Origin of the sequence: Streptomyces tropicalis, assembly GCF_029269835.1 — a bacterium.
Taxonomy (GTDB): Bacteria; Actinomycetota; Actinomycetes; order Streptomycetales; family Streptomycetaceae; genus Streptomyces; species Streptomyces tropicalis.
The window spans coordinates 56,485-113,897 of record NZ_JARJBB010000010.1 but is presented as its reverse complement, the minus strand read 5'-3'; the positions used below and the strand labels follow the sequence as shown (position 1 = coordinate 113,897).

50 protein-coding genes and 1 pseudogene (2 of these 51 only partly in view) are annotated in these 57,413 nt (G+C 70.0%); 30 read left to right on the top strand and 21 right to left on the bottom strand.

Going from position 1 to position 57,413, the window contains the following annotated elements:
- On the bottom strand, positions 1-1,407 hold the 5' portion of the coding sequence (dnaA, locus tag P3H78_RS20410) for a chromosomal replication initiator protein DnaA (protein ID WP_276110505.1). The gene continues 636 nt to the left of window position 1, outside the view; only the first 1,407 of its 2,043 coding nucleotides appear in the window; it begins with the start codon at positions 1,405-1,407; the stop codon falls past the left edge of the window.
- Between the two features lie 420 nt (positions 1,408-1,827).
- On the opposite strand from dnaA, the gene rpmH reads away from it, so the two are divergent.
- The 9 genes from rpmH (at position 1,828) to P3H78_RS20365 (ending at position 8,816) form a co-directional block, all read left to right on the top strand.
- The gene (gene rpmH, locus P3H78_RS20405; protein WP_015659252.1) at positions 1,828-1,965 is read left to right on the top strand and encodes a 50S ribosomal protein L34; all 138 of its coding nucleotides are present in this window, start codon (positions 1,828-1,830) and stop codon (positions 1,963-1,965) included.
- 21 nt (positions 1,966-1,986) lie between these two features.
- Positions 1,987-2,358 (top strand): ribonuclease P protein component, encoded by a 372-nt coding sequence (gene rnpA, locus P3H78_RS20400; RefSeq protein WP_276110504.1) that lies wholly within the window; start codon positions 1,987-1,989, stop codon positions 2,356-2,358.
- Positions 2,355-2,708 carry a membrane protein insertion efficiency factor YidD gene (gene yidD, locus P3H78_RS20395; RefSeq protein WP_276110503.1) on the top strand — a complete coding sequence of 118 codons (354 nt, stop codon included), beginning with the start codon at positions 2,355-2,357 and terminating at the stop codon, positions 2,706-2,708. The genes rnpA and yidD overlap by 4 nt, the downstream gene beginning before the upstream one ends.
- A 3-nt stretch (positions 2,709-2,711) precedes the next feature.
- On the top strand, positions 2,712-3,989 hold the full coding sequence (gene yidC, locus P3H78_RS20390; RefSeq protein WP_276110502.1) for a membrane protein insertase YidC: 1,278 nt from the start codon (positions 2,712-2,714) through the stop codon (positions 3,987-3,989).
- Positions 3,990-4,004: 15 nt separating this feature from the next.
- On the top strand, positions 4,005-4,517 hold the full coding sequence (locus tag P3H78_RS20385; protein WP_276110501.1) for a Jag family protein: 513 nt from the start codon (positions 4,005-4,007) through the stop codon (positions 4,515-4,517).
- A 189-nt stretch (positions 4,518-4,706) separates the two neighbouring features.
- Positions 4,707-5,423, top strand: a complete 717-nt coding sequence (gene rsmG / locus P3H78_RS20380) for a 16S rRNA (guanine(527)-N(7))-methyltransferase RsmG (protein WP_276110500.1) — start codon at positions 4,707-4,709, stop codon at positions 5,421-5,423.
- 269 nt (positions 5,424-5,692) lie between these two features.
- Entirely contained in the window at positions 5,693-6,766 is a 1,074-nt protein-coding gene (locus P3H78_RS20375) for an AAA family ATPase (RefSeq protein ID WP_276110499.1), read from the top strand.
- Complete coding sequence (locus P3H78_RS20370; protein ID WP_276110498.1) at positions 6,763-7,866, top strand: ParB/RepB/Spo0J family partition protein; 1,104 nt, start codon at positions 6,763-6,765, stop codon at positions 7,864-7,866. Before P3H78_RS20375 ends, P3H78_RS20370 begins: the two co-directional genes overlap by 4 nt.
- A gap of 332 nt (positions 7,867-8,198) precedes the next feature.
- Complete coding sequence (locus P3H78_RS20365; RefSeq protein WP_276110497.1) at positions 8,199-8,816, top strand: GNAT family N-acetyltransferase; 618 nt, start codon at positions 8,199-8,201, stop codon at positions 8,814-8,816.
- A 52-nt stretch (positions 8,817-8,868) separates the two neighbouring features.
- On the opposite strand, the gene trxA is transcribed toward P3H78_RS20365, so the two are convergent.
- From trxA to P3H78_RS20330, 7 genes are all read right to left on the bottom strand, one after another.
- Positions 8,869-9,201, bottom strand: coding sequence for a thioredoxin (trxA, locus tag P3H78_RS20360; RefSeq protein ID WP_276110496.1), 333 nt, complete (start codon positions 9,199-9,201; stop codon positions 8,869-8,871).
- Positions 9,202-9,262: 61 nt separating this feature from the next.
- Positions 9,263-10,231, bottom strand: a complete 969-nt coding sequence (trxB, locus tag P3H78_RS20355; protein WP_276110495.1) for a thioredoxin-disulfide reductase — start codon at positions 10,229-10,231, stop codon at positions 9,263-9,265.
- A 194-nt stretch (positions 10,232-10,425) separates the two neighbouring features.
- Entirely contained in the window at positions 10,426-11,376 is a 951-nt protein-coding gene (locus tag P3H78_RS20350; protein WP_276110494.1) for an anti-sigma factor family protein, read from the bottom strand.
- The gene (gene sigM / locus P3H78_RS20345) at positions 11,373-12,104 is read right to left on the bottom strand and encodes an RNA polymerase sigma factor SigM (protein ID WP_276110493.1); all 732 of its coding nucleotides are present in this window, start codon (positions 12,102-12,104) and stop codon (positions 11,373-11,375) included. The genes P3H78_RS20350 and sigM overlap by 4 nt, the downstream gene beginning before the upstream one ends.
- A gap of 24 nt (positions 12,105-12,128) precedes the next feature.
- Entirely contained in the window at positions 12,129-13,850 is a 1,722-nt protein-coding gene (locus P3H78_RS20340; RefSeq protein WP_276110492.1) for a protein kinase family protein, read from the bottom strand.
- Between the two features lie 118 nt (positions 13,851-13,968).
- On the bottom strand, positions 13,969-16,320 hold the full coding sequence (gene murJ, locus P3H78_RS20335) for a murein biosynthesis integral membrane protein MurJ (protein WP_276110491.1): 2,352 nt from the start codon (positions 16,318-16,320) through the stop codon (positions 13,969-13,971).
- 45 nt (positions 16,321-16,365) lie between these two features.
- The gene (locus tag P3H78_RS20330; protein WP_276110490.1) at positions 16,366-18,849 is read right to left on the bottom strand and encodes a DUF6049 family protein; all 2,484 of its coding nucleotides are present in this window, start codon (positions 18,847-18,849) and stop codon (positions 16,366-16,368) included.
- 300 nt (positions 18,850-19,149) lie between these two features.
- On the opposite strand from P3H78_RS20330, the gene P3H78_RS20325 reads away from it, so the two are divergent.
- Complete coding sequence (locus P3H78_RS20325) at positions 19,150-20,625, top strand: CCA tRNA nucleotidyltransferase (RefSeq protein ID WP_276110489.1); 1,476 nt, start codon at positions 19,150-19,152, stop codon at positions 20,623-20,625.
- 152 nt (positions 20,626-20,777) lie between these two features.
- Here P3H78_RS20325 and P3H78_RS20320 read toward each other — a convergent pair whose 3' ends face one another.
- The 4 genes from P3H78_RS20320 to P3H78_RS20305 form a co-directional block, all read right to left on the bottom strand.
- Positions 20,778-21,299: an LppU/SCO3897 family protein gene (locus P3H78_RS20320; protein WP_276110488.1), complete on the bottom strand. Its 522-nt coding sequence runs from the start codon at positions 21,297-21,299 to the stop codon at positions 20,778-20,780.
- A 95-nt stretch (positions 21,300-21,394) separates the two neighbouring features.
- Positions 21,395-22,657, bottom strand: coding sequence for an MFS transporter (locus P3H78_RS20315; protein ID WP_276110487.1), 1,263 nt, complete (start codon positions 22,655-22,657; stop codon positions 21,395-21,397).
- Positions 22,658-22,739: 82 nt separating this feature from the next.
- A complete protein-coding gene (locus P3H78_RS20310) occupies positions 22,740-23,822 on the bottom strand; it encodes an inositol-3-phosphate synthase (RefSeq protein ID WP_276110486.1) in 1,083 nt (360 codons plus the stop codon).
- Positions 23,823-23,865: 43 nt separating this feature from the next.
- Complete coding sequence (locus P3H78_RS20305; RefSeq protein ID WP_276110485.1) at positions 23,866-24,549, bottom strand: PadR family transcriptional regulator; 684 nt, start codon at positions 24,547-24,549, stop codon at positions 23,866-23,868.
- 353 nt (positions 24,550-24,902) lie between these two features.
- Between P3H78_RS20305 and P3H78_RS20300 the strand changes: the two genes are divergently transcribed.
- Positions 24,903-27,575: a transglycosylase domain-containing protein gene (locus P3H78_RS20300; protein ID WP_276110484.1), complete on the top strand. Its 2,673-nt coding sequence runs from the start codon at positions 24,903-24,905 to the stop codon at positions 27,573-27,575.
- A 146-nt stretch (positions 27,576-27,721) separates the two neighbouring features.
- Complete coding sequence (locus P3H78_RS20295) at positions 27,722-29,230, top strand: glycosyltransferase family 87 protein (protein WP_276110483.1); 1,509 nt, start codon at positions 27,722-27,724, stop codon at positions 29,228-29,230.
- Positions 29,231-29,360: 130 nt separating this feature from the next.
- Here P3H78_RS20295 and P3H78_RS20290 read toward each other — a convergent pair whose 3' ends face one another.
- The 3 genes from P3H78_RS20290 to P3H78_RS20280 form a co-directional block, all read right to left on the bottom strand.
- Positions 29,361-30,392, bottom strand: a complete 1,032-nt coding sequence (locus P3H78_RS20290) for an alanine racemase (RefSeq protein WP_276110482.1) — start codon at positions 30,390-30,392, stop codon at positions 29,361-29,363.
- A gap of 85 nt (positions 30,393-30,477) precedes the next feature.
- Entirely contained in the window at positions 30,478-31,599 is a 1,122-nt protein-coding gene (femX, locus tag P3H78_RS20285) for a peptidoglycan bridge formation glycyltransferase FemX (RefSeq protein WP_276110481.1), read from the bottom strand.
- 232 nt (positions 31,600-31,831) lie between these two features.
- Positions 31,832-32,137 (bottom strand): hypothetical protein, encoded by a 306-nt coding sequence (locus tag P3H78_RS20280; protein ID WP_276110480.1) that lies wholly within the window; start codon positions 32,135-32,137, stop codon positions 31,832-31,834.
- A gap of 275 nt (positions 32,138-32,412) precedes the next feature.
- Between P3H78_RS20280 and rpsF the strand changes: the two genes are divergently transcribed.
- The 4 genes from rpsF to rplI all read left to right on the top strand — a co-directional run bounded on the left by rpsF (position 32,413) and on the right by rplI (position 34,157).
- The gene (gene rpsF, locus P3H78_RS20275) at positions 32,413-32,703 is read left to right on the top strand and encodes a 30S ribosomal protein S6 (protein ID WP_009189556.1); all 291 of its coding nucleotides are present in this window, start codon (positions 32,413-32,415) and stop codon (positions 32,701-32,703) included.
- A gap of 77 nt (positions 32,704-32,780) precedes the next feature.
- Positions 32,781-33,374, top strand: a complete 594-nt coding sequence (locus P3H78_RS20270) for a single-stranded DNA-binding protein (protein WP_276110479.1) — start codon at positions 32,781-32,783, stop codon at positions 33,372-33,374.
- 81 nt (positions 33,375-33,455) lie between these two features.
- Positions 33,456-33,692, top strand: coding sequence for a 30S ribosomal protein S18 (gene rpsR / locus P3H78_RS20265; RefSeq protein WP_003949403.1), 237 nt, complete (start codon positions 33,456-33,458; stop codon positions 33,690-33,692).
- An 18-nt stretch (positions 33,693-33,710) separates the two neighbouring features.
- Entirely contained in the window at positions 33,711-34,157 is a 447-nt protein-coding gene (rplI, locus tag P3H78_RS20260; protein ID WP_276110478.1) for a 50S ribosomal protein L9, read from the top strand.
- A 232-nt stretch (positions 34,158-34,389) separates the two neighbouring features.
- Here rplI and P3H78_RS20255 read toward each other — a convergent pair whose 3' ends face one another.
- On the bottom strand, positions 34,390-35,727 hold the full coding sequence (locus P3H78_RS20255) for an MATE family efflux transporter (RefSeq protein ID WP_276110477.1): 1,338 nt from the start codon (positions 35,725-35,727) through the stop codon (positions 34,390-34,392).
- 483 nt (positions 35,728-36,210) lie between these two features.
- Between P3H78_RS20255 and dnaB the strand changes: the two genes are divergently transcribed.
- The 6 genes from dnaB (at position 36,211) to P3H78_RS20225 (ending at position 44,441) form a co-directional block, all read left to right on the top strand.
- Positions 36,211-37,689 (top strand): replicative DNA helicase, encoded by a 1,479-nt coding sequence (gene dnaB, locus P3H78_RS20250; RefSeq protein ID WP_276110476.1) that lies wholly within the window; start codon positions 36,211-36,213, stop codon positions 37,687-37,689.
- A gap of 199 nt (positions 37,690-37,888) precedes the next feature.
- The gene (locus P3H78_RS20245) at positions 37,889-38,608 is read left to right on the top strand and encodes a TnsA-like heteromeric transposase endonuclease subunit (protein WP_276110475.1); all 720 of its coding nucleotides are present in this window, start codon (positions 37,889-37,891) and stop codon (positions 38,606-38,608) included.
- A gap of 71 nt (positions 38,609-38,679) precedes the next feature.
- On the top strand, positions 38,680-40,752 hold the full coding sequence (locus P3H78_RS20240) for a TnsB C-terminal domain-containing protein (protein WP_498073050.1): 2,073 nt from the start codon (positions 38,680-38,682) through the stop codon (positions 40,750-40,752).
- Positions 40,749-41,852: an AAA family ATPase gene (locus P3H78_RS20235; protein WP_276110473.1), complete on the top strand. Its 1,104-nt coding sequence runs from the start codon at positions 40,749-40,751 to the stop codon at positions 41,850-41,852. Before P3H78_RS20240 ends, P3H78_RS20235 begins: the two co-directional genes overlap by 4 nt.
- On the top strand, positions 41,849-44,197 hold the full coding sequence (locus P3H78_RS20230; protein WP_276110472.1) for a TniQ family protein: 2,349 nt from the start codon (positions 41,849-41,851) through the stop codon (positions 44,195-44,197). The genes P3H78_RS20235 and P3H78_RS20230 overlap by 4 nt, the downstream gene beginning before the upstream one ends.
- Before the next feature lie 88 nt (positions 44,198-44,285).
- Positions 44,286-44,441: a DUF5958 family protein gene (locus P3H78_RS20225; RefSeq protein ID WP_276110471.1), complete on the top strand. Its 156-nt coding sequence runs from the start codon at positions 44,286-44,288 to the stop codon at positions 44,439-44,441.
- A gap of 60 nt (positions 44,442-44,501) precedes the next feature.
- Here the strand turns inward: P3H78_RS20225 and P3H78_RS20220 are convergent, their stop codons facing one another.
- Complete coding sequence (locus P3H78_RS20220; protein WP_276110470.1) at positions 44,502-44,741, bottom strand: hypothetical protein; 240 nt, start codon at positions 44,739-44,741, stop codon at positions 44,502-44,504.
- Positions 44,742-45,115: 374 nt separating this feature from the next.
- Between P3H78_RS20220 and P3H78_RS20215 the strand changes: the two genes are divergently transcribed.
- The 3 genes from P3H78_RS20215 to P3H78_RS20205 are packed head-to-tail and all read left to right on the top strand — an operon-like array spanning position 45,116 to position 48,493.
- Positions 45,116-46,153, top strand: a complete 1,038-nt coding sequence (locus P3H78_RS20215; RefSeq protein WP_276110469.1) for an ABC-three component system protein — start codon at positions 45,116-45,118, stop codon at positions 46,151-46,153.
- Entirely contained in the window at positions 46,150-46,623 is a 474-nt protein-coding gene (locus P3H78_RS20210; protein ID WP_276110468.1) for an ABC-three component system middle component 2, read from the top strand. Before P3H78_RS20215 ends, P3H78_RS20210 begins: the two co-directional genes overlap by 4 nt.
- The gene (locus P3H78_RS20205) at positions 46,616-48,493 is read left to right on the top strand and encodes a hypothetical protein (RefSeq protein WP_276110467.1); all 1,878 of its coding nucleotides are present in this window, start codon (positions 46,616-46,618) and stop codon (positions 48,491-48,493) included. The genes P3H78_RS20210 and P3H78_RS20205 overlap by 8 nt, the downstream gene beginning before the upstream one ends.
- 9 nt (positions 48,494-48,502) lie before the next feature.
- Here P3H78_RS20205 and P3H78_RS20200 read toward each other — a convergent pair whose 3' ends face one another.
- Entirely contained in the window at positions 48,503-48,913 is a 411-nt protein-coding gene (locus P3H78_RS20200) for a DUF6009 family protein (protein ID WP_276110613.1), read from the bottom strand.
- A gap of 1,085 nt (positions 48,914-49,998) precedes the next feature.
- On the opposite strand from P3H78_RS20200, the gene P3H78_RS20195 reads away from it, so the two are divergent.
- Entirely contained in the window at positions 49,999-50,832 is an 834-nt protein-coding gene (locus P3H78_RS20195; RefSeq protein ID WP_276110466.1) for a PIG-L family deacetylase, read from the top strand.
- A gap of 232 nt (positions 50,833-51,064) precedes the next feature.
- A complete protein-coding gene (locus P3H78_RS20190) occupies positions 51,065-52,450 on the top strand; it encodes a serine hydrolase domain-containing protein (RefSeq protein ID WP_276110465.1) in 1,386 nt (461 codons plus the stop codon).
- A 109-nt stretch (positions 52,451-52,559) separates the two neighbouring features.
- On the opposite strand, the gene P3H78_RS20185 is transcribed toward P3H78_RS20190, so the two are convergent.
- Both P3H78_RS20185 and P3H78_RS20180 read right to left on the bottom strand, forming a co-directional pair.
- Positions 52,560-53,024 (bottom strand): GNAT family N-acetyltransferase, encoded by a 465-nt coding sequence (locus P3H78_RS20185; protein WP_276110464.1) that lies wholly within the window; start codon positions 53,022-53,024, stop codon positions 52,560-52,562.
- Positions 53,025-53,071: 47 nt separating this feature from the next.
- Complete coding sequence (locus tag P3H78_RS20180) at positions 53,072-53,536, bottom strand: MarR family winged helix-turn-helix transcriptional regulator (protein ID WP_276110463.1); 465 nt, start codon at positions 53,534-53,536, stop codon at positions 53,072-53,074.
- A gap of 144 nt (positions 53,537-53,680) precedes the next feature.
- Here P3H78_RS20180 and P3H78_RS20175 point away from each other — a divergent pair, with 144 nt between their 5' ends.
- On the top strand, positions 53,681-54,919 hold the full coding sequence (locus P3H78_RS20175; protein ID WP_276110462.1) for an MFS transporter: 1,239 nt from the start codon (positions 53,681-53,683) through the stop codon (positions 54,917-54,919).
- Between the two features lie 91 nt (positions 54,920-55,010).
- On the top strand, positions 55,011-55,433 hold the full coding sequence (locus P3H78_RS20170) for a GlcG/HbpS family heme-binding protein (RefSeq protein WP_276110461.1): 423 nt from the start codon (positions 55,011-55,013) through the stop codon (positions 55,431-55,433).
- Between the two features lie 112 nt (positions 55,434-55,545).
- On the opposite strand, the gene P3H78_RS20165 is transcribed toward P3H78_RS20170, so the two are convergent.
- Positions 55,546-56,412: a GNAT family N-acetyltransferase gene (locus tag P3H78_RS20165; protein WP_276110460.1), complete on the bottom strand. Its 867-nt coding sequence runs from the start codon at positions 56,410-56,412 to the stop codon at positions 55,546-55,548.
- 285 nt (positions 56,413-56,697) lie between these two features.
- On the opposite strand from P3H78_RS20165, the pseudogene P3H78_RS20160 reads away from it, so the two are divergent.
- Positions 56,698-57,413 (top strand): annotated as a pseudogene (locus P3H78_RS20160) (globin domain-containing protein); it runs 623 nt beyond the window's last position.

The window sequence follows — 57,413 nt, the reverse complement described above, 5'->3', positions numbered from 1 at the left end:
CGCGTTGTGGAGGGTGTTGAAGGTGTGGAAGAACTCCTCCTGCGTCGACTCCTTGTCCGCGAGGAACTGGATGTCGTCGACGAGCAGGATGTCCATCTCGCGGTAGCGCTTGCGGAAGCTGTCGCCCTTGCCGTCGCGGATGGAGTTGATGAACTCGTTGGTGAACTCCTCCGAGCTGACGTACCGCACCCGCGTGCCCGGGTAGAGGCTGCGCGCGTAGTGCCCGATCGCGTGCAGCAGGTGGGTCTTGCCGAGCCCGGACTCCCCGTAGATGAAGAGCGGGTTGTACGCCTTCGCGGGCGCCTCGGCCACGGCGACCGCGGCCGCGTGCGCGAACCGGTTGGACGCCCCGATGACGAACGTGTCGAAGAGGTACTTCGGGTTCAGCCGCGCGGTCGGCTCGCCGGGGCCGGCGGCGGGCGCCGGCTGTGCGGCCAGCGGCCCCGGGGCACCGGTCGTGGGCAGGTTCGGGCCCACCGGACCGCCGCGGTGCACGTGGCCGGAGCCGCCCTGCGCCTCGGAGCCGTCGCGGCGGCCGTCGTCGCGCTGCTCGTAGTCGCCGCGCGAGGTCTCGTACTCCGAGCGCTGCCGGTCGTACGCGGGGCGCTCCATCGGCTGCGGACGGTAGTCCTGGGACGGGCCGTAGGAGTCCTTCTGACCGTAGGACTCCTGCTGGCCGTACTCCTGCTTGCCGTAGCCGTCCTGGGAGCCGTACCCGTCCTGCTTGCCGTAGGACTCCTGGGAGCCGTACCGGTCGTGCGACGGCGAGGCGTAGGGGTCGCGCTCGGGGAAGCCGAACCGCTGCTGCTGCCAGCCGTAGTCGTCCTGTGCCGGGCGGGGCCAGGCACCGGGCTCGGGGCGCTGGTACTCCGAGGGGTAGGCGGGGCGGGCGGTCGGCAGCGGGTCGGCGCCGCCGTCGGCCTGCGGGCCGGTGCGCGGCATCGGGTCGCCCGCGTGCTGGTCGCCGCGGCCGGGACGGGGGCCGGAGGCGTGGCGCTCGGACCGGTGCCGGCCGTACCCCTCGTAGCCGCCCTGGCCCGGGGGCAGCTCCTGCTCCTCGTACCGGGGCTGCTCCTCGTAGCGCGGCTCCTCGTAGCGCGGGGCGGGCTGCGACGGGGGCTGGGACTCGCCGACGGAGCTGTCGACGGTGATCGCGATCCGGATCGGCCGGCCGCACTCACGGGTCAGCGACTCGCTGACCACCGGGGCGAGCCGGCCCTCCAGCACGTTCTTGGCGAACTCGTTCGGCACGGCGAGCAGGGCGGTGTCCGCCACCAGCGCCAGCGGCTGGCAGCGCCGGATCCAGTGCTCGTCCTTGGTCTCGACCCCCTGTCCACGGCCCTCGCCGAGGAGCTGGTCCAGTACGCGTGGCCACACTGCGGCAAGATCGGCAGGTACGTCAGCCACAGGGCACGCTCTCTCACAGGTCCCACGAACGTGTGGTTCGGGACGGGTCGGGATTCACATCGGGGGCGGGGGAGACGGGGACGGGTGTCGTCCGGAGGGACAGACCCGCTGGGCGGGGGACAAGGGAACGCATCGCAGTCCAGCCACGGTAGTCAGCGCGGCGGGTAGGGTTCAAGTTGTTGTCCCCAGCCTGTGGACAGTGTCTCCCGGCGACCGCTGGTTTGACCGAATGGCGTAGCCGCGCGTACCGTAACCAGGTCGAGTTGTCGATGGCTGCTGCCGCCTGCCTCCGAAGGGCACAGATCGCGTTCAAGGTGATCGGTAAGCGGTGCACTCGGGCGTTACTGCGAGCTACTCGTGGGCGCACGGTGACAGCCAGGACGGCACCCCGCCACCTACCGATCTTTCTGGAGCCCCCGAGTGAGCAAGCGCACCTTCCAGCCGAACAACCGTCGTCGCGCGAAGACCCACGGCTTCCGCCTGCGGATGCGCACCCGTGCCGGCCGCGCGATTCTCGCGAACCGTCGTGCCAAGGGTCGCGCCAGCCTGTCCGCCTGATCCCGATCAGGTCATGACGTCGTGCTGCCCACCGAGTACCGGCTGAGGCGGCGCGAGGACTTCGCGACCGCGGTACGACGAGGTCGCCGGGCCGGCCGCCCGACCCTCGTCGTCCACTTTCGTAGCGGTGCAACGGACCCGCACGCGCCTGGGGAGAGCGCTCCCCTGCCGCGTGCGGGTTTCGTTGTGAGCAAGGCCGTGGGCGGAGCGGTGGTACGCAACACGGTGAAGCGCAGGCTTCGCCATCTGATGCGTGACCGAGTCGCTCTGCTGCCCCCCGGTAGCCTGGTAGTCGTACGAGCGCTGCCCGGTGCGGGCGACGCCGAGTACGCACAGCTGGCCCGAGACCTGGATGCCGCCCTGGAGCGGCTGCTGGGAGGGGGCGCGCGATGAAGTACCCGCTGCTGGCACTGATCAAGGTGTACCAGTGGACCATCAGCCCGTTGCTCGGGCCGGTGTGCAAGTACTACCCGTCGTGTTCCCACTACGGTTACACGGCCATCGACCGGCACGGTGCGATCAAGGGCACGGCCCTGACCGCCTGGCGCATTCTGCGGTGCAATCCGTGGTCGCCGGGCGGTGTGGACCACGTCCCCCCGCGCAAGCGTCCGCGGTGGCACGAACTGCTGCGCAACGCATGGCGCGCACGCAAGGGCGGGCCCTGCGCCGCCGAATCGGCCACCGAAGGGAAGCTCCCTTCGAGCCCGGCCGCAGAGACCTCGTCCCATGCCCAAGGAGCATGATTAGTGGACACGATTGCCAGCTTCTTCAGCTTCATCACGACACCCGTTTCCTGGGTCATCGTCCAGTTCCACTCGGTGTACGGCCAGATCTTCGGTCCCAACACGGGGTGGGCCTGGGGCCTGTCCATCGTGTCCCTCGTGGTCCTGATCCGTATCTGCCTGATCCCGCTCTTCGTGAAGCAGATCAAGGCGACGCGGGCGATGCAGACGCTCCAGCCCGAGATGAAGAAGATCCAGGAGCGCTACAAGAACGACAAGCAGCGTCAGTCCGAAGAGATGATGAAGCTGTACAAGGAGTCGGGCACCAACCCGCTCTCCTCGTGCCTTCCCATCCTGGCGCAGTCCCCGTTCTTCTTCGCCCTCTACCACGTGCTCAACGCCATCGCGACGGGCAAAACGATCGGCGTCCTCAACGAGTCGCTGCTCGCCAGCGCCCGTCAGGCGCACATCTTCGGTGCTCCGCTCGCCGCGAAGTTCACGGACAGCGCGGACAAGGTGGCGGCGCTCGGCGCCTCGCTGACCGACGTCCGGGTCGTCACCGCGATCATGATCGTGATGATGTCGGCGTCGCAGTTCTACACGCAGCGCCAGCTGATGACGAAGAACGTCGACACCACGGTGAAGACGCCGTTCATGCAGCAGCAGAAGATGCTGATGTACGTCTTCCCGGTCATGTTCGCCGTCTTCGGCATCAACTTCCCGGTCGGTGTCCTCGTCTACTGGCTGACCACCAACGTGTGGACCATGGGCCAGCAGATGTACGTGATCCACAACAACCCGACCCCGGGTTCCAAGGCCCAGGCCGCGTACCTGGAGCGCCTGTACAAGCACGTCACGCACCACGGCAAGACCCGCAACCGGCGTGAGAAGGCCATCGTCAAGGCGATCGTCTCCAAGGGCCGCGACCGCAACGAGTCCGAGCGCAAGTTCATCAACGGTCTCGGCAAGGTCGGCCTGGTCGCCCAGACCGACGGCACCGTGGCGAAGGGCGAGGCCGACGCCGCCGTGCTCGCCGAGGACGGCACGACGGCCACGGCCACGGCCGCCGGCCGGCGCCAGCAGCCGAAGCGGCAGAGCAAGGCCCAGCGCCAGTCGGGCGGGGCGAAGCCGGCCGGTGAGGCGGATGCGTCCACGTCGCTGAGCAAGTCCGACGACTCCGGGACCGACGAGCCCGCGACCACCGGACAGTCCTCCGCCCAGCCCGGCAACAGCGCCCGCAGCAGGGCTCAGTCCGGTCAGCGCAAGGGGCCGCAGCGGCCCAAGTCCCCGTCCAAGAAGTAAGAAGGAGCCCATCCCGTGACGGAAGGCACCACCTCCGCCGCTGCCGAGGGCGCGGACGCCCTCTCCCGCCTCGAGCAGGAGGGTGAGATCGCGGCGGACTACCTCGAGGGTCTGCTGGACATCGCCGATCTCGACGGCGACATCGACATGGACGTGGAGGCCGACCGCGCCTCCGTCTCGATCATCAGTGACGCCGGTGGCCGCGACCTGCAGAAGCTGGTCGGGCGCGACGGCGAGGTGCTGGAGGCCCTGCAGGAGCTCACGCGCCTGGCCGTGCACCGGGAGACCGGCGACCGCAGCCGCCTCATGCTCGACGTCGACGGCTACCGCGCGAACAAGCGGTCCGAGCTCTCCGAGCTGGGTGCCAAGGCGGCCGCCGAGGCCAGGAGCAGCGGCGAGCCCGTCAAGATGAAGCCGATGACCCCGTTCGAGCGCAAGGTCGTGCACGACGCGGTCAAGGCCGCAGGTCTGCGGAGCGAGTCCGAGGGCGAGGAGCCGCAGCGCTTCGTCGTCGTACTCCCCGCCTGAGCGGCCCCCCGTTCTCTCGGCCCCGTCTGTTGCGCAGGCGGGGCCGAACTTCGTCAGGCTGATCCGGCGCATCCCCGCCGGGTCGGCCCGACGGATCTCTGTCAGCCTGGTCCTGAGGGCTGACGGTCCCTGCTAGCCCTGGTGATCAGCGCGCGGAGCGCTGGAGCGGTATGGAAGGACGGTCCCCTCGTGACGGAGGCAGCGGAGCTTCCCCCGGCGCCCGAGCAGGCGCGCGAGGTCTTCGGTGAGCGGTTCGCGGACGCGGTGCGCTATGCGGAGCTGCTCGCCGAGGCCGGCGTGCAGCGCGGGCTCATCGGTCCCCGCGAGGTCCCCCGGCTGTGGGAGCGGCATCTGCTCAACTGCGCCGTGCTCTCCGAGGTCGTGCCGGAAGGCGTGACGGTCTGCGACGTGGGTTCGGGCGCAGGTCTGCCCGGGATCCCGCTCGCTCTCGTCCGTGACGACCTGAAGATCACGCTCCTGGAGCCGCTGCTGCGGCGCACCAACTTCCTCACCGAGGTCGTCGAACTCCTCGGGCTGGACCATGTGACCGTCCTCCGCGGCCGTGCCGAGGAGGTCATGGGCCAGGTCCAGCCCGTCCACGTGGTGACCGCTCGTGCGGTGGCTCCGCTGGACCGTCTGGCCACGTGGGGGATCCCGCTGCTGCGCCCCTACGGCGAGATGCTCGCACTCAAGGGGGACACCGCGGAGGAGGAGCTGAAGAGCGCGGCGACCGCGCTCAGCAAGCTCGGTGCGGTGGAGACGTCCATCCTCCAGGTGGGCGAGGGGATCGTGGATCCCCTGTCCACCGTGGTGCGCGTGGAGGTCGGAGAGAGCCCGGGCGGTGTGCGCTTCGCCGCCAAGCGTGCGAAGGCAGCCCGGACGGGACGGGTGCGCCGGCGGCGCTGAAGCCGCTCCGGACAAAAGCGTGCCTACTCCACACAAGCTGCCCCACGCCCTCATGCCGGAGTGTCGCGACAGTTCGGACGCGGCTGCGCTGCATCGTGTTTCACGTGAAACGTCGCTCACTGCTGCACGGCATCATCAACCGTGGTCGCACTGCGGCCCAACCCCGCGAACGTAAGCCACTCGGGTCACTCGGACAGGGTGCGAAGTTGTCCACAGAGGTGGATTTCTCCACAGAAGAACAGGCCTCACTGGTTCGCGACCCCGAAGGCATGGGAGGCTCTGTTTATTGCGAGCCTGAAGTCGAGGAGAGTGAATCCGTGCGGTCCGACGCCAACATCGCGGGACCGATGGCCGATCCGGTCCCCGGTCCCCGTACCGAGTCGACGGGGGAGGATGTTTCACGTGAAACACCGCCCCCGATGGACGACACTCCCATCGGTCGTGCTGCCCAGTTGGCGGTGGAAGCCATGGGCCGCGCAGGCGAGGCACTGCCGCGACCCGAGCAGACCCGGATCATCGTGGTCGCCAACCAGAAGGGCGGCGTGGGCAAGACGACGACGACCGTCAATCTTGCCGCCTCCCTGGCCCTCCATGGCGGCCGGGTGCTCGTGATCGACCTCGACCCTCAGGGCAACGCATCCACCGCGCTGGGGATCGACCACCATGCCGAAGTCCCCTCCATCTACGACGTCCTGGTGGACAGCAGGCCACTCTCGGATGTCGTCCAGCCGGTTCCCGACGTGGAGGGTCTTTTCTGTGCCCCGGCCACCATCGATCTCGCCGGTGCGGAGATCGAGCTGGTGTCACTGGTGGCCCGGGAGAGCCGACTGGAGCGGGCCATCCAGGCCTACGAGCAGCCGCTGGACTACGTCCTGATCGACTGTCCGCCCTCTCTCGGCCTCCTCACCGTCAACGCGCTGGTCGCCGGGGCGGAGGTCCTCATCCCCATCCAGTGCGAGTACTACGCGCTGGAGGGCCTGGGCCAGCTCCTGCGGAACGTCGACCTGGTCCGAGGGCACCTCAACCCCGCGCTGCATGTGTCGACCATCCTGCTCACCATGTACGACGGCCGGACGCGCCTGGCGTCCCAGGTCGCGGAAGAGGTGCGCACTCACTTCGGCGACGAGGTGCTGCGGACGAGCATCCCCCGCTCGGTCCGGATCTCCGAGGCCCCCAGCTACGGGCAGACCGTGCTGACTTACGATCCAGGATCGAGCGGTGCCCTCTCCTATCTCGAGGCGGCACGAGAAATCGCGCTGAGGGGTGCCGGTGTCGCGTACGACGCGACGCAGGCCCACATCGGCGCCCAGAGCGACCCGAGCATGGTGGAGGGCATCCAGTGAATGATCGACGGAGGGGGCTGGGCCGGGGCCTTGCCGCGCTGATCCCCGCGGCGCCGACCGGGGAGAGGACACCGGCCACGCCCGGACTGGGCGGTGGCAATGCGCCGTCCGCCGCTGCCGGAGCGGCGTTGGGCAGCGAGCGCGGTGTGGCCGCCGCCAAGCTGGCCTCGCTGCCTCCCGTACCCCGGGAGGCGGAGGAGGACGCGCCGAGCAGCGCACCGGAGACGCCCGGGCCTCCGCTCGGCGCCCACTTCGCCGAGATCCCGCTCGACGACATCACGCCGAACCCGCTCCAGCCCCGCAAGATCTTCGACGACGAGGCGCTGGCCGAACTCGTCGTCTCCATCCAGGAAGTGGGCCTGCTCCAGCCGGTCGTCGTGCGGCCGCTGGAGCAGGGGCGCTACGAGCTCATCATGGGTGAGCGGCGCCTGCGCGCCTGCCGCAAGGCGGGACTGGAGGCCATCCCCGCGATCGTGCGGGCCACGGAGGACGAGAAGCTCCTCCTGGACGCCCTGCTGGAGAACCTCCACCGGGCCCAGCTGAACCCGCTGGAAGAGGCCGCCGCCTACGACCAGTTGCTGAAGGACTTCAACTGCACCCATGACCAGCTGGCGGATCGCATCGGCCGGTCGCGTCCGCAGGTCTCCAACACCCTGCGTCTGCTGAAGCTCTCGCCGGCGGTGCAGCGCCGGGTCGCCGCCGGAGTACTGTCCGCCGGGCATGCCCGTGCGCTGCTCTCGGTCGACGATTCGGAGGAGCAGGACCGGCTGGCTCAGCGGATCGTGGCCGAGGGGCTCTCGGTGCGGACCGTGGAGGAGATCGTGACCCTGATGGGGTCGCGTCCGCAGCCGGCTCCGCGCTCCAAGGGGCCGCGGGCCGGCGGCCGGGTCTCCCCGGCGCTCACCGATCTGGCGACGCGGCTGTCCGACCGCTTCGAGACCCGGGTGAAGGTCGATCTGGGCCAGAAGAAGGGCAAGATCACCGTCGAGTTCGCCTCCATGGACGACCTGGAGCGCATCCTGGCGTCCCTGGCCCCCGGTGAGGGGCCGGTGCTCCAGCGGAGCCTGAGCGAGGACGACGCGGAGGAGACGGACGACTGAGTCCGACGCCGCCGACACCGGCGGCGTCGGACCTCCGATCGGCAGGGAGCGGGCCGTGTTCCGGTGAGGACCGGAACACGGCCCGCTCTTTGCTTCCACTCGGTATCGAGTGCCTCGCATCGTGGATACGATGCGGTCGGGTATGGCGCATCACCTGTCGGCACCTCTGAGGGGAAGGCGGGGGCCATGCGAACGGTGGGCCGCACCGGGCTGATGGGCGCGGGGCTGGGGCTGGCCGCGGTGGGTGGGTTCGTCGGTAGCCTGCTCAGGGAACGCGTCGCTCTGGCAGTCGCCCGTGAGGCAGCGGGCGAAGGAAGCGAGGAACAGCCTTCATGGGCCGCAGGCTCGTACCGCTCACGCTGGACAATCTTCAGGATCTTCCCCAGCGCTGTCGTGCGTGTGTCTTCTGGGAGTTGGACCCGGTCAGCGGCGGAGCCGCGGTGAAGGCGGGACGCCCTGCCCAGGAGAAGGAAGCCTGGATCTCCGCGGTCCTGCTCGACTGGGGATGCTGCGGCCGGGTGGTCTACGTCGACGACGTTCCGGTGGGCTTCGTGCTCTATGCTCCCCCGGCCTATGTCCCGCGGTCCGCGGCCTTCCCGACGAGTCCCGTCTCCCCGGACGCCGTGCAGTTGATGACCGGCTTCATCATGCCGGGCTACCAGGGGCAGGGACTGGGCCGGGTGATGGTGCAGACGGTCGCGAAGGATCTCCTGCGGCGCGGCTTCAAGGCCATCGAGGCGTTCGGAGACGCCCGCTGGAATGAGCCGGCCTGCATGCTGCCCGCCGACCATCTGCTGGCCGTGGGCTTCAAGACCGTCCGGCACCATGCGGTGCATCCGCGGCTGCGCCTGGAGCTCAGGTCGACGCTCTCCTGGAAGGAAGACGTGGAGATGGCGCTCGACCGGCTCCTGGGAGCCGTGCAGAAGGAGCCGGTGCTTCGTCCGCTGTAGGACGAAGGGGCCGACCCTGGCGGGTCGGCCCCTTCGTGTTTCACGTGAAACGTCACTCGGCGATGAAGTCCTCGAGGTCGCGGACGATCGCGGCCTTCGGCTTGGCGCCCACGATGGTCTTGGCGACCTCGCCGTTCTGGTAGACGTTCAGCGTCGGGATGGACATGACGCCGTACTTGGCGGCCGTACCCGGGTTCTCGTCGATGTTGAGCTTGACGATCTCGATCTTGTCGCCGTACTCCGTGGCGATCGCCTCGAGCGACGGAGCAATCTGGCGGCAGGGACCGCACCAGGCGGCCCAGAAGTCCACCAGGACGGGCTTGTCGCTCTTGAGGACGTCCTGCTCGAAGGAGGCGTCGGTCACGTTCTTCAGGGTGCCGGCCACGGCGGGCTCCTTAACTGGTTCGTGCGGTGGAGTGATGGGGGCGGGGTGAGGGGGGTGAGCCTCAGACGGCCGTCTTCTCGGGCTCGGGCTGGTCGTCGTCCGCCAGGGCGGCCAGGAAGCGCTCGGCGTCCAGGGCCGCGGAGCAGCCGGTACCGGCCGCGGTGATCGCCTGGCGGTAGGTGTGGTCGACCACGTCACCGGCGCCGAAGACACCGGTCAGGTTGGTGCGGGTGGAAGGGGCGGCGACCTGCAGGTAGCCCTCCTCGTCCAGGTCCAGCTGGCCCTTGAAGAGCTCCGTGCGCGGGTCGTGGCCGATCGCGATGAACAGGCCCGTCACCGCCAGGTCGGAGATCTCGCCGGTCTTCACGTTCCGCAGCTTCAGACCCGAGAGCTTGGGGTCGCCCTCGATCTCGGCCACCTCGCTGTCCCAGACGAACCGGATCTTCGGGTCGGCGAAGGCGCGCTCCTGCATCGCCTTGGAGGCGCGCAGGGTGTCACGGCGGTGGACGACCGTCACGGACTTGGCGAAGCGGGAGAGGAAGGTGGCCTCCTCCATCGCGGTGTCGCCGCCGCCGATCACGGCGATGTCCTGGTCCTTGAAGAAGAAGCCGTCACAGGTGGCGCACCAGGAGACACCGCGGCCGGAGAGGGCGTCCTCGTTGGGGAGACCGAGCTTGCGGTGCTGCGAGCCGGTGGTGACGATCACGGCCTTGGCGCGGTGGACCGTGCCGGCGGTGTCGGTCACGGTCTTGATCTCACCGGTGAGGTCGACGGAGACGACGTCGTCGGGCACCAGCTCGGCGCCGAAGCGCTCGGCCTGGGCCCGCATGTTGTCCATCAGGTCGGGACCCATGATGCCGTCACGGAAGCCGGGGAAGTTCTCGACCTCGGTGGTGTTCATCAGCGCACCGCCCGCGGTGACGGCCCCCTCGAACACCAGCGGCTTCAGCGACGCGCGCGCGGTGTAGAGCGCCGCCGTGTAGCCTGCGGGCCCGGAGCCGATGATGATCACGTTACGGACGTCGCTCACGGCTTGATTCCTCGTCTCTGGACGGTGTCGTACGGCCGGGGTGAGCCTCTCTCACAGCTCTCACCCCACCCAACGGATCCTAAGGGGCGTGCATTCCCGGTGTGGCGGGGCACACGGGTGTGCCGGGTACGACCCTAGGAAGCGCCCCGGGGCGCGCGGGGGGAGCGCACACCGCGGGAAGGGCCGGGGCCGGGTCAGGGACGCGGGTACGACCGTGTCAGGAGCACCGTCGCCCGAGACGCCGGATGACGTACGCAGGTCGCGTCGACGACGTAGGCCGTGACTCGGTCGCCGCCGGAGGTGTCGGGGAGCACCACCAGATAGGCGTCCTTGCCGCTGTAGCTGCCCTTCTGCGCGGCGAGGGCCGAGTCGTCGCGGTGGATGCCCTGCTGGACGCAGGCGGGGACCGCGACGGTGGGTTGGCTCTTCAGTATCCGTGGGCTGCCGGTGCCCGGGCCGGTCTCCACCCCGAAGCTGTGCGGGGCATGCGAACCGTTCTGCCCGTCCTTCGCCTTGTGGAGGAGATCGGTGACCTGGCCCTGGAGTGTGCCCGCGGCGAAGGTGTCCGCCGGGGCGGTGGACTTGCCGTGGGCGGTGGTGTCGGGGCCGCTGCCATGGTTCAGGGTCGCCAGCACCACGGAGGCGATGCCGAGGGCGGCGATCGAGCAGACCGAGCCCAGCACGACGATCCTGCGACGGCCGCGCCGGGAGCGGGGCGTGCGGCCCGGCCCGGTGGAGCCACGGGCATGTCCGGAGGGACGTTCCTCCGGGACCGCGGCGCGCGATGTTTCACGTGAAACATGCGTGCCGTCCTCCGTGGCGGAGGGCGTCCGGCGGGGCGCTGTCCCGTTGTGGACGACGGGCGGCTCGTCCGCCGTGCCGGGAGCCGCGGCCGCCAGCAGTGCCTCGGCGGCGAGGGCGGCGTCGATCCGGCGGGCGACGTCGTCGGGCATGCGCGGCGGGCCCGGCAGAGTGCCCAGCCGGCCGCGGATCTCCTCCAGAGAGGCATGGACGTCGGCGCAGAGGGCGCACTCGTCGAGGTGGCGTCGCAGATCGGCGCTGCGGGCCGGGGGCAGCAGGCCCTCGGTGAGGTCGGAGATCTCGGAGACGTCCGGGTGACCGGCCGTGTCGGTCGTGGATGTCACGCTCGTCCACCTCCGCCCTTCGCAGCAGCTGAATCGCCTGGCTCCGCGTCCCCCGGACCGGATCCCCGAGGGTGCGCTGTCGGTGGGACGGGTGTCCCCTGCACCCGGTTCCGCCCGGGATCGGGTCCGGTTCCGCCCCGTGCGCCGGGGCCGTCCGGCCGGAGGTGGGCCAGCAGGGGCAGGAGTTTGGCTCTGCCCCGCGCGCAGCGGCTCTTCACCGTCCCCGTCGGCACGTCGAGGACCTGAGCGGCCTCGGCGACCGGGTAGCCCTGCATGTCGACGAGCACCAGGGCGGCCCGCTGGTCGACCGGGAGGGTGCCCAGCGCCTCGATGAGTTGCCGCTGCACGTCGTTGCGCTCGGCGGGGGCCGAGGCGGACTCTTGGGGCTCCAGCAGTTGTTCCAGGCGCTCGGTGTCGTCCACCGGGGAGGTCTTCCGGGAGGCGGCCTTGCGGACCCGGTCGAGGCACGCGTTCACCGTGATGCGGTGCAGCCAGGTCGTGACCGCGGACTGCCCGCGGAAGGTATGGGCGGCCCGGTAGGCCGAGACGAACGCGTCCTGCACGGCGTCGGCGGCCTCCTCGCGGTCCCCCAGCGTGCGCAGGGCCACCGCCCAGAGTCGGTCGCGGTGCCGGCGCACGATCTCACCGAAGGCGTCCGGATCGCCTTTCACATGGCGGGCGAGGAGGTCCTGATCGCTCGCGTCACCGTAGGCGGTGCTCTCGGCCATCGGGCCCCTCCCCCTCGCCGGACGTCAGCCCGTGAACTTCACGTCGGTGATCGCCTGCTTGTAGCCGGCCCCGCTGTAGCCGTCGGCGGAGGCAAGGGGCACGTCCGTGATCCACAGGAGCACGTACCGGGTCTTCACCGTCTTCGCCGCCTTCACCGTGAGAGAGGTCCCCCGGGTGGTGGCGGTTCCGATCTCCTTCATCCCGTCGACACTCGTGGACGGGGTCAGCGAGTCCGTGGCGTAGAGGTGGACCGTCGTGTGGTCGCCGGGATACCGGAGCCCTATCGAGGCGGCCGTGACCTCCCGGACGGAGCCGAGGTCGTAGACGATGCCCACGCCCGGCTTGTACGGGGCCAGCTGCGGGCCGGAGTTGTAGCGCTTGGTCCGCCAGTAGGTGGAGCTGTCCGAGTCGTAGGTCTTGCCGACGTCCCCGGGGGCCTGGGCGTCACCGCTGGCGACGTACTCCCGGGCTCCCTCGATGCGCAGCGGCACGGGCGGCCTGGGCTGCTTGCCGTCCTTGTTGTTGCCGTCCGTGGTCTGGGTCTGGTCGCCGTTGTCCGCCTTGCCGCCCTGGTCCATCAGGGCGTCCGCGAGCTGCCAGCTGCCCAGCCCGAGGGCGGCGATCAGGAGCGCGGAGACGGCCCACTTCAGCGCCTTGCCGGTACGGCTCTGCAGCGGGGGCGGCGGGGCGGGCGTGGGCTGGGTGACGCCGGGGCGCGCGGCGGGACGACCGAAGGAGCCCTGCTGGTAGGCCGTGTGCTGGTACTCCGGCGGGGCGGTGAACGCGGGCTCCGGCGGGCGGATGCGGGGCATCTCGCCGATCGCCTTCACCAGCTCCTCGGGCGTGGTGCACGGCGCCTCGTGACGCGAGGCGGTGGCACCGTCGTTGGCCAGGGCGCGCATGGCGAGTTCGGAGAGCCCGCGGTGCACGCCGGCCCGGACCTGGTCCGGGGGGATGAGGCCGATGTCCTTGGGCAGGCCGGACAGGCCGTGGGCATCGCTCTCGTAGGGCCAGCGATGCGTCAGCGCCGCGTACAGCAGGGCGCCGATCGCCTCGGTGTCGGTGCGCTGCGGGGTGTCGGAGCTGACACCGCGCAGTGCGGCGTTCACGGCCAGGCCGCGGATCCGCCACTGTCCCGAGGAGGTGCGCAGGACGGCGTTCGGGTTGAGCCGGAGGTGTGCGAGGCCCTCGCGGTGGGCGGCGGCCATCGCCGAGGCGACCTGGCTGACCAACTGGTAGGCGTCGTGCGGCTCCAGGGGGCCCACGGACAGCAGCGTGGTCAGTTCGGTCGCGTCCGGCAGCCATTCGTGGACGACGTAGACGACGTCGTCCTCCTCGACGGCGTCGAGGACCTGGACGAAGCGGGGGTCGCCGAGCAGGGCGGACGAGCGGGCCGCGGCCAGGACGGAGCGGGCGCGCGCGTGGTCGGCGGGCAGGATGTGCACGCCGACGGCACGGCGGAGCTTCTCGTCCACCGCACGCCAGCTGCTGAAGCCCTCCAGACGGGTGACGCACTCCTCGAGGCGGTAGCGTCTGGCGAGCTTGTGACCGCTGTGCAGTTCAGGCGGTGAGGCCTTCGTCCCGGGACCCTGGGTCCCGCCGCTCCCCTGTGCCTCGTCCTTGTCCGTGTCCCGCTCCCGGTTCTGGGCCACCCCGTCGGCCGTGGACTGGTCCGCCTCGGCGGTCAGCGGCGTCTCGCCGCTGTTCTCTGCCACGTCGACGGCAGCCGTGCTCCGTTCCGCCACCGTCGCTCCTGCCTCCCCATCCATTGCGCGCTGTCCGGCGCCGAAACCAATTGTGCCCACAGTCCGCTGCTATGCACGACACACGGCCGCGGACGATGGTTGTGCGCCTACCCCGGGCTCAACGCCCCAGGCGCCCGCGCACCATGCCCACGAGGGAGTTGATTTCCTCGATGCGCATGCGCCGGGCGGCCAGGAAGAAGACCCCGATCAGCAGCGCCCCGCCCGCCAGCAGCGCGGCGAAGGACCCGAGGACGCCCTGTCCCAGGCTGTGGCCGATGCCGTAGCAGGCCGCGCCGCTGAGGAGCGCCGCCGGCAGCGACGCGATGCTCAGCCGTGCGTACGTCCGCAGCACGCGGGCGCCGTCCAGGTCGCCGCCCAGACGCCGGCGCAGGCGGCGCCAGGCGACCCCGACGCCGATGGCGTAGGCGACGCCGTAGGCGGCGGCCATGCCGGCGACGGCCCAGCGGGGCGGGAGGAGCACGTAGCACAGGGCGGACGCGCCCGCGTTGACGGCGGCCACGATGACCGTGTTGTAGAAGGGCGTCCGGGTGTCCTCGTACGCGTAGAAGGCGCGCAGGACCACGTACTGCACGGAGTAGGGGATCAGGCCGAGGGCGAAGGCCATCAGCATGTAGCCCATGTTGGTGGCGGCGCCGGTGCCGGAGGAACCGAAGATCAACGTGCACATCGGGATGCCCAGGGCGAGGAAGCCGAAGGCGATGGGCACGATGGCGACGGCCGTGGTGCGCAGACCCTGCGAGATGTCGTCGCGGACGGCCCCGGCGTCGTGCTCCGCGGCGGAACGCGAGATGCGGGGCAGCAGGGCTGCCATCAGGGAGACCGTGATGATGGCCTGCGGCAGGCCCCAGATCAGCTGGGCGTTCGCGTAGGCGCTGAAGCCGGTGCCGGGGAGGTTGGTGTCCTTGACCGCCGCGGTGGCCAGCTGGGTGACGACGACGGCGCCCGCCTGGTTGGCGAGGACGAACAGGACCGTCCACTTGGCGAGCATGGCGGCCTTGCCGAGGCCGTGGCCGCGCCAGTCGAAGCGCAGCCGCAGCCGGAAGCCCGTCTCCCGGAGGTAGGGGATCATCGCCAGTGCCTGGACGACGAGGCCGAGGAGGACGCCGACGCCCAGCAGGCGCTCGCCCTCCGGCGGGATGTTCGTGACGTTCATGTGCGAGTTCGCGGCGGTGCCGTAGACCCACAGGAACATGCTGAGCGTCGCGATGATGACGACGTTGTTGAGGACCGGCGTCCACATCATCGCGCCGAACTTGCCGCGGGCGTTGAGGATCTGCCCCATCACCACGTGGACGCCCATGAAGAAGATCGTGGGCAGGAAGTAGCGGGTGAAGGTGACGCCCACCGCGTTGGCCGCCGGGTCACTGGCGACCGGCGTGGAGAGCAGCCGGACCAGCAGCGGCGCCGCGAACATCGCGAGCGCGGTGAGGGCGCCGAGCGCCACGATGACGAGCGTCAGCAGACGGTTGGCGAACGCCTCGCCGCCGTCGTCGTCCTCCTTCATGGCGCGCACGAGCTGCGGGACGAACACGGAGTTCAGGCCGCCGCCGACGGTGAGGATGTAGATCATCGTCGGCAGCTGGTAGGCCACCTGGAAGGTGTCGCCGAGGAGGGCCGTGCCCAGCGCGGCCACGATCATCGCGGAGCGGATGAAGCCGGTCAGCCGGGAGACCATCGTGCCCGCGGCCATCACGGCGCTCGACTTCATCAGACCGGCTGCCCGGCCGCCCTTCTTCGCCGGCGCGGCCGGTGCCGCGGGCGCGACGGGTGCCGGGGCGCTGGTCGCGGTCGCGGCCGACGGCCCGGCGTACGGGCCCGCCGGGCCGCCGGACGGCGCGGGAGAGGGCCCGGGGACCGGGGCGGTGTCGGCCGGCGGGTACGAGTCGGCGTGCTGCGGAGGCCGGTAGCCCTGCCGGCCTCCGGCCTCCTGGTAGCCGCCGTGTGAGGGCTGCTGATAGCCGCCCTGCGGGGGCTCCTGGTATCCGCCCTGCTGCTGGTCCCGGAAGAGGTGCGCGAAGGCGTCCGGCTCGTGCCGGTCCTCCCCGGAGTGGCTGACCAGGTCGTCCACCCCCACGAACCGGGTGGAGCGAGGGTCCTCGCCCTGCGGCAGGTACCGCGTGGTGCCCGACGGCTCCGGCGGCGGGGTCTGCGCCCACACCCGCGGATCGGGGGCGTGCGCGGACGGCTCCGGGGCGCCGTACAGCGGCTGCTGCGGCTGGTGGCTGCCGGGGGGCGGCGGCGGGTGCGCGGCACGGTCGTACAGCGCCTCGCCGACGGGGTCCTGCGCGGTCAGGTCCTGGTCCCGGTAGGGGTCCTCGGCGTACGCGTCCTGGAAGTACGGGTCGGCCGGGGGCTGCGGGGGCACCTGGCCGTGCTCGGGCGGCGGCCCTTCGGGGTAGCCCGAGTTGCCGACGGCATGGCCGCGGTCACCCTCGTACGGCGCGTTCATGGTTACCCCACCTCATCGTCCCGGGCCCACCGGGCCATGACATCCTCAACGGTCCACTTTCTCACCCGTGCCGGACGGGCCGGCGCTTTCCGCTGCGGTGTCCGGCGGCGGGTCACTCGGCTGCTCGGGTGTCCCGGTCCCGCGCCGTTCGCCCGTCTTCCGGGGGAGACGGTCCCCGGTGTCCTGCGGGTTCTCCGCCCCGGAGTCCGGTCCTCCGTCCGTCCCTGTACCCCGGCCGGGCTCCGGGCCGCCGTCCCGGCCGTCCTGCGCCTCGGCGGCGGCTCCGGCGCCCTCGGCGTCCGCGGTCTCCTCCGCCTCCGCGGCCTCTTCGGCGTCCCGTGCGGCGGCCCGCTTGCGCTGGGTGTACATCCGGAAGCCGGCCAGGACGAGCAGCAGCACACCGCCGCCGATGACCAGCATCACCGTGGCCGTGACCTCGGTGACCTTCACGTCGAAGGAGACGGGGGCCCCGTATTCCTGGCCGTCCTGGGTGTACAGCTGGGCGATCACCGTGACCCGGCCGTTGGCGTTGGCCGAGGTGGCGAACTTCACCGACTGGCTGTGGCCGCCCGAGACCGTCACCGGCTGCTCGGCGTAGGCCCTGCCGCCGATCTTCAGCCGTGTGGGGTTGGTGGAGGTGAGCCGCAGCACCAGGTGGTCGACGCCCTGCACCAGGTTGTTCTGGACGGTGACCGGGATCGTGGCGCTGCGTCCGGAGAGCTTCGTCTCCGACTTGTCGATCAGCTTCACTTCCCGGGAGAGGTCGTCGAGGTACTGCTCCACGCCGTCCCGGAAGCCGCCCGCGGCGGCCGCCCGGCCCCGCCACGACGTGGACATCTCACGGTTCATGGCCCGGCCGAACGGCGTGACCACCCGGGACTCGTCGGTGAGGACGACCTTGAAGTTGTCGATCTTGTCCTGGGTCCGGGCGATCGCGGTGAAGGCCGACCGCCGCAGCTCCTGGCGGCGCAGCGAGACCGGATAGTCCGCGGACGAGGGGATGCGCGTGGCGGCGCCGGGATCCGGCTTGGTCCGGGCCGCCGCGTTCAGGTCCTCGGACTGGGACCAGGTGCCCTGCTGCAGGTCGGTGAGCGCCTGCGCCATCGCCTGGGCCTGGCTCGCGCTGGGCATGCGCTGCGGGGCGACGACGACGCTGCGCTCCTTGTCGGTCTGCTGGTCGAGCTCCAGGCTCTGGGCGAGGAACTGCTGCACGGCGAGCGTGGTGCTGCCGGCCTGCGTCAGGTCGCCCTCGAAGGCCGTGGACAGCCGGGCGTCCGCGACGACCGCGCTGGTGCCCCCGCCGACGGGCCGGGCGGCCGAGGGCGTGTAGGACAGGCCGCTGCTCTCCTGGAGGCTGTCGCTGCGCGCGATGACCTTGTCGGCGCCCGCCGAGGTGGCGACCTTGACGATCGAGGGGTCGACGGCGCCGTCCACCGGCCATGCGTAGTCCGTGCTCGGCGTCACGTGGAGGATGGTCTGCACCGTGCTGGAAGCGACGTCGGTGGCGTCCTTGAGCTGGCTCAGGGAGCCGCCGACGGCCGTGCCGCGGTGCGCGAGGGACGCCAGGTCCGGGTCGGCGAACGGCAGCGCGACGACGTCCTTGCCCGCGACGGCCTTCTGCATCTGTGCGAGCCACTGCTTGGCGAGCGCCTGGTGGGTGCCCGGCACGAAGGTTCCGTCGGCGGTGCGGATCCGGTAGCTGCGGGTCATGGCGTCCACGGACGCCAGCAGGTCGGGGTCGATCACCCAGGTGATGTCGAGGTCCTTGCCCAGTGCGAGCATCTGGGCGAGCCGGCCGCCGGGGCCGATCTCCTTGGCGAGGTCGTCGTTGCCGAAGTACGGCGTCTGCTGCTCGCCGGGACCGGTCTCGGCCATCATGTGGACGTCGGAGATCAGCGGCCACAGGAAGGTCGTTCTGCTCTTGGTGTCGGCGTCGCCGGGCTGCCACGGCAGGAAGGTGCGCTGGATGCCGAGTACCTGGTCCCACGGCTGGGCCGGGGTCCGGCCGGACAGCGAGACGGCGAGCTGGTAGACCCCGTCCGCGGAGAGATCGAGTTTCGCGGCCGGTACGGCGATGCTGAAGTGCTCGGCGACGCCCGGGGTGAGCTTCGCGAACTTCTGGACGTACTTCCCACCGACCTCGGAGCCGTCCGCGGCGGGCGAGAAGCGGGTGCGCTGGGCGACCGCGTCGATCGCCGAGCGGGTGTGCAGTTCGGGGCCGACGCGCAGGCCCACGTGGGCGTCGGTGACGTCCTGCCGGCCGTTGTTCGTGACGGTGCCGGTGACGGTCACCGTGTCGTTCTCCGCGGGCGCGCTGGGGCTCAGGGAGTCCAGGGCGACGGAGACCGTGCCGGAGCCGGAGGCGGGGGCCTGCGCGGGGGCCTGGGGGGACGCGGCAGCGGAGGTCGCGCCGGGCAGCTGGAGGAGGCCGGCCAGGAGCGGCGCCCCGGCGAGCAGTGCCCCGGTGCGCCGCAACCAGCGGCGGGCAGGTGAGGGACTGGTCCCCTGGAAGTCTGCCGCGTCGGCCACGCGCTCGCCCGTCCCTCGTCGTCGTCAGTGGTCCTCGGAATGTGCGTCCAGGCATGGTAACGATGCCCGCTGAGGGGAAGTGCCGCGGAGGCGCCCTCAAGATCGACCGACCTCGGTGCTCGCCCCGGATATGCGCGTATCCGTGGATGCTGTTTATTACGTCACAAAGGTGCCTTTTGGTTCCGGTGTGTGCTCGAGGGTCGGTGGGGTGCAGGGTGAGCCGGGGGCCGTACGGGCGGCTCGGTCGCCCCGGGAAACGACGGCGCGGCCGGGTGCCCCGGGCACGTACCCTCTTCTGTTGTGCCGAACGCCAACGATGACACCCCCTCTGCCCTGAGCCAGGTCCAGCAGCGCGCGGTGAGCGAGCTGCTGCGGGTGGCCCCCGTCGCCGACGAGCTCGCCCGCCGCTTCGAGGAGGCCGGCTTCTCGCTCGCCCTGGTCGGCGGCTCGGTCCGGGACGCGCTGCTCGGGCGGCTGGGCAACGACCTCGACTTCACGACCGACGCGCACCCCGAGGACGTGCTGAAGATCGTGCGGCCCTGGGCGGACGCGGTCTGGGACGTCGGAATCGCCTTCGGCACGGTCGGCGCGCAGAAGGAGGCCCGGGTCGGCGGTGTCGACCGGCGCTTCCAGATCGAGGTCACCACCTACCGGTCGGAGGCCTACGACCGCACCTCGCGCAAGCCCGAGGTGTCGTACGGCGACTCCATCGAGCAGGACCTGGTCCGGCGGGACTTCACCGTCAATGCGATGGCCCTGGCGCTGCCGGAGAAGACCTTCATCGACCCGCACGGCGGGCTGGAGGACCTGGCGTCGCGGGTGCTGCGCACCCCGGGGACGCCCGAGGACTCCTTCTCCGACGATCCGCTGCGGATGATGCGCGCGGCCCGGTTCGCCGCGCAGCTCGACTTCGAGGTCGCCCCCGAGGTCGTCGCCGCGATGAAGGGCATGGCCGAGCGGATCGGGATCGTCTCCGCCGAGCGGGTGCGGGACGAGCTGAACAAGCTCATCCTGTCCGCGCACCCCCGCAAGGGGCTCAAGCTGCTCGTCGAGTCCGGTCTGGCCGACCGGGTGCTGCCCGAGCTGCCGGCGCTGCGGCTGGAGAGCGACGAGCACCACCGGCACAAGGACGTGTACGAGCACACGCTCATCGTCCTGGAGCAGGCGATCGCCCTGGAGGAGGACGGTCCCGACCTGGTCCTCCGGCTGGCAGCGCTGCTGCACGACATCGGCAAGCCGCGCACACGCCGCTTCGAGCAGGACGGCCGGGTCTCCTTCCACCACCACGAGGTGGTCGGCGCGAAGATGACCAAGAAGCGCATGACCGCGCTGAAGTACTCCAACGAGCTGGTGAAGGACGTCGCGCATCTGGTGGAGCTGCACCTGCGCTTCCACGGCTACGGCACGGGCGAGTGGACCGACTCCGCGGTCCGCCGCTACGTGCGGGACGCCGGCCCCCTGCTCACCCGGCTCCACAAGCTGACCCGCTCCGACTGCACCACCCGCAACAAGCGCAAGGCGTCCGCGCTGTCCCGTGCCTACGACGGCCTGGAGGCGCGCATCGCCCAGCTCCAGGAGCAGGAGGAGCTCGACGCCATCCGCCCGGACCTCGACGGCAACCAGATCATGGAGATCCTCGGGGTGCAGCCGGGCCCGGCCGTCGGCCGGGCGTACCGCCACCTGCTGGAGCTGCGACTGGAGCACGGCCCGATGGGGCACGACGAGGCCGTGACGGCGCTCAAGGAGTGGTGGGCCGGGCAGGACACCCGGGGCTGAGCCTCCGGCGCTGGTTCCCGGCGCACACGGACACGCAAACGGGCTCGTGTTTCACGTGAAACACGAGCCCGCGCCATGACGAAGGGGCGAGGTTTCACGTGAAACCCCGCCCCTTCGTCATGGGTCGACCGGCCAAGCGGTCGACCGGGGTGTTACTTCGTCTCCTTCAGGCAGAGCACCACGTCGTGGCCGGAGCCCGACTGGATGTACCAGATCGGCGCGTCCTTGACGCCCTGGCACTTGTTCTCGTCGCTGGTGCCGTCGAACTTCTGGACCACCTTGTACTGGGCGCCGCTGGAGGAGCAGCCCACCTCGTTCAGGTCCGGCTTCGAGTAGGTGCCGTCGTTGTGCATGCAGGAGCCCACCGACGTCGTCTCCGCGTCGTCGCGGCTGAGGAACCAGCCCGCGCCGAACTTGACGATGCCGATGATGATGGCGACGACGATGATGCCCACGATCCGCAGCGCCTTCTTGCCCGCGCGCTTGCCGGCCGGCGGCGGGGGCAGCGGGGCGCCCTGCTGCTGCGGGAAGGGGGCGTACGGCTGCTGGGGGACTCCCGGCTGCATGGGCTGCTGCCCCATCGGAGCGGCGGGTGCCTGGGCGTACGGGTTCTGGCCCTGAGGCGGCGGCGGAACAGTCACTTGGGGGTCCCCCTGGATGTAGGTGGCGCGCATGACGCGGACATGGCGCAAAGTAAGACGCTCGTAAGTTACCGGCCCCCACTGACAGTGCTCCATTCCGGAGGCACTCTGTAGCTCTGATGTGACACTTACTGGCGCTCAAAGCGGGCCATAGCCACTGCAACCGCTCCGTAGACGAGGGCGATCGTCACCACGAGCACGGTCGAGCGGCCGTCCGGCGGGAGCATCACGGCGGCGACGGCCGCGGCGCCGACGAAGGAAACGTTGAAAAGGACGTCGTAAACGGAGAAGATCCGGCCGCGGAAGCCGTCCTCCACCGTGGCCTGGACGACCGTGTCCGTGGCGATCTTGGCGCCCTGGGTCGTCAGCCCCAGGAAGAAGGCGGCGGCCAGCAGGGCGCCGGCGGTGAAGGGCAGGCCGAGCGCCGGTTCGAGCACCGCCGCGGACGCCGCGCACACCACGATCCAGCGGGCGGGCCCGAGCCGCCCCGCGCCCCAGGGCGTGACGAGGGCCGCGGCGAAGAACCCGGCGCCGGAGGCTCCCAGCGCCAGCCCCAGCAGCCGCAGTCCGGCCTGCGGGCCGGAGGTCAGCCCGTACCGGCACAGCATCAGCACCAGCACGGTCAGGGCGCCGTAGCAGAACCGCATGAGGGTCATCGCGCCCAGTGCCCACGCGGCCTCCCGGCGCTCCGGGGCGGCCAGGTGCCGCACGCCCGCCGCGAGGTCCCGGGCGCTGCCGGCCAGGGCGGCGCCCAGCCTGGGCTGGATCAGCTCGCGGTCGGGACCGAGCAGCCCCGGAGCCAGGAGCAGGGAGACCAGTGCGGCGCACAGGTAGAGGACGGCGCCGAGGAGCACCACGGCCGCGTCGGAGTCCTGGGACAGCAGGCGGACGGCGAAGGCGAGGCCGCCACCCGCGAAGGCGGCCAGGGAACCGGCGGTCGGCGACAGCGAGTTGGCGATCACCAGGCGCTGGGCGTCGACGACCCGGGGCAGCGAGGCGGACAGGCCGGACAGCACGAAGCGGTTGACGGCGGTGACGCAGAGGGCGGAGACGTAGAAGAGCCGGTCCGGGACGGCGGCGGCGATCAGCACGGCGGTCACCGCGGCCATCCCCGCCCGGGCGAGGTTGCCGTACAGGAAGACCTGGCGGCGCCGCCAGCGGTCCAGGAGTGCGCCGGCGAACGGGCCGACCAGGGAGTAGGGAAGGAGCAGCACCGCCATCGCGGAGGCGATCGCGGCGGCCGAGGTCTGCCGCTCCGGCGAGAAGACGACGTAGGCGGCGAGTGCGACCTGGTAGACGCCGTCGGCCCCCTGGGAGAGCAGCCGGACGGCGAGCAGGCGCCGGAAGTCCCGGAAGCGCAGCAGGACCCGCAGGTCACGGACGACGGCCATGGGGCACAGCCTCACACACGGGGAAGGGTCCCCGGGGGCGATACCCCGAGGACCCTTCAGCGACGCGTGGTCAGGAGCGGGTTCAGCGCTCGACCTCGCCGCGGATGAACTTCTCCACGTTCTCCCGGGCCTCGTCGTCGAAGTACTGGACCGGCGGGGACTTCATGAAGTACGAGGACGCCGACAGGATCGGGCCGCCGATGCCGCGGTCCTTGGCGATCTTCGCGGCGCGCACGGCGTCGATGATGACACCGGCGGAGTTCGGGGAGTCCCAGACCTCGAGCTTGTACTCCAGGTTCAGCGGGACGTCGCCGAAGGCGCGGCCCTCGAGGCGGACGTAGGCCCACTTGCGGTCGTCCAGCCAGGCGACGTAGTCGGACGGGCCGATGTGGACGTTGTTCTCGCCGAGGTCCCGGTCGGGGATCTGGGAGGTGACGGCCTGCGTCTTGGAGATCTTCTTGGACTCCAGGCGCTCGCGCTCGAGCATGTTCTTGAAGTCCATGTTGCCGCCGACGTTCAGCTGCATGGTGCGGTCCAGGACGACACCGCGGTCCTCGAACAGCTTCGCCATGACGCGGTGCGTGATGGTGGCGCCGACCTGGGACTTGATGTCGTCGCCGACGATCGGGACACCCGCGGCGGTGAACTTGTCCGCCCACTCCTTGGTGCCGGCGATGAAGACCGGGAGGGCGTTGACGAAGGCGACCTTCGCGTCGATGGCGCACTGCGCGTAGAACTTCGCGGCGTCCTCGGAGCCCACGGGCAGGTAGCAGACCAGGACGTCGACCTGCTTGTCCTTGAGGACCTGGACGACGTCGACCGGCTCGGCGTCGGACTCCTCGATGGTCTGGCGGTAGTACTTGCCGAGACCGTCGTGGGTGTGGCCGCGCTGGACGGTGACACCGGAGGAGGGCACGTCGCAGATCTTGATGGTGTTGTTCTCGGAGGCGCCGATGGCGTCGGCGAGGTCGAGGCCCACCTTCTTCGCGTCGACGTCGAAGGCGGCGACGAACTCGATGTCCCGCACGTGGTAGTCGCCGAACTGCACGTGCATCAGGCCCGGGACCTTGGACGCCGGGTCGGCGTCCTTGTAGTACTCGACGCCCTGCACCAGCGACGCGGCGCAGTTGCCCACGCCGACGATGGCTACGCGAACCGAACCCATTCCGGTTGCTCCCTGTGTGTACGAGTGAGGCCCGTGGCGGGTCTCACGTGGCGGTGTCGTCGGGCGAATCCGGTCGGGGGGTGGCCCCGCGCCGGGGCAGGTCGCCCGTCGCTCCAGATGTGGTGTCCTGCTGAGCGGGTCCCCCGTCGGCGGCACCCCTGAGGTCCCGCCCGGCCCGCTCGCTCTCGATGAGCTCGTTCAGCCAGCGCACTTCGCGCTCCACGGACTCCATTCCGTGGCGCTGGAGCTCGAGTGTGTAGTCGTCGAGGCGCTCCCGGGTGCGGGCCAGGGAGGCGCGCATCTTCTCCAGGCGCTCCTCCAGCCGGCTGCGGCGGCCCTCCAGGACGCGCATGCGCACGTCGCGGGACGTCTGCCCGAAGAAGGCGAACCGGGCGGCGAAGGTCTCGTCCTCGTAGGCGTCGGGTCCGGTCTGGGAGAGCAGTTCCTCGAAGTGGTCCTTACCGGCCGCGGTCAGCCGGTAGACGATCTTGGCGCGGCGTCCGGCGAGCGGTGCGGCGAGGGCTTCCTCGTGCGTGCTGCCGGTCTCCTCGATCAACCAGCCGTTGGCGACCAGCGTCTTGAGGCACGGATAGAGGGTCCCGTAGCTGAACGCACGGAACACGCCGAGTGACGTGTTGAGACGTTTGCGCAGCTCGTAGCCGTGCATCGGGGACTCGCGGAGCAGGCCGAGCACGGCGAACTCGAGGATGCCGGAACGTCGGCTCACCGTCGCCTCCTCTCGTCCTTATCTCGCGCTGATGTATCGACTCGATACATCTAGACGATAGAACGACCCCCCGGATGCGACAAGAGGGGACAGAGTGAGCGGGGTCACATCACTGATTCGTTGCAGGCAAGTTGCCTGATTTGGGGTGAACTTCGGGGCTCGGATGGTTTTGGTGGTGCGTAGTCTGTGCGCCATGGACACCACCGGGAACCAAGTGACGCTGGGGGGCGTCCTCGTCCTCGGTGCAGTACGGGTGAATGCGCGACCGACCACATCCGTACTTCGGGGGGACCGGAAACCAGCCGCCGTTTCCAGGCGCGCAAAGGTGCGCCTGCCCGAGGAGTAATCGTTCGATGAGCGAGCACCGTCGCAAACCGCCGCAGTCGCAGGAAGGCGGACGTGCCGCGGCCCGACGCGGTCAGCCCGGCCCGTCCTCCGGCCGCCGTGCGGCTCCGCGAGGCGCCACCGGATCTCCCGCGGACTCCCAGGGGCCCGGTTCCCATGGGTCGGGTTCCTATGGTGCGCCTGCCGAGGAGCGCCCCTACGGCAGCCGCGCGGAAGCCCGCCGGGCCGCGCAGAGAGGCGGCGGCCGGCGCCGGACCGCCGACCCCGCGGGCCCGGGAGGTCCCGGGCGGGGCCGGCAGCGTCCCGGACCACCGTCGGGGAGGCGCTTCATCGACTACCCGCGCGCGGGCAAGTACGGGGCGGCCCGCTGGCTGCCGTCCTGGAAACTCGTGACGGGTCTGTTCCTCGGTCTCATAGGAGGCCTGGTGGCGGTGGCCGGCATCGGCTACGCCCTGGTGGCCGTGCCGAACGTGGCCCAGGCCGCGCAGGCGCAGAACAACGTCTACTTCTGGAACGACGGCACGGAGATGGTCAGCACCGGTGGCGAGGCCAACCGGCAGATCGTCAACCTGTCGAAGATCCCGAAGGCGATGCAGTACGCCGTGGTCTCCCAGGAGAACAAGACCTTCTACAGCGACAGCGGCGTCGACCCCAACGGCATCGCCCGCGCGGTCTTCAACATGGCCACCGGCGGCCAGACGCAGGGTGGCTCCACCATCACCCAGCAGTACGTGAAGAACGCCCGCCTGGACGACCAGTCGCAGACGCTCACCCGTAAGTTCAAGGAGATCTTCATCTCCATCAAGGTGGGTGCGACGGTCCCCAAGGACAAGATCATGGAGGGCTACCTCAACTCCGCGTACTACGGACGGGGTGCCTACGGGATCCAGGCGGCCGCGCGCGCCTACTTCTACAAGGACGCCAGCAAGCTGAACCCCGGTGAGTGCGCGTTCCTGGCGGCGACGCTCAAGGGCGCCACCTACTACGACCCCGCGGGCTCGACCTCCCTCGACCCCACGGCCACGCCGCAGGCCAACCGCGCGCGGGCCCTGTCGCAGATGCAGGACACGCTCGACAAGATGGTCAAGTACGGCCACCTGAGCGCCGCGGAGCGGGCCCACTACACGACGCTGCCCGACTGGAAGAACCCCCGGCCGAGCGGCCGTCTCGGCGGTCAGATCGGCTACCTGGTGGACCTCGCCAAGGCCTACCTCATCAACAACACGAACATCACCGCCGACGATCTGACCCGAGGCGGGTACCGGATCACCACGACCTTCGACAAGCACAAGGTCGCAGCGCTGGAGAAGGCCGTCGAGAACGTCCGGAAGAACAACATCAAGCCCGGACTGCGGCCGAAGACCGACAAGTTCGTCCAGTTCGGCGGGGCCTCCGTGGACCCGAAGTCCGGTGCCATCAAGGCGATCTACGGCGGCGAGGACGCGACCAAGCACTTCACCGACAACGCCGACGCCACCGGCGCCCAGGTGGGCTCGACCTTCAAGCCCTTCGTCCTCGCGGCCGCGATGCGCGACGGCGTCCGGGACCCGCACGGCGACCCCGTCCAGGCGCAGGACGAGCGCACGCAGGTCTCCCCGAAGAGCCGGTTCAGCGGCATGAACAAGCTCAAGGTGAAGGACTACGACGGGTCGGTCTGGAAGAACGAGAAGGGCGAGGAGTGGCTGCAGACCAATGACGGCGGCGAGTCCTACGGCACCGCTCCGGGCTACATGATCGACCTGCGGGAGGCCATGCGGGAGTCGGTGAACTCCGCCTTCGTGCAGCTCGGCATGGACGTCGGCCTGGACAAGGTCAAGCAGGCGGCGCTGGACGCGGGCCTGAAGCAGAACAGCCTCGCCGGCACCAGCTACCCGTCCTTCTCGATCGGCATCTCCGACCCCAGCGCCATCCGCATGGCCGGCGCCTACTCGACCTTCGCCGCGAGCGGCCAGCAGAACGACCCGTTCTCGGTGACCAAGGTCGAGAACAAGGACGGCACGGTCTACCAGCACAAGAGCCAGACCAAGCAGGGGTTCACGTCCAAGGTGGCCGACAACGTCACCGACGTCCTGCGGACCGTCGTCGAGAAGGGCACGGGCACCGCCGCCAAGCTGCCCGGACGGCAGGTGGCGGGCAAGACCGGTACCACCGACGGCAACAAGTCGGCGTGGTTCGTGGGCTACACCCCGCAGCTGTCCACCGCGATCAGCATGTTCCGGATGGACGACGACGCGGCGAACAAGGCCCGCACGTTCCTGGAGATGTACGGCACGGGCGGCCAGGAGAAGATCCACGGCGCCTCGTTCCCCGCCGAGATCTGGCACGACTACATGTACCAGGCGCTCCAGGGCCAGCCGGCGGAGGCGTTCCCGCCGCCGCAGCCCATCGGTGAGGTCGTCAACGCGGCGCCGACCCCGACGCCGAGCCCGACGCCCACCCAGACCCAGACGGCGAGCCCGACGCCGACCCCGACGCCGAGCGACACCGCCACGTCGCCGTCGCCCCAGCCGACGGACACCTGCGGCTTCTTCGGCTGCCCCAACACCGGCGGCCAGAACGGCAACGGCAACGGTGGCACCGGCGGAGGCCCCACGCCGACGCCGACGATCACGGAGACGACGGGCAACGGCGGCACCACCCGCGGCAACGGCAACGGCGGCTTCTTCGGAGGCGGCGGCTGACGCGGAGCGCCGTCGGCGCAGCAGCGGAGGGGGTCACCGGTTCCGGCCGGCGGCCCCCTCCGGCGTTCTCCGGGAAACCGCCCCGCGGCCCGGGGAAAGGGGCGTGCGCACGGCCCCGCCCAGGTGCGTACGGCAGGATGTGCGGCATGACCGGTGCTGAATCGACGCAAGCGAGCCTGCACGAGCCCGACCCGGTGCGGCCGACCCAGGAGGACGCGGTCGCCGCGGCCGGCAGCGAGCTGATCGGCGGACCCGTCGGGCGGCGGGCCCTGCTCGGGACGTCCTGGTGGACCCCGCTCCGGGTGGTCGCGCTGGTCGCGATCGGCGTCTTCGCCCTCGGTCTGGTCCAGAAGGCGCCCTGCTACAACGGCGCCTGGTTCTTCGGGGCCAGCTCGCAGTACACCAAGGCGTGCTACTCCGACATCCCGCACCTCTACCAGGGGCGCGGATTCGCCGACGGGCTCGTCCCGTACTTCGACAAGCTCCCCGGCGACATGGACTACCTCGAGTACCCGGTGCTGACCGGCGTGTTCATGGAGGTCGCCGCCTGGCTGACACCGGGCACCGGCACCATCCAGCACCAGGAGCAGTGGTACTGGATGGTCAACGCCGCGATGCTGATGGTGTGCGCCGCCGTCATCGCCGTCAGCGTCGCCCGGACGCACGCCCGCCGGCCCTGGGACGGGCTGCTGGTGGCCCTCGCGCCCGCCTTCGCGCTGACCGCCACCATCAACTGGGACCTGCTGGCGGTCGCCCTGACGGCCGCCGCCATGCTGATGTGGTCCCGCGGCCGGCCCGTCGCCTTCGGCGTCCTCCTCGGCCTCGCCACGGCCGCCAAGCTCTACCCCGTCTTCCTGCTCGGCCCGCTGCTGGTGCTGTGCTGGCGGGCGGGCCGGTGGCGGGAGTTCGGCAAGGCGTTCGGCGGCGCCGCCGGGGCCTGGCTGGTCGTGAACCTCCCCGTGATGCTCTTCGCCTTCGAGGGCTGGTCGAAGTTCTACCGGTTCAGCCAGGAACGCGGGGTCGACTTCGGCTCCTTCTGGCTGGTCCTTGCCCAGAACTCCGCCCGCCCGCTCAGCACCGGCACCGTCAACACGCTCGCCACGCTGCTCATGCTGCTGGCCTGCATGGGCATCGCCGCCCTCGCGCTCACCGCGCCGCGCCGCCCCCGTTTCGCCCAGCTGGCGTTCCTGATCGTCGCGGCCTTCATCCTCACCAACAAGGTCTACTCCCCCCAGTACGTCCTGTGGCTGGTGCCGCTGGCCGCGCTGGCCCGGCCCAAGTGGCGGGACTTCCTGGTCTGGCAGGCCTGCGAGGTGGCGTACTTCCTCGGGATCTGGATGTACCTCGCCTACACGACCAGCGGGGACGCCCACAAGGGGCTGCCGACCGACGGCTACCACTGGGCGATCGGCGTGCACCTGCTGGGGACGCTGTACCTGTGCGCCGTCGTGGTGCGCGACATCCTCATGCCCGAGCGGGACGTGGTGCGCCTGGCAGGCGACGACGACCCCTCGGGCGGTGTGCTCGACGGCGCGGAGGACGTCTTCGTGTTCGGCACGGCGGCCCGTCCGCGGCGGCACGCGCTGCACTTCGACGGGCCCCGGGTGGAGTGGGGCCGGCGGGCCGCGGCCGCCCCGGGGGACGGTTCGCTCTGAGCGAACGGCCGGTGCGGGCCGGACGGGCCCGCCGCAGCGCCGGCCCCTCGGGGCGGGCGGAGGACCGCATGCGAAAGGCCGTGCACCCGGACTCCGGGTGCACGGCCTTCGCCGTCCCGCCGTACGCGCCTCAGCGGTCCATCAGCCGGTCGAACTGCGTCGTGGTGTGGCGCAGATGGGCCACCAGCTCGTCGCCCACCTTCGGCTCGGGGGCGTCCGACGGCACGAACAGGATCGACACCTGCATGTGCGGCGGCTCAGCGAACCAGCGCTGCTTGCCGCCCCAGACGAACGGAGAAAGGTTCCGGTTGACGGTGGCGAGCCCCGCCCGGGCGACGCCCTTGGCGCGCGGCATGACGCCGTGCAGCGCCTTGGGGGCCTCCAGGCCCACGCCGTGCGACGTACCGCCCGCCACGACCACCAGGAAGCCGTCCGAGGCCGCCCGCTGCTGCCGGTAGCCGAAGCGGTCGCCCTTCGCCACCCGCGTCACGTCGAGCACCGCGCCGCGGTACTCGGTGGCGTCGTGGTCGCCCAGCCACAGCCGTGTGCCGATCCGGGCGCGGAACCGGGTCTGCGGGAACTGCTTCTGCAGCCGCGCCAGTTCGTCGGCCTTGAGGTGGCTGACGAACATCGTGTGCAGCGGCAGCCGGGCGGCGCGCAGCCGGTCCATCCAGCCGATGACCTCCTCGACGGCGTCCGAGCCGTCGGTGCGGTCCAGCGGCAGGTGCAGGGCGAAGCCCTCCAGGCGGACGTTCTCGATGGCGGCGTGCAGCTGCGGCAGGTCCTGGTCGCTGATGCCGTGCCGCTTCATCGAGGACATCACCTCGATGACGACACGGGCCCCGACGAGGCCGTAGACCCCGTCGATGGAGGAGACGGAGCGGATCACCCGGTCGGGCAGGGGGACCGGCTCCTCGCCGCGCCGGTAGGGCGTGAGCACCAGCAGGTCGCCGCCGAACCAGTCCTTGATCCGGGCGGCCTCGTACGTCGTGCCGACGGCGAGGACGTCCGAGCCCAGTCTCGTGGCCTCCTCCGCCAGCCGTTCGTGCCCGAAGCCGTAGCCGTTGCCCTTGCAGACCGGGACGAGGCCCGGGAACTGCTCCTGCACGTGCCTGTGGTGCGCCCGCCAGCGCGCGGTGTCGACGTAGAGCGTGAGCGCCATGGCCGGACCTGGAACCTTTCGGGTGGCTGCGGTGTGTCGGAGTCGGGAGGGGCGGCGGCGGTGCCGCACGCCGGGGCCGGTGGGGTCAGCGGCGCGACATGTAGATGTCGAGCGCCTTGTGGAGCAGCTTGTTGAGCGGGAAGTCCCACTCGCCGAGGTACTCGGCCGCCTGCCCGCCGGTGCCCACCTTGAACTGGATCAGGCCGAAGAGGTGGTCGGTCTCGTCCAGCGAGTCGGAGATGCCGCGCAGGTCGTAGACGGTGGCGCCGAGCGCGTAGGCGTCGCGCAGCATCCGCCACTGCATGGCGTTGGAGGGGCGGACCTCACGGCCGATGTTGTCGGAGGCGCCGTAGGAGTACCAGACGTGCCCGCCGACGATCAGCATGGTCGCGGCGGCCAGGTTCACGCCGTTGTGCCGCGCGAAGTACAGGCGCATGCGGTTGGGGTCCTCGGTGTTGAGGGCCGTCCACATGCGCTGGAAGTACGACAGGGGGCGCGGCCGGAAGTGGTCGCGCACGGCCGTGATCTCGTACAGCCGCTGCCATTCCTCGAGGTCCTGGTAGCCGCCCTGGACCACCTCGACGCCGGCCTTCTCGGCCTTCTTGATGTTGCGGCGCCACAGCTGGTTGAAGTTCTTGTGGACCTCTTCCAGGGAGCGGTTGGCCAGCGGGACCTGGAAGACGTAACGGGGCTGGACGTCCCCGAAGCCGGCGCCGCCGTCCTCGCCCTGCTGCCAGCCCATGCGGCGGAGCTTGTCGGCCACCTCGAACGCGCGGGGCTCGATGAAGTCGGCCTCCAGGTCGCGCAGGCGCTTGACGTCCGGGTCCTGGATGCCCTTCTTGATGGACTCCGCGTTCCAGCGCCGGATGATCACCGGCGGGCCCATCTTCACCGAGAAGGCGCCCTGCTGCTTGAGGTGCGCCAGCATCGGCTGGATCCAGTCGTCGAGGTTCGGGGCGAACCAGTTGATGACCGGGCCCTCGGGCAGGTACGCGAGATACCGCTTGATCTTGGGGAGCTGACGGTAGAGGACCAGCCCGGAACCGACGATGTCGCCGGTGCGGTCGTCGAACCAGCCCAGGTGCTCCGAGCGCCACTCCGCCTTCACGTCCGCCCAGGCCGGGACCTGCATGTGACTCGCCGCCGGCAGGCTCTGGATGTGGGCCAGATGCTGCTCGCGACTGATGGTCCTCAGGGTCAGGCTCATGCGGGGCGCTCCTCGGGCTGGGGTGTCCCCATGGGTTCAGGGGTCCGGCTCTCGCGCCGAAGCCTACTGCGCCCGGGGAGCGGCCCGAATGACCGTGCGGTACCCACGCCCCGGCCTGTGGGCCGCCGGGGTGTTCCGTGCACGGGCGCGGACACCGTCCCGGCGGCCGGCGGGCGGTCCCGCGAACCGCGCGGGCGGTGTCCGTGAGGGGTGGTGCGGCTGCTGCGCGGGGTCAGACGAGTCCGCCCCAGGCCAGCCCCAGCCCGAAGCCGACGGCCGACGCGCCGAGGCCGACGATCAGCCCGAAGCGCTGCCGCGTGGTCTCCGAGACCCACTGGCCGTAGGCGCCGGTGAGGATGCCCGCCAGGCCGCACCAGGAGCTCAGCATATGCAGGCTGGGGAACCAGGCCGCCACGACGGCCGTCAGGCCCAGAACCAGGGTCACGACCAGCAGCGTGTCCTGGAGCGGATGGGACCTGCCGTCGGTGGCGAAGAGGCCGTTGCCGGTCGTGGTGGTGGGTCGCACTGCTTGTGCCATGGGGCACCTCCTGCGAAGGGCGGCGCACCGTAGCGCCGTACACACCCGATGTGTCCAGGTTGACGGGTCCCGGGGCCCGATTTCAACCGGAAGCGGGGGTGCAGGTAGTCTGGACCGTCTGCATCGGTGTCTGTCCATGCACAATCACGGCGAACCTGGCGATTCCGCCGGACGACCTCCGGTTGTCAGTGGCTGCCGATACCGTTGCGCACGCATCACAACCCTCCTGCCACGGAACGACCGTGGCCGCTGAGTCCAAAGGAGGTGGGTTCCACATGCGTCACTACGAGGTGATGGTCATCCTCGACCCCGATCTCGAGGAGCGCTCTGTCTCCCCGCTGATCGAGAACTTCCTCTCTGTCGTCCGTGACGGCGGCGGAAAGGTCGAGAAGGTCGACACCTGGGGCCGTCGTCGTCTCGCGTACGAGATCAAGAAGAAGCCCGAGGGCATCTACTCGGTCATCGACCTGCAGGCCGAGCCTGCGGTCGTCAAGGAGCTCGACCGCCAGATGAACCTGAACGAGTCGGTCCTCCGGACCAAGGTCCTCCGTCCCGAGACCCACTGAGCCTCGACGCTCAGCTGATCTCGGGATTCGAGTAGCAGCACCAAGCAGCCAGCAGCACACCCGCCGAGAGGTTCCCCATGGCAGGCGAGACCGTCATCACGGTCGTCGGCAATCTTGTCGACGATCCCGAGCTGCGCTTCACCCCCTCCGGTGCGGCGGTCGCGAAGTTCCGCGTCGCGTCCACGCCCCGCACCTTCGACCGTCAGACGAACGAGTGGAAGGACGGCGAGAGCCTGTTCCTGACCTGCTCGGTCTGGCGTCAGGCGGCGGAGAACGTCGCCGAGTCGCTCCAGCGAGGCATGCGCGTCATCGTGCAGGGCCGGCTGAAGCAGCGGTCCTACGAGGATCGTGAGGGTGTCAAGCGCACGGTCTACGAGCTGGACGTCGAGGAAGTCGGCGCCAGCCTGCGCAGTGCCACGGCCAAGGTCACCAAGACCGCGGGCCGCGGTGGCCAGGGCGGTGGCTACGGCGGCGGTGGCGGCCAGGGCGGCGGCGGCTGGGGCGGTGGCCCCGGTGGCGGCGGTCAGGGCGGCGGCCAGGGCGGCACGCCCTCCGACGACCCCTGGGCGACCGGCGCTCCCGCCGGTGGCAACCAGGGCGGCGGCGGTGGCGGCGGCTGGGGCGGTGGCTCCGGCGGCGGTGGCGGCTACTCGGACGAGCCCCCCTTCTAGGCCTTCCGACCGGTCCTCGCCGACCGGTCCGGGTCAGGGGTGGGCCGTACCCACACTTCTTGATCACACAGGAGAAACACCATGGCGAAGCCGCCTGTGCGCAAGCCGAAGAAGAAGGTCTGCGCTTTCTGCAAGGACAAGGTCACGTACGTGGACTACAAGGACACGAACATGCTGCGGAAGTTCATCTCCGACCGCGGCAAGATCCGTGCCCGCCGCGTGACCGGCAACTGCACGCAGCACCAGCGTGACGTCGCCACGGCCGTCAAGAACAGCCGTGAGATGGCGCTGCTGCCCTACACGTCCACCGCGCGCTAAGGAGAGGGTGACCGAATCATGAAGATCATCCTCACCCACGAGGTCTCCGGCCTCGGCGCCGCGGGCGACGTCGTCGACGTCAAGGACGGTTACGCGCGCAACTTCCTGATCCCGCGGAACTTCGCGATCCGTTGGACCAAGGGTGGCGCGAAGGACGTCGAGCAGATCCGTCGTGCTCGCAAGATCCACGAGATCCAGACCATCGAGCAGGCCAACGCTGTCAAGGCCCAGCTCGAGGGCGTGAAGGTCCGTCTGGCCGTCCGCTCCGGCGACGCCGGTCGTCTCTTCGGTTCCGTCACGCCGGCCGACGTCGCTTCGGCGATCAAGGCCGCCGGCGGTCCCGAGGTCGACAAGCGCCGCATCGAGCTCGTCTCGCCGATCAAGACCCTGGGCGCCCACGAGACGTCCGTGCGTCTGCACCCCGAGGTGGCCGCCAAGGTCGCCATCGAGGTCGTCGCGGCCTGATCGCCGCACTCGGCCTGCATGGCCTGAGGAAGGGCCGTACCCCTCGGGGTGCGGCCCTTCTGCATGTGGCCGGCTCTTCTGTGCGGGCGGCACGGCTGCGCGGTCGGAGGCGCGGCGTTTCACGTGAAACGGGAGCCCGGAGCCTGTGGCCCGCTCCGGCCCGGTGCGGTGCAGGGTGAGCGGGGAGCCTGTTTCACGTGAAACGCGGTGCAGTCGCCGGGGCGGTCCGTCCTCAGCGGGTGGCGCCGGTGACCAGCCAGCGGCCCGAGCGGGACCGCGTCCCGAGCGTCAGCATGCGCACGGTCATCATCAGCGTCATCGCCCCCCATACCGCGGTGAGACCTCCCCCGAGTACCGGCACCAGCAGCGCCGCGGGGAGGAAGACCGCCAGGGTGACCAGCATCGCCCAGGCCAGGTACGGCCCGTCCCCCGCGCCCATCAGGACGCCGTCGAGGACGAAGACGATGCCGCAGACCGGCTGGGAGAGCGCCACCATGAGCAGGGCGGGCAGGGCCGCGCCCGTCACCGTGGGGTCGTCGGTGAACAGGGGGAGGAAGACCGGCCGGGCCACGATCACCAACAGCCCCAGCGCGGCGCCGACCGCGATGCCCCACTGGATCATGCGGCGGCAGACGTGCCGGGCGCCCTCCGGGTCGTCGGCGCCCAGGTGGCGGCCGATGATGGACTGCCCGGCGATCGCGATCGCGTCGAGCGCGAAGGCGAGCAGACTCCACAGCGACAGGATGATCTGGTGGGCGGCGACGTCGGCGTCACCGAGGCGGGCCGCCACCGCCGTGGCGATCATCAGGATCGCCCGGAGCGAGAGCGTGCGGACGAGCAACGGCACGCCTGCCTGGGCGGAGGCCCGGATGCCGGCGGCGTCCGGGCGCAGCGAGGCTCCGTGTCTGCGGGCCCCGCGGACGACCACCGCGAGGTAGACGGCGGCCATCGCGCACTGGGCGATGACGGTGCCCCAGGCGGAGCCCGCGATGCCCAGTCCGGCGCCGTAGACGAGACCCGCGTTCAGAGCGGCGTTGGCGACGAAGCCGCCGACGGCGACGTAGAGAGGGGTCCTGGTGTTCTGCAGTCCGCGCAGGACGCCGGTGGCGGCGAGGACGGTGAGCATGGCGGGGATGCCCAGCGCCGAGATCCGCAGGTACGTCGTCGCGTACGGACTCGCGGTGGGCGAGGCGCCGAAGAGGGAGACCACCGCGGGGGCGGTCGGCAGGACGACGGCGATGACGGCGGCGCCGAGCAGCAGCGCCAGCCAGATGCCGTCCATGCCCTGGCGGATGGCGGCCCCGAGGTCGCCGGCGCCGACCCGGCGGGCGACGGCCGCCGTGGTGGCGTAGGCGAGGAAGACGAAGACACTGACGGCGGTGGTCAGGAGGGCCGAGGCGACCCCGAGTCCGGCGAGCTGCGCGGTGCCGAGATGGCCGACGATGGCACTGTCGGCCATGACGAAGAGGGGCTCGGCGACGAGCGCGCCGAAGGCCGGGACGGCCAGCGCGACGATCTCCCGGTCGTGCTGGCGCGGGGTGCGCGCGGGTCGGACGGGGGCCTGGGTCATGAGCGCCAATCTAACCGTCCACAGGTAAGAGATGCAAAGCGCCTGCAGTCCTTACTTGTGCTGGGGTGGTGTGCGTGTGTGCGCACCGTTCGATGCGATCTTGCGCCGACCGGGAAAGTTTTTCTTCTGCACAACCCGTGGATGGTGAAGCCGCAGGTCAGGGTGGTGTGAGTACAGGGGGCGAGGGCTTGTTCACAGCGCTGTCCACCGTGTCGTGCACAGGTTTCCGCGAGTTACCCACAGCATCCGGGCGCTCGTCCACATGGCCTGTGGATAACCAGATTGGCTGACGTCGCCCGGGGGCCTACCGTGGTCCGGCGCCCGCTCCGTCCACCGGCCTCCGAATCCCCTCACGGGGGGACGTGGAATCCCCTCACAAGGGGACGTGCCGGAAGCGGAGATGGGCCTCTCACATGTCAGTGTCGTGCCGTAGACATGAGGGCACGGCGAGGGTCCGCTCGGCGGACGGGAGGAGGTCGCTCGGTGAGCATTTCCGAGCCCCTGGACGACCCGTGGGCCGACAGCGGGCCCAGTGATCGTCTGCCTGCCTCCCGCCGGCGTCCCGAGGGCGGCCGGGGCCGCGACGATCAGCACGACCGGGGCCGGGACGGCGACGCCTGGGACGGCGGGGGCCAGACCTTCGAGCGGGTGCCGCCGCAGGACCTCGACGCCGAGCAGTCCGTGCTGGGCGGCATGCTCCTGTCCAAGGACGCCATCGCCGACGTCGTCGAGATCCTCAAGGGCCACGACTTCTACAAGCCCGCCCACGAGACGATCTACCAGGCGATCCTCGACGTCTACGCCAAGGGCGAGCCGGCCGACCCGATCACCATCGCCGCCGAGCTGACCAAGCGCGGCGAGATCAACAAGGTGGGCGGCGCGTCCTACCTGCACTCGCTGGTCCAGACCGTGCCGACCGCGGCGAACGCCGCCTACTACGCGGAGATCGTCCACGAACGGGCCGTGCTGCGCCGCCTGGTGGAGGCCGGCACCCGGATCACCCAGATGGGATACGCGGCCGACGACGACGTCGACGAGATCGTCAACCGCGCGCAGGCCGAGATCTACGCCGTCACCGAGCAGCGCACCAGCGAGGACTACCTCCCGCTCGGCGACATCATGGAGGGCGCCCTCGACGAGATCGAGGCGATCGGCTCCCGCAGCGGCGAGATGACCGGCGTGCCCACCGGGTTCACGGACTTCGACTCCCTCACCAACGGCCTCCACCCGGGCCAGATGGTCGTCATCGCCGCCCGTCCCGCGATGGGAAAGTCCACGCTCGCACTGGACTTCGCGCGGGCCGCCTCCATCAAGAACAACCTGCCGAGCGTCATCTTCTCCCTCGAGATGGGACGCAACGAGATCGCCATGCGCCTCCTCTCCGCGGAGGCGCGGGTCGCCCTGCACCACATGCGCTCGGGCACGATGACCGACGAGGACTGGACCCGGCTCGCGCGGCGGATGCCCGACGTCTCGGCCGCCCCGCTCTACATCGACGACTCCCCGAACCTGTCGATGATGGAGATCCGCGCCAAGTGCCGCCGCCTGAAGCAGCGCAACGACCTCAAGCTCGTCGTCATCGACTACCTCCAGCTGATGCAGTCCGGCGGCTCCAAGCGCGCCGAGAGCCGCCAGCAGGAGGTCTCGGACATGTCCCGGAACCTGAAGCTGCTCGCCAAGGAGCTGGAGCTCCCGGTCATCGCGCTCTCCCAGCTGAACCGCGGACCCGAGCAGCGCACCGACAAGAAGCCGATGGTCTCCGACCTGCGTGAGTCGGGCTCCATCGAGCAGGACGCCGACATGGTCATCCTGCTGCACCGCGAGGACGCCTACGAGAAGGAGTCACCGCGCGCGGGCGAGGCCGACCTGATCGTCGCCAAGCACCGAAACGGCCCCACGGCCACGATCACGGTCGCCTTCCAGGGCCACTACTCACGCTTCGTGGACATGGCCCAGACCTGACCGCAGGTTGTAGGGTCTCAGATTTCGTGTCCTAATCTCAGGCTCGGTGGCCAAGCGATGGCAGATAGGACGCGGATCTGAGACTGGCAGGTCAGGCCGTTCACCCGTTTAGGCGATTCGGATCGCAGCACGGATCGTCCGAGAGCAGTGTGCTGGCACCGTGGTCGTACGGGCAGTTGCCCGAGGCTGGGGGTGCATCATGGACGGTGCCGCTGCGACTGTCAGCATTCGTCATCGAAGTGGCGAGGTCGTCGAAGACCGAGCGTGGGCTGAAGTGTCCGTCGGACTGCTGAAGACGGCTGTGCCGTGGCGAATATTCCGCTGGTACAAGGGGCAGAGGCACTACTCCGGTGTCTACTGGTCGGCGACGATGTGGGACCACGTGATCTACGAGTCGCGCCTTGAGCTGGCACGACTGCTGCTCGCCGACTTCGATCCCTCCGTGCAGTGCATCACGGCCCAGCCCTTCCTGTTGAAGGCTCAGGTGGAGGGGAAGCTCCGTAGGCACATCCCGGACTACTTGCTGGTTACCAGGCAAGGACCAGTGGTCGTGGACGTCAAGCCGCTCCGCCGGCTGTCCCGGCCCGAGGTGGTGTTCACCTTTGACTGGACTCGGCGGGTGGTGGAGTCGCAGGGATGGCAGTACGAGGTCTGGAGCGAGCCGCCAACCGTGGAGTTGGAGAACATCCGCTTCCTGGCGGGCTATCGCCGGGACTGGCTGTTCAGCTCCGATCTCCTGGACGAACTCCACGAGGCCGATCTTGACGGAGTCCCTCTCGGCCAAGCCGAAAGACTTCTGCCCTGCCGTCCGGCGCCTCAGGTGCGGTCCGCGATCCATCACCTGCTCTGGACGCATCATCTCGTCACTGACCTTGACCAACCCCTCACACCTTCCCAGACGTTGAGGAGGGGCGTATGAGCGGGGCCGGAGCTCGGGTGGGAGTGGGCACCCGCTTCCGTTACGACGGGGAGACCGTTGAGGTAGTGGAGATGGCCGCGACCACGGCGGGAAACGAAGTGGTCCTCAAGGACGGCCGGGGCCGGCTGCTCCGGCTGTCGTTGAAGCAACTGCTCTTCTCCGACCACGCCACCGTCATCGCGGACCAGCCCGGACCGGAGGCCAACGATGTCGAGGAGATCGCCTCGGTGGTGCTGGGCCAGCTCCACGAAGCCGAGAGACGGAAGGTTCTCGACCTAGCCGGACACGTTCGTGAGGTGCTGACGGGATATCGGTCTGGCAGCCCGGAACTCGCGAGTGAGGGCGAGCCCCGTCCCGAGTACGCGCCGGAGAAGCCATTGGAAGCCAAGTACGCAGCGAAGGGGGCGGAGCTCGGGGTTGCCGCACGCTCGGTGAGGCGTTGGGTCACTGCGTTCCGCGAGCACGGTGAGGCCGGATTGGCTCCCAGGAAAGGGCTGGCGAGGAGGACGCAGGTCACAGCCGACGACCGGTGGGTGGAGACCGCGCTGGAGGTGATGGTCGAGCACACCGGGGAGTCCAAGCCGTCGCGCACGATGGTCATCGACCGGACTCGGGCTCGGGTGATCGCGCGGTTCGGTCCGGATGTCGTGCCGCAGCCGAGTCGGGCAACGGCGTTTCGGGTGTTGGCGGAGCTGGAGCGTAGGCATCCGCTGTTCCGGTTGAGCACGAAGCGGAACCGGGACATCGCCGATCGACCAGAGGGTGTCTACGGCAAGCTGCGGCCGACCAGGCCAGGTGAGTACCTGTTGATGGACTCCACCCGGTTGGATGTCTTCGCGTTCGACCCGATCACACTGCGCTGGGTGCAGGCCGAGCTCTCCATCGGTATGGACTGGTACACCCGCTGCATCACCGGAATCCGGCTCACGCCGGTCTCGACGAAGGCGGTAGACGTCAGCGCGGTGCTCTATCAGTCCTTCCGGCCCCGCCCGGCCGGGAGGGACTGGCCCAGGCACGCGGTCTGGCCCGAGCAGGGAATCCCCAGGACGGTGCTGGTAGACGTCGAGGCGGCCGATGGCCCTGGCCTCGCCTCGCCAGCTCTGGTTCCGGAGACGCTGGTGGTCGACCACGGCAAGCCCTACGTCTCGGACCATCTGACCAGCGTCTGCCGTCGGATGGGGATCTCGATCCAGCCCGCTCGGCTGCGGACGGGCCGAGACAAGGGCCCGGTCGAGCGCTTCTTCCGGACCGTCCGCGAGGACCTCCTGCAGGCCCTGCCTGGCTACAAGGGACCCGATATCCACTCCCGGGGCGAGAGGCCGGAGGACGACGCGTTCTTCTTCCTGGACGAGCTAGAGGCAATCATCCGTGAGTGGACCGCGGTGGTCTATCACTCGCGACCCCACTCCAGTCTCCTCGACCCGGGTCTACCCGGGATGAGGATGTCCCCGGCGAAGATGTTCGAGCACGGCATGGCGAGAGCCGGCTACATCGAGGTGCCTCGGGACCCGGACCTCGCTTTCGAGTTCCTGCAGACCAAGTGGCGGACGATTCAGCACTACGGGGTCGAGATCGACCGCCGCCGCTACAACGGACCCGCGCTCAACGCCTACCGCAACACCAAGAGCCCGTACCGCGGGCCGGTCAAGAACGGCTGGCCGTTCCAGGTCGATCCTGACGACATCACCCGGATCTATTTCCGGGACCCCGACAGCCGACGCTGGCACGCACTGCTTTGGGAGCATGCCCCATCGATGGACATGCCGCTGAGCGAGGATGCGCTGGAGTTCGCGCGGAAACTGGCTGCGTCGAAGTATCGCTATCCGGACGACCGCCTTGCCGTCGCTGACCTGCTGGAACGCTGGAACCTCGGGCTCGGCACGACACGGGCCGAGCGGCGCATGGCACTGCGGCTTGCCCGCGATCAGGCGGCCATTGAACTGCCGGAGACCGAAGCCACGGCAGTTATCTCGTTGCCGTCCGTTCGTAAGGCCCTCGGGCAGAAACCGGATGTTGCAGAGCCCGAGCAACCGGAGCCGATGGAAGTCGGCGATGACGATGAGGCCGATGAGATCGACACGGTGGGACTCGACACCGGTGGCCCGGACGACGACTTCTACGCGGATGCTCTGGAGGATGTGTGATCCGTGACCAAGCCCGCGCGCTGTCCCGCAAGGAAGGCTGGAACGCCTACGTACAGTCCCCCGAACACGTCCAACCCGAGCAGTTGACGCGGACCCAGTTCTGCCGCCTCGGGGAGGAGGCTGCCGCCGACTATCTGAAGCGGGCGCGCAAGTGGCACGCCAACATTGGTCCGATCAAGACTCCGCAGCTCGCAGACCTCCAGGAGGTGCTGTGGGATATCGTCGACAGCAACGAGCAGGACGGCGACCAGGCTCGCAGTGCAGTTGCCGTCAATGCGTTCCCGGGCCTCGGCAAGAGCACCTCCGTCATCGCTTTCGCACGGCTCCTGCACCGCAGGGAGATTGCCGAGTCAGGTCCCTTGACGGCTGACGGTCACGAGCGGCTTCCGGTGTGCCGTGTCGGCCTGACCGGCAACACCGGCATCAAAGATCTCAACCGCAGCATGCTGGAGTTCTTCGCCCACCCAGGCAGCCTCCGGGGTACCACCACGGAACTGGGGCAGCGCGCGCTCGACTGCATCCTGAGATGCGAGGTCCGCGTCCTGATTATTGATGATCTTCATTTTCTCAAGTGGGGTAGCAGCAGCGGCATCGAGGTCAGCAACCACCTGAAGTGGATCTCCAACGAGTTCCCAGTGACCCTCATCATGATCGGCGTCGGACTCGACGAGAAGGGACTGTTCAGCGAAGGCCTGGCCCCCGGAGAGGAGGCGCTCGCCCAGACCGGCCGCCGCACCACTCTGCTGGGTATGCGGCCCTTCACCATCGACAGCGAAGCTGGTCGACGTGAATGGCGTCAGATCCTTCTCACTCTGGAGAAGCGTATTGTCCTGCCGGACAAGTACCCGGGAATGCTGGCCGACGACCTGTCCGATTACATGTTTGTGCGCTCAACCGGGCACATCGGATCACTGATGGCGCTTGTCCGCCGCGGGTGCCAGCGCGCAATGCGCACACAGGAGTTCAAACTCACCCAGGACCTGCTCGACAAGGTGAGGAACGACGAAGCTTCCGAGCGGGCGCGCCTGGAACTGCAGGTCGCGATGGAGGCGGGAAAGCTCACCAGCAAGCCGCGGCAGGTACGCCGGGGACGCGCATGAACAACCAGAACCCGGCGTGCCGGAAAGATCTACGTACCCTTCCTTTACGTTCGGCCCCTTTGCCCGGAGAGGCGCTCGACTCCTGGCTGGAGACACTGGCCCACCTGCATCAGGCCACGCTCGGCGACCTGGAGACGGCCCTCGGCCTGACTCCTCGCGGTAAGAACAGGCCCGCAGGCACCCCCACCAACTGGACGATCGCGCTCCTCCCGGACGAGGCTGCCGGCATCGCCAAATGCACCGGGCTTCCACCCACCCGCGTCCACGCGATGACACTGGCGCACTACGACCAACGAGCGGTAGCGATCGACAAACCGTCGCGCAGCGTCATCCGTCCCCGGCTCTGGGGGCGCGGACGCGACTCCCGATACTGCCCGCGCTGCCTGAACGATTCCGGCGGCCGGTGGCAACTGGTCTGGCGCCTGGGCTGGTCCCACGCCTGCACCACACACCAGGTACTCCTTCGCGACCATTGCCCTGCCTGCAGCCGCCCGCAACGACGACGGGCCCCCACCAGCCTCAGCATCCCCATCCCTGGTCTTTGCGCCTTGCCTGCCACCAGCTCACCCGCTGGTCCCGGGCAGCCGCGCTGTGCCGCGGCTCTGACGCACGCCCCCACCATCTCGCTGGAACACGTTCCCCAACTGCTCGATGCCCAGCGCCAAATCGGCGCCCTCCTGGACGGCCAAGATCCCTCCGTCGACTTCCCGGCCTACGCAGGTAGCGACGCTACGACTGCCACCGTCCTTGAAGACCTACGCGCCATCGGTCTGCGCATCTTCGCGGCCCCGCACATCAACGAACTTGTCCCCTGGCTACCGGCCGACTTCCTGCAGGAATACACGACACAGCTTCAGAGCGAGCTGGCCCGAACACCGGCTAAGACCCGATACGGCACCTTCGCCCCAGCCCCGTCCATCGTCACCGCGATCGCAGCAGCGGTCGGCGCCGACATCCTCAGCGCCCCCACCATCGAAGACGTGGGCACGCGCCTGCGTCCGCTGCTTCACCAACAGAGCGGTTACCTGGCCCAAGTGCAGTCACCCGGCTCTGGGGCCCTGTGGGGGCAGCGCACCTCGCTCACCTTTCGGGCTGCGCTCCGCTACGCCCAAAGCCCGCGTTACCGACGAGTCGATCGCATGCGCTACCGGGCCGTCACCGGAGGCAGGCACACTCCCGACTCCCAGGCCCGCCAACATGCACGCTCGCGCGCTGCGTACCTGCCCGAGCTTCTGTGGGCAGAGCCGTCCCTGTGGCTGCTTGCCGATAGCGGCACGCACAACCGATGGTCCCGACGCGTACTAAGCCTCGCCCTGCTGACCGTCGGTCTACGCATCAACCTACGAGAGGTTGCAGGTCTCCTGCCGGATTCCGGGATCAAGCCAAACGGCATCTCCCGGACACTCCGCCACCTGGAGTCCCACGGCGCCGATGCGATCACCGCCCTGACCGGCCTCGCCGACCGCATTGATCTGCATGGCAGCCCGATCGACTATGAACGACGAAGGCAGCTGTTCCGGTCCACCGCTGACTTCGTGCCGGCCACCGAGTGGTACCGCCTTGAGCGAGAGCTCCGCACCCAACCGGCAAGCCTCGTGCAGGCCCAGCGCTGGGTCTTCGAGACCATCACCGGCAGTCCGATCGAAACCGCGCACAGCGAACTTACTCTCGGGAAGCCCCGCCGCGAAAACCTGTGGGGCTACCGGGCTTTCTCCCTCCGACTACTGCCCCAGGAAGTCGCATTCCTTGCCGAAATCGCAGGGAGGCACCTCCATGATCACGGCATCGACGAGCCCGTCACCTGGCAGCCAGCAGTCGATCTGGCAGCCTGGCAGCGGCTAAACCTGCCTGGCAGCCGGCACCCGAAGGTCTCCTCCGAAGACATCCCCCTCGAATGGCTGCAAGTGCAGGCGCCCTCAGCCTCCCGCATCGCCAAGCACTTCGGCACCACGCAAGAACACATTTACTACGCGCTCGCTGTCCGCCCCCGAGACTGGCGCACCCCGCTCCATCGAAGTCGCCAAGAGATCTCCGCGCAGGCCGAGACATGGGTTGCCTGGTACCAGGACGAACAGCTCTCAGCCAACAAAATCGCGCTCCGCGCGGGTGTCGATGTCAGGGCAGTACTGCGCGAGCTCAAGGCTCGCGGAGTGACCCTTCCCGTGGGCCGCCGCTCACTTCTTACCGCGGACACCATCGACGAGATGATCACGCGATACCGCCGTGGGGAGTCCCTGCGGGCTGTGGCCTCTCACGCCGGCAGCTCCGAGACCACCGTCGCGCGTATTCTCCGGGCCCACGGCGTAACCCTGCGCTCCCGCAGAGGCACGCCGATCTCAGGTTGATCCCCCTTGCCAGCTCATTCGGGTAGGAGACTGCTGGCCGAGCGGCACGGAACGGAACCGGTCCAGGCTCAGTAGCGCGGGCCGTGGGATGCGGGTTCCGCAGGGGAAGATCGCCAGCCTCGCCCCGATCGACGAACGTAGGAAGGCGTTCCGGCTGCTGATCGCGGTGCTGACGATCGCCGACGAGCGGCGCCGCGAGCGCTTCTACTCTGGCGGATGCGATCACTGGTGGCACAGGATCTGAAGATCGCCCCTCCCCCCTGCCGGCAGGCCTAGACTGCTACGCCTGTCACCGATCTGGTCACTACGCTGCTGGGCGGACGGGTCCGTCGTCGACGCCGGCTGCCGTGATGGCAGCGGCCAGATCCGGGCCGGCAAAGGTCCGCTGGAAGACGACCTCGGCCTCGCAGGGCGGCCTGTGGCGGGCGATGTGGTCAGCGGTGGCGGCTTTGACGAGGGCTTTCATGGGGACGCGGAGCTCCTTTGCGACCTCGCGGAGTTCGTTGAACTCTTCCTCGGAGAAGTCCACGTTGAGTGCTGGCATGTCCCCAGAGTGCTCCCGGGCGTACCTGGCCGACAATCATCGCAGGTCACTGCAGGTGCATCCGGATACATCAGGGGGAAGCAGCTGGCACGCTCTTCCCTCCGCTGGGGTCGGGGGAGGGTTGCACCGCTCGCCCTCGCCGGGGCTCTGCAGGTATGGGCCACGCCCGGCTCGACCAGGCACTTCTCTGGCCGGAGCGCCGTCTGTGCCCCCGCCGATCCCACTCGTGCTCTTTTCGTGAATGACGCTCGGTGATAGGACTTCACCAGAGCGGCGTCACACGTGGGGGGTGTGGGATGGAAGAACTGTCATGCCAGCAGACGGAGTCCACAGGCGCTTCTGTCTCGGTTTCCCAGTACACGCAGCCTGCCGTGATGGCGATGCCGAACCAGTTCGACCGGCGCACTCCACTGCAGCAGGTCTGGTTCTGGCAGCCCGAGCAGTGGGAGGAGTTCACCTACGAATGGGCGCGTATGCGCATGGCAGCAGAGGGGTACCTCGGCGTTGAGATCATCGGTGGCAGCAATGACCGCGGCGCCGATGTCGTAGCGTTCTTCAGCGACCAGAGACTCAACGGCGAGTGGCACTGCTACCAGTGCAAGCTCTACAAGGACGAACTGAAGCTGTCCGACGCCCTGCCGGAGATGCTCAAGCCTTTCGTCGCGACGGTGGAGACCACCCGGACGCTACCCACCCGCTACAGCTTCGTGGCGCCGAGGATCCATCCGCGCCTGAAAGACATCATCCTCACTCCCGTCGAACTGAAGCGGCGCTTCTTGAGCTATCTGGAGGAGCGGCCACGGCCCGTGGCGGCGCTGCCGTCCGCGACGCTGCGAGCAGTCAAGGAACGCGTGGCCGACACCGACTTCTCGATGTTCTGGGCCGTCAACCTGGATGAGATTCTCGAGGTATACAGCGCATCCCCGCTCTACGGCTCGCGCTTCAACTACCCCCCGAGCGGCAAGCCAGCCAAACTCGTCGTCCCGCCCGAGCCCAACGCCGACGAGGCCCGTTTCCTAGAGCAACTCCTGGATGTTTACCAGGAGCGCTTCGGCGTGCACATCGCGACCGTGCATGACGCCTTCACCCACGAGGAGACCGGCGAGCATATCGGGCGGCAACGGGAGGCGTTCTACGCGGCCGAGTCCTTGCGCATGTACGCGCGCGAGAGCGTCCCCGGAGAAGCCTACGAGGATCTGCAGAGTGACGTGCTGGACAACCTGATCGAAGTCGCCGACCGGGACTTTCCATCCGGCTGGGGGCGGCTGCAGAGCGTGTTGCAGGCGTCTGGTCAGGTACAAGTAGTGGCCTCGGTGCTGATCTCGCACTTCAAGAACATCGAGCGCAAGGGAATGTGCCACCAGCTTGCCAATGAGGACAAGCTCACCTGGTGCAAGGTAGGCAACCGGTGAACCCGTTGAACAGCGCAGTCGAAGTGGCCATGCGCGCCCTGGTGCTGCTCACACAGAGCCATCCCGAGCCTCTGGACCTGTCCTCCCTGGTAGTCCTCGACCACGCCATGCTGCACAGCGAGCAGTTCAACGGCCCACCGAGTCTGCACCCACCGCTCCCCGCGCAGCCGGGTGAACTGGGTATGAGGCGCCAACTACTGCACGACGGGCTCGCCGTGCTGATGCGGGCAGAGCTGGCGTCTGTGGACGCTACCGCTCAAGGTCTGGTCTACCGGGCCACCGACCGCGGTTCCAGCTTCCTCGGGATCCTGGAAGCCCCTTACGTCGGCCAGCTGCAGGAACGCGCCCTGTGGGCCGTCGAGCAGTACGCACCGCACACCGATCCGCGGCTGGCCACTCGCGGATTCACCATGCAGTGGTACGAGGAGTTCACCGTCAGCATGCGTGATCTGGGGGGATCCGATGCGTAACTTCACGCTCACCCATCTCACCTACGCCGGATCCGGCAAGCCCACGGCTCAGGTCATCTTCTCCCCGACGTTCACCTTGATCTACGGCTCCTCCGACACCGGCAAGACGTTCATCGTCAACTCCATCGACTACATGCTGGGCGGACACGTCGCCCCGTCGATCCCACGCGCCCGCGGATACAGCCAGATCCTGCTTGGCCTGCAACTGTCGGACGGCAGTCCGGTAACGCTCGTACGCAGACCCGGCAGCAACCGCATCCACGTCCACCACGCCGACCTGCGCGACCTCGCCCACGCACCCGCGGACACCGTGCTGTCCGCCCGTCGCACCCGCAGCGGGCACGACATCTCCCACCGCCTGCTGAGCTATCTCGGCATGGAGGGGAGCTACATCCGCACCAGCGAAGAGGGCAACACAGACATCCTCAAGATCACCGATCTTGCGCACCTGTCTCTGGTTACCGACTCCCGCATGGTCAGCTCGACGCCGCCGTCGCAGCGTGTCCGCAACTCAACGGCCAAGACGATCTCGCGATCGGTGATGAGGCTCCTGCTGACCGGTGAGGAGGAACCACCCGCCAGCAGGGTGCCGAACGCCGCCCAACGCCGCGTCCAAAGGGGCCAGATCTCGCTCATCGACCAGCTCGTCATCGAACTGACGGCCAAGCTCACCGCCCAAGAGAACGAGAGCGAACTCGGCCGGCGACTGAGCCGGCTGAACGGCACCCTAGAAGAGCTCACCCGTTCCCTGCGCGAGGAGACCAGCCGCCAGACGGAGACGGTCGCCGCTCGGACCCAGCTTGCTGCGGCTCAGTCAGAAATCGCCACCCGCCTGGGGGAGATTTCCGACTTGCTCGGCCGCTTCGGCATCCTTCGGCAGCAGTACGAGTCCGACCTCGCCCGATTGGAAATGGTCAGCGAAGCGGGAAATCTCCTGGGCTACTTTCAGGTAGGACGCTGCGTGTTCTGCGGCGCAGACCCCGAGCACCAGCACCCCCAACACGGCATCGAGGAGTCCACCCACCTCCACGACGCAGTGATCGCCGAGAACAGCAAAACCCACGCTCTCCTGGCCGACCTCAAGCTGACAATCGCCGATCTGGAAACCCAGCGCGAGGAGCTGACACAGCGCTACGCGTTGGCGCTGTCCCACAGCCAGGAACTGGACCTGGCCATCGAGCGCCTCGAAGCCGGGCTCCTGCCCGTGAACGCCCGACTGGACCAGGTCCTCACCGAGCGGTCCGAAGTCGAGCGCAACCTGGAAGTGCTCGCCCGCATCGGGGAACTCGATGAACGTCGTACCGAACTCGTCTCCACCGGCGCGCTGCCGTCCAAGCGCTCCGAGCCATTCACGCCCGCTCGGGCGGTGACATCCTTTGACGCCGTATTGCAGCGCACCCTAGACGCCTGGCACGTTCCCGACACCGCCAACGCCAGCTACGACCCCTACGGTGGAGACATCCGTGCTGGCGGCAGCTTCCGAGCGGACCGAGGTGCAGGCATGCGCGCGCTCCTGCACGCGGCCTTCTCCACCGCCCTGGCTCGCTACTGCCTGGACCGTGAACTCCCCCACCCTGGCTTCATTGTGTTCGACTCTCCCCTTGTCACCTACAGAGAACCGGACCACGACGAGGACGACTACATCCCGCCGGACGTCAACGATCACTTCTACCGGCACTTCCTGGACTTCCCGTGCCAGACGATCATCGTGGAGAACTCCGCGCCGCCACCGGACGTCGTCGAACAGGCCCACGTCATCCACTTCCGCCGCGGCAGCAACAGACGCGCCGGCTTCTTCCCGCCACTCGACGATGACCACGAAGCGGATGACGCTGGCACGACCGAGGAAACCCACCCGCGACTGGAGTAACAGGGAGGGTCACACTGTGGGCGCCACTGGTACGTCGGTGTGCATGGGGCGCGCTGACTGTACGCGGTTTTGGGAACGTTCAGTCTTGGCTCCGACTTTGCCAGGCGCTAGCGTCCGCGGGTCGACGGCTTCGCTAGGTGCTGCCACCTTGTACGGGCCGTCAGGTTGGCTATCGCGGTCATGTTCCAGAAGGAAGAAGACGCGGCGTCGGTAGAAGCAACTGTCCGGGGCGGCGGTATCCGCTGCGGCGCTCAGTGTGGCGTAGCCGATCAGGCGGCCGGCACGGGCGTACGTCGGCACGCCTTGCTTGCGCAGGAGCTTGTCGAGGGCCTGTCGAACGTAGTCCAATTTGTCCAGGTCCTCTAGCCATACCAATTCGACTTCGTCGGAGAGGTCGCCCTCAGCCAGTAGTGAGCTCATCACCACAGCCCCTCTTCCTTGTCGTCTGTCAGGCCGATGCCTGGGTCTTGGCAATAGATGCAGCCTCGCCCAGCTCGCCAAAGGGACACCAAGCCAGGCGACTGCTTCATCGAGTGGCACCCACCCGACTTTGCTGCCAACGTCGGAAGAAGGGTCCGCTTGCCGCCTCTTGAGAGCCGTGGATCCCGGCGCGATCCCCTGATCGTCCGGCGACCCGTGTGACCTGCCCTCTCCCATAGTGCTCCGACGACCAACGCCGACGCCGCCAGGGCGGACTGCTGCCTGTCGCGCAGTTAAGCAGAGCCTCTCAGAACCTGGTGTCGTACCTGTAACAGCAGCGCCGGACGTTCACTCGTACACCGGGCAGCAGGCGCTGCGGAACTGGGTCTCAGTCCACGCCTCTTGGTTACCTGCCGAAACCGTAGGACAAGGTGGGCTGCCGTCGAACATCAGAGGCTGGAGGGGTGTCGCTCCGGAGTAGCGAAAGACCCCCGTGCCAAAGATGCAGGGGTGGGGCCTCGAACCGTCGTAGGTTGGGTTCAGTCGACATCGCTCAGGGCTTCCAGGATGTCTCGCTTACTGTTGATCAACCGCCGACTTTCGCACAGGCCGTTGACAACGGGTTGCGCGAAGGCCCATGCCCGGCCTTCGTGCGTCGGCCAAGTCCATGAGGAAATGACACAGTCCGTGAGACTGAAGGCGCCCGACACAGCGTGAGACAGATTGAGAAGGCTCAGGTCACAGCCTCGGGCGAGTGACACGGAGCGTGAGATCCTACACAGGTCCACGGGGTCTCAACTTCCGTGCCGGTACCCCACGGCCGAGGCCGGAGGGAGGCCGGATCCGGCGTGGCACCGGGACATGCAGGTCGCGGCTGCACGCCGTCCGCGTTGAACGCCGACGCACGGAAGGCCGCGCGGCCGCGCCGGGAACAGCCGGCCCGGCCGGCACGGTTGCATCGACGGAGGGACCGGCGCACGAGTGGGAGACGTGGACCACGAGGTCGCCGGCCCACCGGGACCCCGGCCCCCAGGACCGCGGTACGCCCGCCGCGCACAGACGTATTCCTGCAGGAGGACTGTTTCATGGCTGACCGGCCCTTGACGCTCATGGCAGTACACGCCCATCCCGACGACGAGGCCACCGGAACCGGAGGGGTCCTCGCGCGGTACGCGGCGGAAGGCATCCGCACGGTTCTCGTGACGTGTACCGACGGCGGTTGCGGTGACGGGCCGGGGGGCGTCAAGCCGGGCGACCCCGGGCACGATCCGGCGGCGGTCGCCCTGATGCGCCGTCAAGAACTCGAAGCGAGCTGTGCCGTCCTGAAGGTCAGCGATCTGGAGATGCTGGACTATGCCGACTCCGGGATGACGGGCTGGCCGAGCAACGACGCCGCCGGATCCTTCTGGCGGACCCCCGTGCAGGAAGGCGCGGCCCGACTCGCGGAACTCATGCGGCACTACCGACCCGATGTGGTCGTCACCTACGACGAGAACGGCTTCTACGGCCACCCCGACCACATCCAGGCCCACCGCATCACGATGGCGGCGCTGGAGATGACCACGCTGACGCCGAAGGTGTACTGGACCACGGTGCCCCGCTCGATGATGCAGCGGTTCGGCGAGGTCATGCGCGAGTTCCATGAGGACATGCCGGAGCCGGATCCTGCCGAGGCCGCCGCGATGGCCGAGATCGGCCTCCCCGACGATGAGATCACCACCTGGGTGGACACCACCGAGTTCAGCGGTCAGAAGTTCGACGCGTTGGCCGCGCACGCCAGTCAGGGCGAGAACATCTTCTTCCTCAGGATGGGCAGGGAGAGGTTCGGCGAGTTGATGGGCATGGAGACCTTCGCACGTGTCCGGGACATCACCGGCGCGGCCATACCCGAGAACGATCTCTTCGCCGGACTGCGCTGATCCGCCCGTCGACCCGGCGGGGAGAGCGCATCGACCGCACGGCGTGAGCGAGTCTCCGGCACGCCGTGAGGCGACGGAGGGAGCAGTGGGTCACGAGGGCGCTCTCCGGCACCGACCGCGAGACCCCGCAGGGTCCTCCGGGCGTGGCGTCCCCGCCCGTCCCCGCGCGCCCCGGCGCCGCGTCCCGCGGAATGGGCTCGACGTGCGGCGACGTACCCGGTGGACTGGGGGCATGACGACAACTCAGGACGGGCTTCTGCCCGGGACCCGCCGGGCGCTGCTGCACCGGATCGCCGTGGCCCAGAGCGAGGGGCGGGCACCGTCGCTGGCCGCCGCGGTGGTGCGGGACGGGCGGACGGTGTGGCACGGGGCGCGGACGTCCGTGGACGGGCACGGGCCGGACGAGGACACGCAGTACCGCATCGGCTCGATCACGAAGACGTTCACCGCCGTGCTCGTCCTGCGGCTGCGGGACGAGGGCCTCCTCGACCTCCGGGACCCGCTGGAGAAGCACCTGCCGGGCACCGGCGCCGGCGGGGCGACGGTCGCCGACCTGCTCGCGCACACGGGCGGGCTGGCCGCCGAGACGCCCCCGCCCTGGTGGGAGCGCACCCCGGGGACCATGCGCCCGGAGCTGGCCGACGTGCTCGGGGAGCAGCCGCTGGTGCATCCCGTCGGCCGCCGGTTCCACTACTCCAATCCCGGCTACACCCTGCTCGGCGCCCTCGTCGAGGAGCTGCGCGGGGCGCCGTGGGAGGAGGTCCTGCGGCGCGAGGTGCTCGACCCGCTGGGACTGCACCGCACCTCCGGGCAGCCGCGGGCACCGCACGCGGGCGGCTGGGCCGTGCACCCCTGGGCGGACGTCCTGCTGCCCGAACCGGCCGAGGACCTCGGCCTGATGGCGCCCGCGGGTCAGCTGTGGTCCACCACGGGCGACCTGGCGCGGTTCGCGGCGTTCCTGGGCCGGGGCGACGACCGGGTGCTGAGCGCCGCGTCCCTGCGGGAGATGCGGACCCCGGCCGCGCCGCCCGAGGCATTCGACGTGGCGGCGGGCTACGCCTACTGCCTGGGGCTGGAGATCCGCCCCGCGGACGGGCGGCTCCTCGTCGGGCACTCGGGCTCGCTGCCGGGCTTCCTCGCCTCGCTCGCCTTCAGCCCGGAGGACGACGTGGCCGCCGTCGTCCTCGCCAACTGCACCTCCGGTCCGCAGCTGACGGCGGTGTGCGGCGACCTCGTCGGGATCGTCGCCGAGGCGGAGCCGCGCATCCCGGAGCCCTGGCGGCCGCTGCGGGAGGCCGACCCGTCCGTCCTGGAGCTGGCCGGGCCCTGGTACTGGGGGACGCAGGCGTTCGCCCTGCGGCTGTCGGCGGACGGGCTGCTCGCCCTGGAACCCCTGTCCGGCAACGGCCGCCGCTCGCGTTTCCGGCCCGACGCCGACGGCGGCTGGACCGGTCTGGAGGGCTACTACGCGGGGGAGCGGCTGCGGGCCGTGCGGCGCGCGGACGGCTCGGTGAGCCACCTCGACCTGGGCTCCTTCGTCCTCACCCGGCAGCCGTACGACGAGACGGCCCCGGTGCCGGGCGGGGTGGACCCGCGGGGATGGCGCGGCATCGGCTAGCCGGTGCCCGCGCGGGGGCCGGGGGCCGTCGGCGCCCGCCGCACGGGCAGCCCCACCGGCGACCGGCCCGCTGAGCGGCAGGCGGGCCGGCCCTCCCGGTGAGGGCCCGTCAGAGCGGCGGTCGGAGCTGGAGCTTGAAGCCCAGGTGGGACGGCTCGAAGCCGAGCCGCTCGTAGAACCGGTGGGCGTCGTCGCGTGTGCGGTCCGACGTCAGCTGCACCAGCACGCACCCCTCGCGCCGGGAGGCGTCCACCGCCCACTCGATGAGCCGTGTCCCGAGCCCGGCGCCCCGCTCGTCGGCGTGGACGCGGACGCCCTCGATGACCGAGCGGGTGGCGCCGCGGCGGGACAACCCGGGGATCACCGAGAGCTGGAGGGTGCCGACGACACGGCCCGCGCGCTCGGCGACCACGAGGTGCTGGTTCGGATCGGCGTCGATCCGCGTCAGGGCCGCCCGGTAGGGCGCGAGGTCGTCCGGGGTCTCGCGCCGGGCGCCCAACGGGTCGTCCGCGAGCAGCGCGACGATGGCGGGGACGTCCTCGGCGACGGCGGTGCGTATCTCCAGCTCTCCCATGCGGGAACCCTATGCGCCGGGCTCGGCGGGTGCGGGACGCGGGACCGTCAGGCGGGAGCCGGGGCGTGCAGCGACTCGACGGCCCGGACCAGCGGGGCCAGCTCCGGGGTCGTCGCCGCCGTGTCGAGCGCCTCGCGCAGCGCGGCGTCGTTGGTGGGCCGGGCCGCCTCGAGGAGCGTCAGGCCCGCCGCGGTGACGTTGGTGTAGATGCCGCGGCGGTCGGTGGGGCAGAGGTAGCGCTCCAGCAGACCGCGGTCCTCGAGCCGGGTGACCAGGCGGGTGGTGGCGCTCTGGCTGAGGACGACCGCGTCGGCCACCTGCTTCATCTGCAGATGGCCTCCCTCGCCGTCGTGCTGGCGGCTGAGCACGTCGAGCAGGGAGTACTCGCGCACGCTGAGGCCGTGCCCGGCCTGGAGAGCGCGCTCGATGTGCGCCTCGATCCTCCCGTGCAGCAGGGAGAGGGCGCACCAGCCCTGGGCGAGGGCGGTGAGCGCGGGGTCCGTCGCTGTCATGGATGTCTCCTCCGTCCCGGAGCGGTTGCTCACCAGGATAGGGCAGCCGCGAAATATCCACCGGTTGCATATAACCAGCGTCTGCAATTATTGTGGACGCACGCAAAGCGCATCTGCAATCGTCTGGGAAGGTGTATCCCCCTCATGCCTCTCGCGCTTCTGGCCCTCGCGATCGGGGCCTTCGGAATCGGCACCACCGAATTCGTGATCATGGGCCTGCTGCCCCAGGTCGCTCACGACTTCGGGGTCTCCATCCCCACCGGCGGCCTGCTGGTGACCGGCTACGCGCTGGGTGTCATGTTCGGCGCCCCGCTGATGACCGTCCTCGGCACCAGGGTCCCCCGCAAGCGGATGCTGATGATCCTGATGGCGCTCTTCATCGCCGGGAACCTGCTCTCCGCGCTGGCCCCCGCCTTCTCCGTGATGCTGGCGGGCCGGATCGTCGCCTCGCTGGCCCACGGCGCCTTCTTCGGCATCGGGTCGGTCGTCGCCGCCGACCTGGTCGCCCCGGACAAGAAGGCCGGCGCCATCGCGATGATGTTCACCGGGCTGACCGTGGCCAACGTCGTCGGTGTGCCGCTCGGCACCCTCGTGGGCCAGTCCGCGGGCTGGCGGGTCACCTTCGCCGGGGTCGCCGGACTCGGCGTCCTGGGCCTGGCCGGCATCGCCCGGCTGGTCCCCGACCTGCCCCGGCCGGAGGGCGTCCACCTGCGGCACGAGCTGGCCGCCTTCAAGAACGCCCAGGTCCTGCTGGCCATGGCGATGACGGTCCTCGGCTTCGGCGGGGTCTTCGCCGCCATCACGTACATCGCGCCGATGATGACCCGTGTCGCCGGCTTCGCCGACGGGTCCGTGACCTGGCTGCTGGTCCTCTTCGGCCTCGGCATGGTCGGCGGCAACCTCGTCGGCGGCCGGTTCGCCGACCGGGCCCTGATGCCGATGCTGTACGTCTCCCTGGGCGCCCTCGCCGTCGTCCTCGCGCTCTTCACGCTCACCGCGCACGACAAGGTCGCCGCGGCGGTCACCGTCGCCCTGATCGGCGCTCTCGGCTTCGCCACCGTCCCACCGCTGCAGAAGCGCGTCCTCGACCAGGCGCACGGCGCCCCGACGCTCGCCTCCGCGGTGAACATCGGCGCCTTCAACCTCGGCAACGCGCTGTCCGCGTGGCTCGGCGGCCTGGTCATCGCGGCCGGCCTCGGCTACACCGCGCCGAACTGGGTCGGCGCCGCACTCGCCGCGGCCGCCCTGGTCCTCGCCCTGGTGTCGTCGGCCCTGGAACGCCGGACCGCCCCGCAGGGCACCGCCGTCGCCGGATCCGCCGGGTCGCTCCCGTCCGCCGGGTCCGATGCGGCCCGGCAGCCCGCGGCCGCCGTCCGACACTGATCACGGTCCGGCGCGGGGCCGTCCCCGCACCGCACCGAGCCGCCCCCACCCCCCTCCGTGCGCAGCACGTACCCCCCGCAAGGAGTTCCCCATGAGCACCGCCACCGCCGTCACCCCGCTGACCACCGAGGACGCCGAGGCCCTCGTCGCCGCCGCCCGCCGTGCCGCGGAGGCCGCCGGGGTCACCGTCAGCGTGAGTGTCCTGGACGCCGGCGGCCACCTGCTGGCCTTCCGCCGGGACGACCGGGCCGTCCTGATCTCCGGCGAGACCAGCACCCGCAAGGCCTACACGGCCCTGCAGCTGGACACCCCCACGGCCGACCTCGTGGACGCCGTGCAGCCGGGCGGCCCCTTCCACACCCTGCCCACCGCGCTCGACCGGCCGCTGCTGTTCCTCGCGGGCGGTGTGCCCGTGCGCCGCGGGGGCCGGCTGATCGGCGCGCTCGGCGTCGGCGGCGGCGCCCCCGAGCAGGACCACGCCTTCGCGCTCGCCGCGCTGGAGACCCTGGCCTGACCGCCTCCGGCGGACGGCGCCGCCCGCGCCCCCTTCGGACGGCACGACGCCGGTCCCCGCTCCTGAGCGGGGACCGGCGTCGCGGCGTCTGCGTGCGGGCGGCCCGGTGCCCTCAGAGGGCCGCTACGGTGACCGGAGCGAACCGGCGGGTCCAGTCCCCGGGCAGCTCCGGGATCCCGTAGGTCATGACGGCGTTGCGCATGACCGGTCCCAGGCCGCGCTCCTTCAGCCAGGTCACCAGCTCTCCGTGCCGGACGTCGATGTCGGTGCGCAGCGGGCGGTCGGTGCGGGCCGCCAGCGCGGTGACGAGCGCCTGGGCCGTCTCCGTGTCCCGGGCGACCAGGGGGCCGACCACGTGGGTGTCCATGTTCGGCCAGGCCGCGGCGAAGCCGACGAGACGGTCCGCGTCCTCGGCGACGACCAGGTGGTCGGCGAAGGCCGGCAGTCGGGTGACGACGTGGGTGCGGTCGGTGCCGAGCACCTCCGCGTCCAGGCGGAGGATGCCCGCGAGGTCCTCGGCGGTGGCCGTCCGGGTCGCCACCCGCGGCGCCGGCCCGCCGGGAGTGAAGCGCCCCGACAGCATCTCCGCGCCGCCGGTGACCTCGAAGCCGAGCTCCTCGTACAGCGGCCGGCCGTACGGCGTCGCGTGCAGGGTGAGCGGGGTCGGGCCCTGTTCGGCCAGGACGTGCCGCATGAGCCGCCGGCCGACGCCTTGGCGCGTGTGCCGCTCGGCGACCAGGACCATGCCGACGGCACCCAGTTCCGGACGCTCCGGGGGCCCGTACCCGGTGACCACGCAGGCGGCGGCGAGCCCGCCGGCGGGGTCGTCGATGCCGTGTCCCGTGCCGGAGCTCAGCAGGAAGCCCCACTTGTGCTCCTCGCGCTGCCACCCCCGGTCCTCGGACAGATCGGCGCAGGCGGTCACGTCGTGCGGCGTGAGCCGGCGGATGGGCAGAGCGACGGGGTGTGGAATCGGCACGCAGGTCAGGCTGTCCGATCGGAGGCCCCGACGTCCACCGGTTTCGGCGGAGACGTACGTGCTCTCGTTCAGGGCACCGGAGTGACGCGGGCCGCGGGCGTCGCCTACGGTGGCACGTCGCCCCACTGCCGGGGCCGGGGGCCCGCCGGGGCGGCGGCCCGGCGTGGATACGGTGGTGCCGGGTACGGGATCGCACGGCGAGAACCTGCCAGTCCGGGGGAGAGTACGCGCGTCCGGCCGTGGCCGGGCGCGGACCGACCACGATGTCCGAGGCGAGGCAACAGCATGGACGCTCCGATCAGCTCGTCTGCCGGGAACGGCAGACCGGAGGAGGAAGGCAGCTGGTTCGCCCCCCGGACGGGGCCGGTGACGCCGGACGGCGGCCACGGTGGCCAGGGCAGTCACGGCGGCCGCGTCGGTCCAGGCGGCCCGGGGGCGCCCGTGCTCCCGTCCGGGGTGCCCGGTCCGCTCGCGGCGCCCCGCTCGCCCCTCCCGCCCCGGGAGCCCCCCGCGTCCGCGGACGCGGTCCGCATACGCCGGACCATGACCGAGATCGAGCCCGTGGCCGACGAGGTCACCTCGTATTTCTACGCCCTGCTCTTCGTCCGCCACCCCGAACTGCGCCCCCTGTTCCCGCCGGCCATGGACCTCCAGCGGGACCGGCTCTTCAAGGCGCTGCTCACCATGGCCGAGCGGTTCGACGACACCGACGTCCTCGCCGGGCACCTGGGCCACCTCGGCCGCGGCCACCGCAAGTACCACCCGGGCCGAGCACTACCCGGCCGTCGGCGAGTGCCTCATCGGGGCGCTGAGCGCGTACGCCGCCGCTGTCTGGGACCCGGAGACGGAGGCGGCCTGGATCCGGGCGTACACGACCGTCTCCCAGGTGATGATCGACGCCGCGGCCGCCGACGAGCTGCGGGCGCCCGCCTGGTGGCAGGCGGAGATCGTCGCGCACGAGCCCCGGACCCCGTCCGTCGCCGTCCTGACCGTCCGGCCGG

Excerpts from the sequence above, each read along its gene's own strand:
- yidD (WP_276110503.1), top strand. The coding sequence starts at position 2,355 with ATGAAGTACCCGCTGCTGGCACTGATCAAGGTGTACCAGTGGACCATC.
- P3H78_RS20375 (WP_276110499.1), top strand. The coding sequence starts at position 5,693 with ATGGGAGGCTCTGTTTATTGCGAGCCTGAAGTCGAGGAGAGTGAATCC.
- P3H78_RS20365 (WP_276110497.1), top strand. The coding sequence starts at position 8,199 with ATGGGCCGCAGGCTCGTACCGCTCACGCTGGACAATCTTCAGGATCTT.
- sigM (WP_276110493.1), bottom strand. The coding sequence starts at position 12,104 with ATGGCCGAGAGCACCGCCTACGGTGACGCGAGCGATCAGGACCTCCTC.
- murJ (WP_276110491.1), bottom strand. The coding sequence starts at position 16,320 with ATGAACGCGCCGTACGAGGGTGACCGCGGCCATGCCGTCGGCAACTCG.
- P3H78_RS20320 (WP_276110488.1), bottom strand. The coding sequence starts at position 21,299 with ATGCGCGCCACCTACATCCAGGGGGACCCCCAAGTGACTGTTCCGCCG.
- P3H78_RS20315 (WP_276110487.1), bottom strand. The coding sequence starts at position 22,657 with ATGGCCGTCGTCCGTGACCTGCGGGTCCTGCTGCGCTTCCGGGACTTC.
- P3H78_RS20310 (WP_276110486.1), bottom strand. The coding sequence starts at position 23,822 with ATGGGTTCGGTTCGCGTAGCCATCGTCGGCGTGGGCAACTGCGCCGCG.
- P3H78_RS20300 (WP_276110484.1), top strand. The coding sequence starts at position 24,903 with ATGAGCGAGCACCGTCGCAAACCGCCGCAGTCGCAGGAAGGCGGACGT.
- P3H78_RS20295 (WP_276110483.1), top strand. The coding sequence starts at position 27,722 with ATGACCGGTGCTGAATCGACGCAAGCGAGCCTGCACGAGCCCGACCCG.
- P3H78_RS20290 (WP_276110482.1), bottom strand. The coding sequence starts at position 30,392 with ATGGCGCTCACGCTCTACGTCGACACCGCGCGCTGGCGGGCGCACCAC.
- femX (WP_276110481.1), bottom strand. The coding sequence starts at position 31,599 with ATGAGCCTGACCCTGAGGACCATCAGTCGCGAGCAGCATCTGGCCCAC.
- P3H78_RS20280 (WP_276110480.1), bottom strand. The coding sequence starts at position 32,137 with ATGGCACAAGCAGTGCGACCCACCACCACGACCGGCAACGGCCTCTTC.
- rpsF (WP_009189556.1), top strand. The coding sequence starts at position 32,413 with ATGCGTCACTACGAGGTGATGGTCATCCTCGACCCCGATCTCGAGGAG.
- P3H78_RS20270 (WP_276110479.1), top strand. The coding sequence starts at position 32,781 with ATGGCAGGCGAGACCGTCATCACGGTCGTCGGCAATCTTGTCGACGAT.
- rpsR (WP_003949403.1), top strand. The coding sequence starts at position 33,456 with ATGGCGAAGCCGCCTGTGCGCAAGCCGAAGAAGAAGGTCTGCGCTTTC.
- rplI (WP_276110478.1), top strand. The coding sequence starts at position 33,711 with ATGAAGATCATCCTCACCCACGAGGTCTCCGGCCTCGGCGCCGCGGGC.
- P3H78_RS20255 (WP_276110477.1), bottom strand. The coding sequence starts at position 35,727 with ATGACCCAGGCCCCCGTCCGACCCGCGCGCACCCCGCGCCAGCACGAC.
- P3H78_RS20245 (WP_276110475.1), top strand. The coding sequence starts at position 37,889 with ATGGACGGTGCCGCTGCGACTGTCAGCATTCGTCATCGAAGTGGCGAG.
- P3H78_RS20240 (WP_498073050.1), top strand. The coding sequence starts at position 38,680 with ATGGCCGCGACCACGGCGGGAAACGAAGTGGTCCTCAAGGACGGCCGG.
- P3H78_RS20230 (WP_276110472.1), top strand. The coding sequence starts at position 41,849 with ATGAACAACCAGAACCCGGCGTGCCGGAAAGATCTACGTACCCTTCCT.
- P3H78_RS20225 (WP_276110471.1), top strand. The coding sequence starts at position 44,286 with ATGCGGGTTCCGCAGGGGAAGATCGCCAGCCTCGCCCCGATCGACGAA.
- P3H78_RS20220 (WP_276110470.1), bottom strand. The coding sequence starts at position 44,741 with ATGCCAGCACTCAACGTGGACTTCTCCGAGGAAGAGTTCAACGAACTC.
- P3H78_RS20215 (WP_276110469.1), top strand. The coding sequence starts at position 45,116 with ATGGCGATGCCGAACCAGTTCGACCGGCGCACTCCACTGCAGCAGGTC.
- P3H78_RS20205 (WP_276110467.1), top strand. The coding sequence starts at position 46,616 with ATGCGTAACTTCACGCTCACCCATCTCACCTACGCCGGATCCGGCAAG.
- P3H78_RS20200 (WP_276110613.1), bottom strand. The coding sequence starts at position 48,913 with ATGAGCTCACTACTGGCTGAGGGCGACCTCTCCGACGAAGTCGAATTG.
- P3H78_RS20195 (WP_276110466.1), top strand. The coding sequence starts at position 49,999 with ATGGCTGACCGGCCCTTGACGCTCATGGCAGTACACGCCCATCCCGAC.
- P3H78_RS20190 (WP_276110465.1), top strand. The coding sequence starts at position 51,065 with ATGACGACAACTCAGGACGGGCTTCTGCCCGGGACCCGCCGGGCGCTG.
- P3H78_RS20185 (WP_276110464.1), bottom strand. The coding sequence starts at position 53,024 with ATGGGAGAGCTGGAGATACGCACCGCCGTCGCCGAGGACGTCCCCGCC.
- P3H78_RS20180 (WP_276110463.1), bottom strand. The coding sequence starts at position 53,536 with ATGACAGCGACGGACCCCGCGCTCACCGCCCTCGCCCAGGGCTGGTGC.
- P3H78_RS20175 (WP_276110462.1), top strand. The coding sequence starts at position 53,681 with ATGCCTCTCGCGCTTCTGGCCCTCGCGATCGGGGCCTTCGGAATCGGC.
- P3H78_RS20170 (WP_276110461.1), top strand. The coding sequence starts at position 55,011 with ATGAGCACCGCCACCGCCGTCACCCCGCTGACCACCGAGGACGCCGAG.